General features: G+C 67.3%; 56 protein-coding genes (1 of these 56 running past the window's edge). 24 read left to right on the top strand and 32 right to left on the bottom strand.

Going from position 1 to position 56,780, the window contains the following annotated elements; all coding sequences use genetic code 11:
- Positions 1–43: 43 nt before the first annotated feature.
- The 8 genes from IG65_RS0131720 to IG65_RS0131755 all read right to left on the bottom strand — a co-directional run bounded on the left by IG65_RS0131720 (position 44) and on the right by IG65_RS0131755 (position 7,707).
- On the bottom strand, positions 44–1,351 hold the full coding sequence (locus tag IG65_RS0131720; protein WP_051757272.1) for an MCE family protein: 1,308 nt from the start codon (positions 1,349–1,351) through the stop codon (positions 44–46).
- Positions 1,348–2,409 carry an MCE family protein gene (locus tag IG65_RS0131725; protein WP_030518636.1) on the bottom strand — a complete coding sequence of 354 codons (1,062 nt, stop codon included), beginning with the start codon at positions 2,407–2,409 and terminating at the stop codon, positions 1,348–1,350. Before IG65_RS0131725 ends, IG65_RS0131720 begins: the two co-directional genes overlap by 4 nt.
- Positions 2,406–3,431, bottom strand: a complete 1,026-nt coding sequence (locus tag IG65_RS0131730; RefSeq protein ID WP_030518637.1) for an MCE family protein — start codon at positions 3,429–3,431, stop codon at positions 2,406–2,408. The genes IG65_RS0131725 and IG65_RS0131730 overlap by 4 nt, the downstream gene beginning before the upstream one ends.
- Before the next feature lie 2 nt (positions 3,432–3,433).
- On the bottom strand, positions 3,434–4,651 hold the full coding sequence (locus IG65_RS0131735; protein WP_051757273.1) for an MCE family protein: 1,218 nt from the start codon (positions 4,649–4,651) through the stop codon (positions 3,434–3,436).
- A gap of 5 nt (positions 4,652–4,656) precedes the next feature.
- Complete coding sequence (locus tag IG65_RS0131740; RefSeq protein ID WP_030518639.1) at positions 4,657–5,508, bottom strand: ABC transporter permease; 852 nt, start codon at positions 5,506–5,508, stop codon at positions 4,657–4,659.
- Between the two features lie 4 nt (positions 5,509–5,512).
- Positions 5,513–6,277: an ABC transporter permease gene (locus tag IG65_RS0131745; protein WP_030518640.1), complete on the bottom strand. Its 765-nt coding sequence runs from the start codon at positions 6,275–6,277 to the stop codon at positions 5,513–5,515.
- Positions 6,278–6,556: 279 nt separating this feature from the next.
- The gene (locus IG65_RS0131750) at positions 6,557–7,474 is read right to left on the bottom strand and encodes a 3-oxoacyl-ACP reductase (protein WP_030518641.1); all 918 of its coding nucleotides are present in this window, start codon (positions 7,472–7,474) and stop codon (positions 6,557–6,559) included.
- Between the two features lie 44 nt (positions 7,475–7,518).
- On the bottom strand, positions 7,519–7,707 hold the full coding sequence (locus IG65_RS0131755; protein ID WP_030518642.1) for a ferredoxin: 189 nt from the start codon (positions 7,705–7,707) through the stop codon (positions 7,519–7,521).
- 209 nt (positions 7,708–7,916) lie between these two features.
- Here IG65_RS0131755 and IG65_RS0131760 point away from each other — a divergent pair, with 209 nt between their 5' ends.
- A complete protein-coding gene (locus IG65_RS0131760; protein ID WP_030518643.1) occupies positions 7,917–9,110 on the top strand; it encodes an acyl-CoA dehydrogenase family protein in 1,194 nt (397 codons plus the stop codon).
- Between the two features lie 49 nt (positions 9,111–9,159).
- A complete protein-coding gene (locus tag IG65_RS0131765) occupies positions 9,160–10,257 on the top strand; it encodes an acyl-CoA dehydrogenase family protein (protein ID WP_030518644.1) in 1,098 nt (365 codons plus the stop codon).
- Here the strand turns inward: IG65_RS0131765 and IG65_RS0131770 are convergent.
- Complete coding sequence (locus IG65_RS0131770) at positions 10,254–10,808, bottom strand: AAA family ATPase (RefSeq protein WP_036526331.1); 555 nt, start codon at positions 10,806–10,808, stop codon at positions 10,254–10,256. The two genes, IG65_RS0131765 and IG65_RS0131770, sit on opposite strands and share 4 nt — an antisense overlap.
- Before the next feature lie 160 nt (positions 10,809–10,968).
- Here IG65_RS0131770 and IG65_RS0131775 point away from each other — a divergent pair, with 160 nt between their 5' ends.
- Complete coding sequence (locus IG65_RS0131775; RefSeq protein WP_030518646.1) at positions 10,969–11,388, top strand: VOC family protein; 420 nt, start codon at positions 10,969–10,971, stop codon at positions 11,386–11,388.
- An 8-nt stretch (positions 11,389–11,396) separates the two neighbouring features.
- On the opposite strand, the gene IG65_RS0131780 is transcribed toward IG65_RS0131775, so the two are convergent.
- Positions 11,397–12,209 (bottom strand): alpha/beta fold hydrolase, encoded by an 813-nt coding sequence (locus IG65_RS0131780; RefSeq protein WP_030518647.1) that lies wholly within the window; start codon positions 12,207–12,209, stop codon positions 11,397–11,399.
- A 32-nt stretch (positions 12,210–12,241) separates the two neighbouring features.
- A complete protein-coding gene (locus tag IG65_RS0131785; protein WP_030518648.1) occupies positions 12,242–13,027 on the bottom strand; it encodes an alpha/beta fold hydrolase in 786 nt (261 codons plus the stop codon).
- 117 nt (positions 13,028–13,144) lie between these two features.
- On the opposite strand from IG65_RS0131785, the gene IG65_RS0131790 reads away from it, so the two are divergent.
- Positions 13,145–14,029 (top strand): LysR family transcriptional regulator, encoded by an 885-nt coding sequence (locus IG65_RS0131790; RefSeq protein WP_030518649.1) that lies wholly within the window; start codon positions 13,145–13,147, stop codon positions 14,027–14,029.
- Positions 14,030–14,277: 248 nt separating this feature from the next.
- Entirely contained in the window at positions 14,278–14,421 is a 144-nt protein-coding gene (locus tag IG65_RS38175) for a hypothetical protein (RefSeq protein WP_156055884.1), read from the top strand.
- Positions 14,422–14,509: 88 nt separating this feature from the next.
- Here IG65_RS38175 and IG65_RS0131800 read toward each other — a convergent pair whose 3' ends face one another.
- The 5 genes from IG65_RS0131800 to IG65_RS0131820 form a co-directional block, all read right to left on the bottom strand.
- On the bottom strand, positions 14,510–15,934 hold the full coding sequence (locus IG65_RS0131800) for an MFS transporter (protein ID WP_030518650.1): 1,425 nt from the start codon (positions 15,932–15,934) through the stop codon (positions 14,510–14,512).
- Positions 15,935–16,149: 215 nt separating this feature from the next.
- Positions 16,150–17,139: a sigma-70 family RNA polymerase sigma factor gene (locus IG65_RS0131805; RefSeq protein WP_030518651.1), complete on the bottom strand. Its 990-nt coding sequence runs from the start codon at positions 17,137–17,139 to the stop codon at positions 16,150–16,152.
- A 246-nt stretch (positions 17,140–17,385) separates the two neighbouring features.
- On the bottom strand, positions 17,386–19,035 hold the full coding sequence (locus tag IG65_RS0131810; protein ID WP_030518652.1) for an acyl-CoA synthetase: 1,650 nt from the start codon (positions 19,033–19,035) through the stop codon (positions 17,386–17,388).
- A 295-nt stretch (positions 19,036–19,330) separates the two neighbouring features.
- Positions 19,331–20,872: an acyl-CoA synthetase gene (locus IG65_RS0131815; protein ID WP_030518653.1), complete on the bottom strand. Its 1,542-nt coding sequence runs from the start codon at positions 20,870–20,872 to the stop codon at positions 19,331–19,333.
- Positions 20,873–20,902: 30 nt separating this feature from the next.
- A complete protein-coding gene (locus IG65_RS0131820; RefSeq protein WP_030518654.1) occupies positions 20,903–21,940 on the bottom strand; it encodes an LLM class F420-dependent oxidoreductase in 1,038 nt (345 codons plus the stop codon).
- 104 nt (positions 21,941–22,044) lie between these two features.
- Here IG65_RS0131820 and IG65_RS0131825 point away from each other — a divergent pair, with 104 nt between their 5' ends.
- From IG65_RS0131825 to IG65_RS0131840, 4 genes are all read left to right on the top strand, one after another.
- A complete protein-coding gene (locus IG65_RS0131825) occupies positions 22,045–23,055 on the top strand; it encodes a Zn-ribbon domain-containing OB-fold protein (RefSeq protein WP_051757274.1) in 1,011 nt (336 codons plus the stop codon).
- A 12-nt stretch (positions 23,056–23,067) separates the two neighbouring features.
- On the top strand, positions 23,068–24,102 hold the full coding sequence (locus IG65_RS0131830) for a thiolase domain-containing protein (protein ID WP_030518656.1): 1,035 nt from the start codon (positions 23,068–23,070) through the stop codon (positions 24,100–24,102).
- On the top strand, positions 24,099–25,265 hold the full coding sequence (locus IG65_RS0131835) for a thiolase domain-containing protein (protein WP_030518657.1): 1,167 nt from the start codon (positions 24,099–24,101) through the stop codon (positions 25,263–25,265). The genes IG65_RS0131830 and IG65_RS0131835 overlap by 4 nt, the downstream gene beginning before the upstream one ends.
- A 103-nt stretch (positions 25,266–25,368) precedes the next feature.
- Positions 25,369–25,791: a nuclear transport factor 2 family protein gene (locus IG65_RS0131840; RefSeq protein ID WP_030518658.1), complete on the top strand. Its 423-nt coding sequence runs from the start codon at positions 25,369–25,371 to the stop codon at positions 25,789–25,791.
- A gap of 86 nt (positions 25,792–25,877) precedes the next feature.
- On the opposite strand, the gene IG65_RS0131845 is transcribed toward IG65_RS0131840, so the two are convergent.
- Positions 25,878–27,062 carry a cytochrome P450 gene (locus IG65_RS0131845; RefSeq protein ID WP_051757275.1) on the bottom strand — a complete coding sequence of 395 codons (1,185 nt, stop codon included), beginning with the start codon at positions 27,060–27,062 and terminating at the stop codon, positions 25,878–25,880.
- A gap of 213 nt (positions 27,063–27,275) precedes the next feature.
- Here IG65_RS0131845 and IG65_RS0131850 point away from each other — a divergent pair, with 213 nt between their 5' ends.
- Positions 27,276–28,442, top strand: a complete 1,167-nt coding sequence (locus IG65_RS0131850; protein WP_030518660.1) for a steroid 3-ketoacyl-CoA thiolase — start codon at positions 27,276–27,278, stop codon at positions 28,440–28,442.
- 358 nt (positions 28,443–28,800) lie between these two features.
- Positions 28,801–29,217 carry a helix-turn-helix domain-containing protein gene (locus IG65_RS0131855; RefSeq protein WP_014348820.1) on the top strand — a complete coding sequence of 139 codons (417 nt, stop codon included), beginning with the start codon at positions 28,801–28,803 and terminating at the stop codon, positions 29,215–29,217.
- Positions 29,218–29,574: 357 nt separating this feature from the next.
- Here the strand turns inward: IG65_RS0131855 and IG65_RS35360 are convergent, their stop codons facing one another.
- From IG65_RS35360 to IG65_RS0131875, 4 genes are all read right to left on the bottom strand, one after another.
- Positions 29,575–30,318: a hypothetical protein gene (locus IG65_RS35360; protein WP_231509564.1), complete on the bottom strand. Its 744-nt coding sequence runs from the start codon at positions 30,316–30,318 to the stop codon at positions 29,575–29,577.
- Between the two features lie 112 nt (positions 30,319–30,430).
- Positions 30,431–30,937: an ImmA/IrrE family metallo-endopeptidase gene (locus tag IG65_RS0131865; RefSeq protein WP_231509565.1), complete on the bottom strand. Its 507-nt coding sequence runs from the start codon at positions 30,935–30,937 to the stop codon at positions 30,431–30,433.
- A gap of 1,184 nt (positions 30,938–32,121) precedes the next feature.
- On the bottom strand, positions 32,122–32,877 hold the full coding sequence (locus IG65_RS35365) for a hypothetical protein (RefSeq protein WP_231509566.1): 756 nt from the start codon (positions 32,875–32,877) through the stop codon (positions 32,122–32,124).
- Between the two features lie 45 nt (positions 32,878–32,922).
- Positions 32,923–33,435, bottom strand: coding sequence for an ImmA/IrrE family metallo-endopeptidase (locus tag IG65_RS0131875; RefSeq protein WP_051757279.1), 513 nt, complete (start codon positions 33,433–33,435; stop codon positions 32,923–32,925).
- 365 nt (positions 33,436–33,800) lie between these two features.
- Here IG65_RS0131875 and IG65_RS36295 point away from each other — a divergent pair, with 365 nt between their 5' ends.
- The gene (locus tag IG65_RS36295) at positions 33,801–34,472 is read left to right on the top strand and encodes a hypothetical protein (protein WP_156055885.1); all 672 of its coding nucleotides are present in this window, start codon (positions 33,801–33,803) and stop codon (positions 34,470–34,472) included.
- 415 nt (positions 34,473–34,887) lie between these two features.
- Here IG65_RS36295 and IG65_RS0131890 read toward each other — a convergent pair whose 3' ends face one another.
- Both IG65_RS0131890 and IG65_RS0131895 read right to left on the bottom strand, forming a co-directional pair.
- Positions 34,888–35,805, bottom strand: a complete 918-nt coding sequence (locus IG65_RS0131890) for an SDR family oxidoreductase (protein WP_030518664.1) — start codon at positions 35,803–35,805, stop codon at positions 34,888–34,890.
- A gap of 76 nt (positions 35,806–35,881) precedes the next feature.
- Positions 35,882–36,676: an SDR family oxidoreductase gene (locus tag IG65_RS0131895; RefSeq protein ID WP_369801631.1), complete on the bottom strand. Its 795-nt coding sequence runs from the start codon at positions 36,674–36,676 to the stop codon at positions 35,882–35,884.
- 50 nt (positions 36,677–36,726) lie between these two features.
- Between IG65_RS0131895 and IG65_RS0131900 the strand changes: the two genes are divergently transcribed.
- The 5 genes from IG65_RS0131900 (at position 36,727) to IG65_RS0131920 (ending at position 40,426) form a co-directional block, all read left to right on the top strand.
- Positions 36,727–37,491: an enoyl-CoA hydratase family protein gene (locus IG65_RS0131900; protein WP_030518666.1), complete on the top strand. Its 765-nt coding sequence runs from the start codon at positions 36,727–36,729 to the stop codon at positions 37,489–37,491.
- A 73-nt stretch (positions 37,492–37,564) separates the two neighbouring features.
- Complete coding sequence (locus tag IG65_RS0131905; protein WP_030518667.1) at positions 37,565–38,446, top strand: CoA transferase subunit A; 882 nt, start codon at positions 37,565–37,567, stop codon at positions 38,444–38,446.
- Positions 38,443–38,580: a hypothetical protein gene (locus IG65_RS38180; protein ID WP_156055886.1), complete on the top strand. Its 138-nt coding sequence runs from the start codon at positions 38,443–38,445 to the stop codon at positions 38,578–38,580. Before IG65_RS0131905 ends, IG65_RS38180 begins: the two co-directional genes overlap by 4 nt.
- A complete protein-coding gene (locus IG65_RS0131915) occupies positions 38,577–39,335 on the top strand; it encodes a CoA-transferase subunit beta (RefSeq protein WP_030518668.1) in 759 nt (252 codons plus the stop codon). The genes IG65_RS38180 and IG65_RS0131915 overlap by 4 nt, the downstream gene beginning before the upstream one ends.
- The gene (locus IG65_RS0131920; RefSeq protein ID WP_030518669.1) at positions 39,332–40,426 is read left to right on the top strand and encodes a nitronate monooxygenase family protein; all 1,095 of its coding nucleotides are present in this window, start codon (positions 39,332–39,334) and stop codon (positions 40,424–40,426) included. The genes IG65_RS0131915 and IG65_RS0131920 overlap by 4 nt, the downstream gene beginning before the upstream one ends.
- A 68-nt stretch (positions 40,427–40,494) precedes the next feature.
- Here IG65_RS0131920 and IG65_RS0131925 read toward each other — a convergent pair whose 3' ends face one another.
- Entirely contained in the window at positions 40,495–41,133 is a 639-nt protein-coding gene (locus tag IG65_RS0131925) for a carboxymuconolactone decarboxylase family protein (protein ID WP_030518670.1), read from the bottom strand.
- Between the two features lie 46 nt (positions 41,134–41,179).
- Positions 41,180–41,746: a VOC family protein gene (locus IG65_RS0131930; RefSeq protein ID WP_030518671.1), complete on the bottom strand. Its 567-nt coding sequence runs from the start codon at positions 41,744–41,746 to the stop codon at positions 41,180–41,182.
- A 123-nt stretch (positions 41,747–41,869) separates the two neighbouring features.
- On the opposite strand from IG65_RS0131930, the gene IG65_RS0131935 reads away from it, so the two are divergent.
- The 6 genes from IG65_RS0131935 to IG65_RS0131960 are packed head-to-tail and all read left to right on the top strand — an operon-like array spanning position 41,870 to position 47,736.
- On the top strand, positions 41,870–42,505 hold the full coding sequence (locus tag IG65_RS0131935; protein ID WP_030518672.1) for a TetR/AcrR family transcriptional regulator: 636 nt from the start codon (positions 41,870–41,872) through the stop codon (positions 42,503–42,505).
- 46 nt (positions 42,506–42,551) lie between these two features.
- Complete coding sequence (locus tag IG65_RS0131940) at positions 42,552–43,847, top strand: CaiB/BaiF CoA-transferase family protein (RefSeq protein WP_081879903.1); 1,296 nt, start codon at positions 42,552–42,554, stop codon at positions 43,845–43,847.
- The gene (locus IG65_RS0131945) at positions 43,844–44,755 is read left to right on the top strand and encodes a hydroxymethylglutaryl-CoA lyase (protein ID WP_030518674.1); all 912 of its coding nucleotides are present in this window, start codon (positions 43,844–43,846) and stop codon (positions 44,753–44,755) included. The genes IG65_RS0131940 and IG65_RS0131945 overlap by 4 nt, the downstream gene beginning before the upstream one ends.
- A 31-nt stretch (positions 44,756–44,786) precedes the next feature.
- Positions 44,787–45,176 carry a nuclear transport factor 2 family protein gene (locus IG65_RS0131950; RefSeq protein ID WP_030518675.1) on the top strand — a complete coding sequence of 130 codons (390 nt, stop codon included), beginning with the start codon at positions 44,787–44,789 and terminating at the stop codon, positions 45,174–45,176.
- The gene (locus IG65_RS0131955; RefSeq protein ID WP_030518676.1) at positions 45,176–46,360 is read left to right on the top strand and encodes an acyl-CoA dehydrogenase family protein; all 1,185 of its coding nucleotides are present in this window, start codon (positions 45,176–45,178) and stop codon (positions 46,358–46,360) included. The genes IG65_RS0131950 and IG65_RS0131955 overlap by 1 nt, the downstream gene beginning before the upstream one ends.
- Positions 46,351–47,736: a phosphotransferase family protein gene (locus IG65_RS0131960; RefSeq protein WP_231509567.1), complete on the top strand. Its 1,386-nt coding sequence runs from the start codon at positions 46,351–46,353 to the stop codon at positions 47,734–47,736. Before IG65_RS0131955 ends, IG65_RS0131960 begins: the two co-directional genes overlap by 10 nt.
- A gap of 177 nt (positions 47,737–47,913) precedes the next feature.
- On the opposite strand, the gene IG65_RS0131965 is transcribed toward IG65_RS0131960, so the two are convergent.
- Positions 47,914–49,434: a long-chain-fatty-acid--CoA ligase gene (locus IG65_RS0131965; RefSeq protein WP_030518678.1), complete on the bottom strand. Its 1,521-nt coding sequence runs from the start codon at positions 49,432–49,434 to the stop codon at positions 47,914–47,916.
- 46 nt (positions 49,435–49,480) lie between these two features.
- Positions 49,481–50,386, bottom strand: coding sequence for a cyclase family protein (locus IG65_RS0131970; RefSeq protein WP_030518679.1), 906 nt, complete (start codon positions 50,384–50,386; stop codon positions 49,481–49,483).
- A 546-nt stretch (positions 50,387–50,932) separates the two neighbouring features.
- Here IG65_RS0131970 and IG65_RS0131975 point away from each other — a divergent pair.
- Positions 50,933–52,249 carry a lipase family protein gene (locus tag IG65_RS0131975; RefSeq protein WP_030518680.1) on the top strand — a complete coding sequence of 439 codons (1,317 nt, stop codon included), beginning with the start codon at positions 50,933–50,935 and terminating at the stop codon, positions 52,247–52,249.
- A gap of 92 nt (positions 52,250–52,341) precedes the next feature.
- On the opposite strand, the gene IG65_RS0131980 is transcribed toward IG65_RS0131975, so the two are convergent.
- From IG65_RS0131980 to IG65_RS0132000, 5 genes are all read right to left on the bottom strand, one after another.
- Positions 52,342–53,529, bottom strand: a complete 1,188-nt coding sequence (locus tag IG65_RS0131980; protein WP_051757277.1) for an acetyl-CoA C-acetyltransferase — start codon at positions 53,527–53,529, stop codon at positions 52,342–52,344.
- Positions 53,530–53,538: 9 nt separating this feature from the next.
- The gene (locus IG65_RS0131985) at positions 53,539–54,201 is read right to left on the bottom strand and encodes a TetR/AcrR family transcriptional regulator (RefSeq protein WP_030518682.1); all 663 of its coding nucleotides are present in this window, start codon (positions 54,199–54,201) and stop codon (positions 53,539–53,541) included.
- A 45-nt stretch (positions 54,202–54,246) separates the two neighbouring features.
- Entirely contained in the window at positions 54,247–54,981 is a 735-nt protein-coding gene (locus IG65_RS0131990; protein ID WP_030518683.1) for a hypothetical protein, read from the bottom strand.
- Between the two features lie 212 nt (positions 54,982–55,193).
- Positions 55,194–55,988 carry an SDR family oxidoreductase gene (locus tag IG65_RS0131995; RefSeq protein WP_030518684.1) on the bottom strand — a complete coding sequence of 265 codons (795 nt, stop codon included), beginning with the start codon at positions 55,986–55,988 and terminating at the stop codon, positions 55,194–55,196.
- 75 nt (positions 55,989–56,063) lie between these two features.
- Positions 56,064–56,780, bottom strand: the 3' portion of a protein-coding gene (locus IG65_RS0132000) for an acyl-CoA dehydrogenase family protein (protein ID WP_081879904.1). The gene runs 567 nt beyond the window's last position; the window shows 717 of its 1,284 coding nt (coding positions 568–1,284); its start codon lies beyond the right edge, outside the window — the gene reads right to left on this strand; the stop codon is at positions 56,064–56,066.

Consider the following 56,780-nt stretch of genomic DNA (forward strand, 5'->3'; position numbering starts at 1 on the left):
GCGACCACAAGACCTACCAGCCCGCCCCCGCAACCTGACCCCATCAGCAAACCCGGAAATCACCAGTAGGACTTGACAACCTCATTGAGATTCCTCCTCCCGGAATCGCCAGGCCGGCAAGACCGCTGGGCACCTCGGCCGGAGCCTCGCCGGGCGCCGGATACTCGACGCGGTCGGCCAGGCTCGGGGGCGAGAAGGTCAGCTGGCTCGGGAAGGCCTGCTGCCCGGACGCCGGATTCACCAGCAGCGGTGGGTAATTCATCATCAGTGAGCTGATCACCGGCGCCACCTGTTGTTTGCACAGGTCGGCGGTCCGCTGCGAACCGTTGTCCTCGAGCGCCTCGACAGCGCCACACAGGAACGCGAACGGATTGCGGAAGTTCGGCAGCACCACGGCGCCGGTCAGCGTGCCCTGCGCGGGCTTGTAGATCTGATAGAAGTTCGCCAGCGCGACCGGGCCGGAGTGCAGGACCTGCTCGAGCTGCGGACGCTTGTCGGCCAGGATCTGGGTCACCTGCGCCAGATTCTGCACACTCTCGGTGAGCTGGCCGCCGCGTTCGTCCAGGAAGCGTTTGACGTCGGCCACCGCCGAGTCGAGATTGTCCAATCCGGCGCCGAGGTCGTCGGAGACGCCCGACAGCACCGAGGACACCGAGGCCAGCCGCCCGCCGAACTGCACGATCTGATCGTTGCTCTTGGAGAGCACGTCGACGAACTGCTGCAGGTTGCGGACGGTGCCGAACAGGTCGGTGCGACCGTCGGACAACGTATTCAGCGTGCTCGACAACTCGTGGAGCGTGTCCCGCAGCGCCTGGGCGTTCCCGTTTGCGAGATTGTCGGACGCGGTGTTGACGAACCGGCCGAACGAGCCCTGCTGATCCTCACCGATCGGCCCCAGGGCCTTGGACAGTTTGCTCAGCTCGGCCTTGATGTCGTCCCATTCCACCGGCACGGCGGTGTGCTCGATCGGAATCACGCCGTCGTCGTGCATCTTCGGGCCGCCGGTGTAGACCGGCGCCAACTGCACGAAGCGTGCCGAGACCAGATTCGGCGAGACCGTGACGGCCTTGGCATCGGCGGGGATGTCGACGCCGCGGTCGACCGTCATCGTCACCTTGGTCTTGTCCCGGCCCGGCTCGATCGAATCGATCCTGCCGACCTTGACGCCCAGCACCCGCACGTCGTCACCGGCGTACAGCCCGGTGGTGGACGGGAAATAGGCGGTGATGTGGGTCTTGCCGATATTGCTCACCGCGCCGTAGACGATCCAGCCCGCCAGCGCCACCACCAGGACGGCGGCCACGACGCGGACCCATTTCGGCACCTTCGTGATCGTGCGAATCGCGTTCATCGCGGCGGCTCCTGGATCGCGGGCCCGATCGAGGGCGGCGGGGTGGTCAGGTACTTCCAGAACGATTCGGGTACATGCTGGGGCCAGACCAGCGCGTCCACCAGCGGCTGCAACGTCATACTCGTGGCGTTGGAGACGTAGGCCTGGAAGTACGGGCCGCTGCCGACCTGCTCACCGAGCGCCGCCTCGAACGGTCCGAGGGCGTCCAGGGCCTGGTTCAGGTTGTTCTTGTTCCGCTCGAGCAGTTGCAGCACCGAATTCAGCTTGTCCAGTGTGGGTTTCAGGCTCTGCTCGTTGTCGTTGACGAAGCCGGTCAGCTGCTGCGCGAGTCCGTTGACGTAGACGATCAACTGGCTCAGAGCGGTGCGCCGGGCGTCCAGCTCGCCGAGCAGGTTGTTGCCGTCCAGCAGCAGGGCGTTGATCTGGTTCGACCGATCCGAGAGCACCTTGGTGACGTTCTGCGCGTGCGAGAGCAGTTCGGTCAGCGCCTTGTCGCGGGCGTTCAGGCTGCGCGAGAGCTGGGTGATGCCGTCCAGGGCGGAACGCATCGGCGCGGGGGTGTCGGCGAAGGCGTCCGACAGGGCGTCCAGCGTCTTGTTGACCTGGTCGGTGTCCAGCCCCTTCACGGTATTGCTCAGATCGCCCAGGGCGTCGTTGAGCGAATACGGAGAAGTGGTGCGCTCCAAGGGAATCGGCTGATCGCTGCGCAACGCACCGGACCCCTGCGGATCGACCTCCAGGGATTTGCGCCCGAGCACGGTGTTGGTCTTGATCGCGGCGGTCGTCTTCTTCCCCAGGACTATGGATTCGTCGAGGCTGAACCGGACCTTCACCTTGGGACCGTCGAGGCTGACATCCTCGACCTGACCGGTGCGGACACCGGCGACCTGAACCTGGTCACCGGTCACCAGACCGCCGGCATCGGCGAAATACGCGGTGAATTCGGCGCCGCTGCGAATGAACGGAAGCCGGTCGAACTGCAGGGCGGACAACGCGATCGCGACCGCCAGGACGACGCCGACGACGCCGTGTTTGATGAGCGGGGAGGTCTGGTTCACTTCGTCGAACACCTTCCGGTCGTCTGCAGACCGGGCAGATTCACATGCATCGGCTTACCGTCCGGGCCGTCCACGAGGAAATTCGTTCCGCACACGTACATGTTCAGGAACGAGCCGTACGAACCGAGCCGCACCAGCTCCTTGTAGGTCGTGGGCAGGTTCTGCAGGACCCACTCGACATCGTCGGACTTCTGGTCGAGATTGTCCGAGAGCCGGCCCAGCTGGTCGAAGGTCGCCTTGAGGTCCGGGCGCGCCTGCTTCAGCAGATCGGTGAGATCTCCGGTGGCGCCGGCCAGTCGCGGCAGCGCCGCGCCGATCGGATCCCGGTCCGCGGCCAGGCCACTCACCAGACGCTGCAATTCGGTCAGCGTGGTGTCGAATTCCTTGTTGTGATCGTCGATGGTGGCCAGCACCGTCTTCAAATTCTCGATCACGCTGCCGATGAGGGCGTCGCGGTCGGCCAGGGTTTTGGCGAACGAGCCGGAGCTGTTCAGCAGTGCGACCAGGGTGCCGCCCTGGCCCTGGAAGACCTGCAGCAGCGCCTCGGTCAGGGAGTTGACCTGCTGCGGGTCCAGGCCGCGCAGCAGCGGCTTGAAACCACCCAGCAGCATGTCCAGGTCCAGCGCCGGCTTGGTCTTGTCCAGACCGATGGTGCCGCCGGAGTGCAGCACCTGCGCGGTGCCCGGGGCGTCCATCAGTTCCAGATACCGGTCACCCACCAGATTCTCGTAGCGCACCGCGGCATGGGTGCTGACATAGAGCTTGTACTGCCGGTCGACGTCGAAATCGACATGGGCCAGATGGTCCTTGCCGACCTTGACGCTCTTCACCGATCCGACCGGGACACCCGCGATGCGCACCTTGGACCCGGGCAGCATGCCCGAGGAACTGGTGAACACCGCGTGGTAGCCGTTCTCCCGGGCGAAGCGCATCTGCGAGAAGATGACGACCAACAGGGCCAGCACCAGAACCATCACGAGCGTGAAGATTCCGAGTTTGACGCCGGTGGCGTGCGGTTTGATGCTCACGGATTACCCACCCCCGGCAGCCCCGCGAACAGCAGTTGGAAGACTCGGGGCCCGTTCAGATGGGTGGACAGTTCCGGCGTGTACACCCGTCCCTCAGTGGTGTCGGTGACCAGATAGTTTGCGTGGCTACCGGGTTTACGGTCGAGGATGCCCTCGCAGTGCGGGCCACCGGTCGCATTCACCTTCGGCAGATCCTTCGGATAGGTGTAGGGCGTGCCGCCCGGCATGAAACTGGCGTTCAACGTCACCCACGGTCCGGTGCCGCCGAAGATCTCGTTGGCTCGTGGAATCGCGCCCGCGACACCTTCGACCAGGCAGTACAGCGCCGGGTTGTATTCGTTGAGCAGTTCGGCCGTCGGGCGCAGCAGATCCAGTGCGGTCGACAGGCCGTTCTCGTTCTCCTTCAGCACCGCGCCCGTGGTGTCGGCCAGGCCGATCAGATTCAGCAGCACCGCGTCGAGGCTGTCCTGGTGGTCGACGATGGTCTTGCTCGTCACGGCCGCGTTGTCGGTGGTGCGCAACAGGTTCGGCGCGGTGTCGGCATACAGATTGGTGACTCCCACCGACGTCTGCAGATCGCGTTGCAGATCGGGCAGGCTCGGATTGATGTCGCGCAGATATTCGTCACTGTCGACCAGCAGCTGACCGAGTTTGTCGCCGCGACCCTGCAATGCCGTGCCGAGCGCGGTCAGCGTCGCATTCAATTTCTCCGGCGCGATCTTGCCGAGCACATCGGTCAAATGCTGGAACAGCGTATTGAATTCGACGGTCACCGACTGCGCGGTCAGCGTGGCGCCGGCCTGCAGATGCTGCGCGGACGGAACCTCCGGCTCGACGAAGTTCACGTATTTGGCGCCGAAGACGGTGGTGGACCGAATATCCACGGTCGCGTTCGCCGGCACCATCTTCAGTTGATCGGGTTCGATCGCCAGGGTCAGCCGAGCCTGGTCGCCGGTATACGCGATATCGGAGACGTGGCCGATCTGCACACCGCGGATCTTGACCTTCGCGTCCTTGTCCATCACCAGGCCGGCCCGCGGGGCGTCGAGATAGACCGGTTTCGACGTGCTGAATCCGCCCACGAACATCGTCAAAGCGACGGCGACGATCGCGGCCAGAAACAGAATCAGCGCCACCCCCGAAAGCTTGACACCCCATCCGGCGCCGAAAAACTTGCCGGCGCCTTCCTTTTCGACGAGTTTATTTGCCGCCATACCGCCTACCCGGAGAGATGGAAGTTGCCGGAGGTGCCGTAGATCGCCAGCGACATCAGCAGGGTCACCGACACCACTGCCACCAGCGAGGCGCGCACCGCGTTACCGACCGCGATTCCGACACCGACCGGTCCACCGGTCGCGTTGTAGCCGTAATAGGTGTGAATCATCATGACCGCCAAGGCCATGAGGATCGCCTGTACGAACGACCACAGAATGTCACTGGGAATCAGGAATGTTGAGAAGTAGTGGTCGTACACACCGGCCGACTGGCCGTAGATGACGACCGTGGCGAAGCGGCTCGCGACGAACGACGCGATGACCGCGAGCGCGTAGAGCGGAACGATCGCGATCATGCCCGCCAGCACCCGGGTGCCCACCAGGAAGGGCATCGGCCGGATCGCCATGGATTCCAGGGCGTCGATCTCCTCGGCCACCCGCATCGCGCCCAGCTGGGCCGTCGCGCCGGCGCCGATGGTCGCCGCGAGCCCGATGCCCGAGATCACCGGTGCCGCGATGCGCACATTGAGGAATGCGGCGAAGAATCCGGTCAGCGCCTCGACACCGATATTGCCCAGCGAGCTGTAGCCCTGCACCGCGATGGTGCCGCCGGTGAACAGGGTGAGGAAGCCGACGATCACCACCGTGCCGCCGATCACCGCCAAAGCGCCTGTGCCCATGCTGATTTCGGCGATCAGGCGAATGGTTTCGGTGCGGTAGTGCGAGAACGCCTTCGGCACCGAGGCCAGTGACTTCGCGTAGAACTGGGCGTGATGCCCGATTCCGTCCATCGAACTCGAAACCCGCCGCACACGTCGAACAGTACGGGGGAAGCGGGACTGGATTACGAACGCCATCGGATCACCGCACCGTGAACTTGATGCCGACGGCGGTGACCACGACGTTCACCACGAACAGAGCCATGAAGGAGAAAACCACCGTCTGGTTGACCGCGTCACCCACACTCTTGGGACCGCCCTTGACGTTGAGACCGAGATAGCAGGCCATCAGACCGGCGATCAGACCGAACAGCGCGGCCTTGACCTCCGAGATCACCAGCTCCGGCGTATGGGTGAGCAGGGTGAGCCCGTTGACGAAGGCGCCGGGGTTGACTCCCTGCAGAAGAACCGAGAACAAAAAGCCGCCGGCGATGCCGATCGTCGAGACCAGGCCGTTGAGCAGCGCCGCGACGAACATCGATGCGAGTACGCGGGGCACCACCAGGCGATGGATCGGATCGATACCGAGCACCTTCATGGCGTCGATTTCTTCCCGGATCGTGCGCGCACCCAGGTCCGCGCAGATCGCGGTGGCACCGGCGCCTGCGACGATCAGCACCGTCACGATCGGACCGACCTGGGTGACCGTTCCGAATGCGGCGCCCGCTCCCGAGAGATCGGCCGCGCCGATTTCGCGCAGCAGAATGTTCAGCGTAAAGCTCACCAGAACCGTGAACGGGATCGCGACCAGGATGGTCGGGATGATCGACACCCGTGCGACGAACCACGACTGGTCGACGAATTCCCGTCGCTGAAATGGCGGACGTATCAAGGCCCGCGCCACAGCGGCCACGAGTTCGAAGAACCCGCCGACCGCACGCAACGGCACGGCAAGAACCTCGTTCATTCCGCGATTCCTCCTTGCCGACCCGTACGCGCAACACTGCGCAAGCGAGCCTCCACACCTCTTCCGCTCCGAAGATTAGAACACGTTCACATCGAATCGGAAGAGAATTTGACATTTTTGACCTGCTCTTTTCATCCGAGCTTCATCTCGGAAGCTAGAACAGGTTCATACGGTGTACAGAACGCCTTTGTGAGGCACCCCACAACCTTCGACCCCCATGTCTACCAAGTGCGAGACCGCCGATCAACCGGAGTTGGTCGGATGACCTGCACCTGATAATCAGCCGAGATCGTGCAGCGAACTCGCAGAAAACGTACGCCCGGCGGGGCGCTCGGCGAAGTAGGTTCCGAGTGTGTCGGCCAGCGCGTCCGCACTCCATTCCGCGCCGGCGGCATCGAAGCGGGCCTCGACTTCGGGCGCGGCCATCAGCGCGACCATCGGGCCGTATACGACGAACACCTGACCGTTGATCGCATCGGCGCCGGGAGAGGCCAGGTAGGCGACCAGCCGGGCGACGTGATCCGGCGACAGCGGGTCCACATCCCCTTCGGGAGCGGCGGAGAAGACCGATTCCGTCATGGCGGTCCGGGCCCGCGGGCAGATGGCGTTGGCACGCACGCCGTATCGCGACAAACCGCGCGAGGCGGACAGCGTCAGCGCGGTGATTCCGGCTTTCGCGGCCGCGTAATTCGGCTGACCTTCCGGACCCAGCAAACCGGCTTCCGACGATGTGTTGATCAGGCGCCCGTAAATTGGAGCACCGGATTCCTTCGATTTACCGCGCCAGTAGGCGGCGGCATTCCGCGACAACAGGAAATGGCCGCGCAGATGGACCGCGAGGACCGCGTCCCAGTCCTCGTCGGAGAGATTGAAAAGCATGCGGTCACGGACGATTCCCGCATTGTTCACGACGATGTCCACACCGCCGAAGGTCTCGTCCGCGGTGCGAATCAGGGCATCGGCGGTGGCGCGCTCGGCCACACTGCCACCCACGAATTCCGCTTTCGCGCCCAGCGCGCGGATATCGGCGAGGGTGGCGGCCACCGCATCGTTCTCGGCCAGATCGTTGACCACCACCGAGGCGCCGGCCCCGGCCAGCGCCAGCGCTTCGGCCCGACCGAGGCCCGCGCCGGCTCCGGTCACGATCGCTACCTTGCCGGACAGATCCGTCCCCGACTGATTCGACGATTCACTCACGCCGTGACTCTAGAACGTGTTCCAGTTATCGGCAAGCATCCATTTCACTGCAACCGCAGGGCAGCCTTGGGGCATTGCGCGACGGCGGTCTCGACATCGGAGAGCCGGTCCTCGGGCACGTCGGCGGTGAGGATGTGCAGCTGATCCTCATCGTCGAGTTCGAAGACGTCGGGGGCGATTCCGACGCAAATACCGTTGGCCTCGCACTGGTCGAAATCCACACTGACCTTCATTGATAACTCCTTCACCACCAGGTAGTGCCGAGCCTACAAGCCCGGCCGGGCCGCTGCGGCCGAAGCGGCCGGATTCGGTTTCCATACTGGAACATGTTTCAGTAGATATGCAATGATCGACGTCAGGGCAGATCGGCCCCGGCGCTGATCGTCACAGGGGCGATGTCGTCACATCCGCCATCACCATCACCGAGTACGAGGTAACCGCCATGCGGATTGCTTATACCGAGCAACAGGAGCAGCTGCGCGCCGAGCTCCGCGAATATTTCGCCAAGCTGATCACGCCGGAGCGCCGCGAGGCCTTGTCGTCGCAGACCGGTGAGTACGGGCACGGCAACGTCTACCGCGAGGTCGTTCAGCAGATGGGGCACGACGGCTGGCTCACCCTCGGCTGGCCCAAGGAGTACGGCGGCCAGGATCGCTCGACGATGGATCAGCTGATCTTCACCGACGAGGCGGCCGTCGCGGGTGCGCCGGTGCCGTTCCTGACCATCAACTCGGTGGCGCCGACGATCATGCACTACGGCACCGAGGAGCAGAAGAAGTTCTTCCTGCCCAAGATCTCCGCGGGCGAATTGCACTTCTCCATCGGATATTCCGAGCCCGGCGCGGGCACCGATCTGGCGTCGCTGCGCACCACCGCGGTCCGCGACGGTGACGACTGGGTGATCAACGGCCAGAAGATGTGGACCAGCCTCATCCAGTACGCCGACTACATCTGGCTGGCCGCCCGCACCGACCCGACCGCCAAGAAGCACAAGGGCATCAGCATGTTCATCGTGCCGACCTCGGCCGAGGGCTTCTCCTGGACGCCCGTGCACACGATGGCCGGGCCCGACACCAGCGCCACCTACTACCAGGACGTGCGGGTGCCGCATTCGGCGATGGTCGGCCCCGAGAACGGCGGCTGGGCGCTGGTCACCAACCAGCTCAACCACGAGCGGGTGGCGCTGACCTCGGCGGCGCCGCTGGCGCTGGCGGTCGCGCAGACCACCGAGTGGGCGCGCGACACCAAGGATTCCACCGGTGCGCGGGTGATCGACAACGAGTGGGTGCGGCTGAACCTCGCGCGCGTGCACGCCAAGGTCGAATTCCTGAAGCTGCTGAACTGGGAGATCGCCTCGGGCGCAGATGCGGGCGGAGACGCCGCGCCGCGACCGTGGGATGCCTCCACCTGCAAGGTGCTCGGCACCGAATTGGCCACCGAGGCCTACCGACTGCTGATGGAGATCCTCGGCCCGCAGGCCTATCTGCGGCAGGACTCCCCCGGCGCGCAGCTGCGCGGACGGCTCGAGCGGATGCATCGCGCCTGCTTGATCCTGACCTTCGGGGGCGGCACCAACGAGGTGCAGCGCGACATCATCGCGATGACCGCCCTGAAACAGCCCGCTGCCGCCCGCTGAGCCGCAGACCGGTCGGAACATCGGAAACGCCGAAGAACTAGGAACAACGATGGATTTCACACTTACCGAGGGGCAGCAGGATCTCGCGCGGCTGACCGGCGAGGTCTGCACCAAACTGGTCACCGCCGACCGGCTGCGGGAACTGGACAAGGCCGAGGTCCGCTTCGACGAGCAGCTCTGGCGGTCGCTGGCCGAGACCGGAGTGCTCGCGGCGGCGCTGCCGGAATCGGTGGGCGGCAGCGGCCTGGGCGCGCTGGAGCAGACCGCGATTCTTCGGGAGATCGGCAAATCCGCCGCCCCCGTCCCCTATCTGTGGTCGGTCGTGCTCGGCGCCGGCGCCCTGGCCCGCTGGGGCGACGAAGCGCAGCGCGAACTGGCGGCGAAAGCCGGTGCGGGCGAGACGATTCTGACCGTCGCGCTGTCGGAGGAACGCAACTGGGAGCCGGCGAAGCCCACCACGACCGCGACCGAGGACGGCGGCTGGAAGCTGGTCGGCGCCAAGACGGTTGTTCCCTTCGCCGCGCAGGCCGGGCGGATCCTGGTGCCCGCCACGGTCTCCGGCAAGGCAGCGGTATTCCTGGTCGACCCGGCGGACGCGCGCATCACGCCGCAGCAGGTGGTCGACCGCAGCCCGCAGGCCGAGATCGAATTCGATTCCACCCCTGCCGAATTGATCGGCACCGTGGACGACGGCGCGGAAATCCTCGCGTGGCTGCTGAACCACGGCTGGCTCGGCCTGGCCGCGCAGCAGCTGGGCACCTTGGAGCGCGCGGTCGAACTCGTCGCCGAATACGGCCGCGAGCGTGAGCAGTTCAATCGCAAGATCGGCAGCTTCCAGGCGGTCGCGCAGCGGCTGGCCGACGGCTACATCGATCTGCAGGGGCTGCGGCTGGCGGTCACCCAGGCCGCGTGGCGGGTCGACGAGGGGCTGCCGGCGGACGCGGAGATCCACACCGCCAAGTTCTGGGCCGCCGAGGCCGGTCACCGCATCGCCCACACCGCCGTGCACGTGCACGGTGGCGTCGGCATCGACCGCGACCACATCGTGCAGTGCTACTTCACCGCCGCCAAACACAACGAATTCGCGCTCGGCGGCGCCACCGACCACCTGCGTGCGCTGGGCACCCTCCTGGCCGAGGCCCACTAACGCAGGCGCTCGCCCGGGCCGATCCGCCGCTCCACCGGTTCGGCCCGGGCGAGAATCTCTTCGACGGTCTCCTCGACCGTGAGATCCGTTGTGTCCAGCCACAATCCGACGCGTGGCGTCTCCCCGTGCAGGACGGTGTCGAGCTGTTCCACGGTGAAGACCCCGTAGGCATTCTTGTCCCGTCCGGCCTCACGCCGAGCCACCGCGGCCGGACGCGGAGTCAGCACGACCACGTACAGCGGGTCGGTGCGGATCTGCTCGATCATCCACGGCAGCAGTTCACCCAGGACGACATCCTGGACCACCGCCGTGAATCCCGCGGCGGCGTATTCGTCGGCCGTCGCGGCCGCCAGGCGGTGGCGTAACCGCAACTGCCGCACGGCTTCTCCGCTCGGTTCGCCGGACATCTCGGCGCGGCCGCCGACCACGAAGCGGCGGAACACGTCACCGCGCACGTGGGCGGAACGGGGCAGTCGTTCGGCGAGGGCCTGCGCGACCGTCGACTTTCCGGCCGCTTGGATGCCGGTGATGAGATAGACGGCACTCGTCATGGCCGGACGGTATCGCGCAGGACACTCGACCGCGAGCGATTTTCCCGGTCGATGCCGCATCGGTGCAGCTCAGAGCGGGTACGCCGAGGCGTCCGATGAGTTTGCCGCGCCCACCGCGTCTCTACAGACGACACGTACCGATGCCGCGAGAGGACCGAGCATGGCCAGCAAGATGATCTTCATCAATCTCCCCGTCGAGGATCTGGAGCGGTCCATATCGTTCTACGAGGCGCTGGGCTGGAAGGTGAATCCGGATTTCACCGACGAGAACGCCGCGTGCGTGGTGGTCGACGACAACATCTGCGTGATGCTGCTGGTCCGGCAGTACTTCGACACCTTCACCAACCGACCGATCGCCGACACCCGGGCGGCCACCGGTTCCATCTACGCGCTGTCGCTGGGCAGTCGAGCGGAGGTCGAGTCGCTGATCGCGGCCGCGGTCGCCGCCGGGGCCACGGAGGAGGTCAGCGAGGACAAGCGCGCCCAGGAGGAGGCGGTGGGCATGTTCAGCCGCGCCTTCGTCGACCCCGACGGTCACCACTGGGAGGGTTTCTGGATGGATTATCCCGGCAGCAACTGACCGGGTGGTCACGCCGTTTGCGCGTCCAGGAAATTGATGATCTTGGCGTGGAAGCCGGCCGGATCCTCGCCCGGAGCGCCGTGGCCGGCGTCGATCTCGGCGTAGCGGGCATCGGGTATCGCCGCGAGCAGCCGCTGTTGTTGCGCCGCCGGCACCACCCGGTCGTGCGCACTGGCGAGGATCAGCGTCGGCGCGGTGATGCGGCCGAGCAGATCGGTGAGATCCACGGTGCGATCCACCTCGGTCTGGCGGGCGGCACCGCGCGCGATCACCTTCGCCAGCTGCTCGACCAGGGTCGCGTTCTCCTCCGCGCTCGTTCGCTCCCAGTAGCTCGGACCGAACGCCATCAGCGGCAGCATGTGCGCGAAGAGGCTGGTGCCGTAGGCGGCGTCGGCGCGCAGCACCTGGATCCAGTAACGGAATTCGGCATCCATCCGAGCGTCGGTGCGAACCCAGCCCGCATGCATCAGCAGGGAACGAACCCGGTCGGGTGCGGTCGCGGCGACGTGCGCGGCCACCACCGCGCCCAGGGAATGCCCCACCAGATGGAACCGGTCCAGCCCGGCGTGATCGGCGACGGCGCGCACCTCGGCGGCCAGATCGGCGACGGTGAGCGGGCCGCCGTGGTCGACGGTGTCGCCCGAACCGGAATAGTCCAGTGCCACAACGGTATAGCGGTCGGCGATATCGGTGGTCAGCGACGCCCACTGGTCGCGTGCGGCCGCCGTGCCGTGGACCAGCACGACCGCGGGACCCGTTCCGGTCACGTGGTAGGCGACCTCGGCGGTACCCCCGGTGATTGCGGTGGTTGCGAATGTCATCGAATTTCCTTGTGTCGTAGGTGTTTCGGTCATCAGGCCGCGGCCTGCAGAGTGAAGTCGGCGATCGCCGCGCGCAGCGCGGCCGTGAACTCGGCCGCTCGTTCCTGTTGCGGCATATGGCCCGCGCCGTCGATCACGCCGACTCGCGCGCCCGGCGTGAGGGCCGCGCACGTCCGCGCCACCGCCACCGGAATTTCGGCGTCCAGCTCGCCGTGCAGGTAGTGGATCGGCGTACGCAGGTGCGGCAGTCGCGGGCGGGGATCGTAGGTCGCGAAGAGGTGGAACAGTTCGTCGATGTACACACCCGAATCGAGGATCTGTCGTACAGTCCAGTCCACCAGCGCCGGCGAGGTTCCCGGGGCATACCAGTTCGGCACCCACCGCGCGACGAATTCGGCTCGGTGATCCCGCATTTCGCCGATGATCTCGGCCAGCGGCATGCCCTGCCCGGGCCAGTAGGCCGGACCGTCTACCGCGACCACACCGCCGAGCAGATCCGGATGAGCCAGCGCCAGTTCGGTCGCGAAGGTCGCGCCGACCGAGGATCCGACGACGATGGGGCGATGCAACCCGAGCTGCCGGATGAGCTCGACGAGGTCGGCGATCACACCGGTCAGGTTGTTGCCGGCGACGGGCCGGTCCGATCGCCCGCAGCCGCGCCAATCGACGGTGACCACCCGGAACTCGGTGACCAGCGCCGCCTGCTGAGCGCCCCAGACCCGGCCGCTGGTACCCCAGCCGTGCAGGAACAACAGCGGCTGCCCGGTTCCCTGATCCTCGTAGTACAGCTGGATGTCGTCGACGGTGAGATACGGCATGGTCATCACTCCCGGTGCGGTTTCCGATGTGCTGTGACCAGGAAATCGCGTTCGGCCGCGCCGAAAAACGGTCGAACCGCGCTGGCACTGTTCACCGAAACTGATTAATCTCGCGCCGTGGAGCTCCGCCAATTGCAGTACTTCCTGACCGTGGCCGAGGAACTGCACTTCGGACGCGCGGCCGAGCGGCTGCACATCGTGCAGTCGGCCGTGAGCCAGCAGATCACCCGCCTGGAGCGGGAAGTGGGCGTCGCGCTGTTCGAGCGGACCACCCGCACCGTGCGCCTGACCGAGGGCGGGCGGCGGCTGCTTCCGCACGCCGAACAGGTACTCGCCGCGGTGGCGCAGGCCCGTGCCGCCATCGACGACCTGCGCATCGAACGCACCGGCACGATCCGGCTGGGCACCAGCACCGGTCTGGGCACCCGCCTGGAGAGCATTCTCGTCGCCTTCGCCCACCGCGCCGCGCACGCCCACCTCGAACTGGTCAACGCCGAGACCGCAGATCGGATGAAGTGGGTGCGATCGGGTGAACTGGACGCGGCGATCGTGCGCGGTGCGCGCGAGGAACCCGGGCTCGAACTGCTGCCGCTGTGGTCGGACCGCCTCGTGGCCGCGATTCCCGCTCGCCACGACCTCGCGGTATTGCGGGAGATCGATCTCGCGCGTTTCGCGGAGCTGCCACTGCGGCTGGTCGGCCGCACGCGCAATCCCGCCCTCTACGACCTGGTCACCGACTCGTGCCGGCACGCCGGCTTCGCACCGGTCTTCGGACCGGAGTTCACCACCGAACAGGACACGCTGGCCGCGATCGGCTTCGGCGCGCCGAGCTGGACCGTGTACTACGCGGCCCAGGCGGCGCACTTGTCGTTCCCGGGTGTGGTCTGGCGTCCGCTGCGCAACCCGGAGCCGAGGATGCCGAGCTATCTCGCGGTGCGGCCCGATCCGCCGCGCGCCGAGTTGCGGGCACTCATCGAGGCCTGCCACACCGTGCCCGATTGACCGCCTGATCGTCGCACGACGACGACCGAATCTTCTCCGCCCCAGCATCTTTCGTCCGCGCCATCGCACGATCCGCCGTCGCGCCCAGCTCGAGCCGATCGAGCCACCGAGCTATTCGCGTGCCACAGTTGCCCCTCGGTCATCGGCGAACACTTCGCAACGGCAGCGCGGCACGATGCGGGTATTCTCCTGTGGCGCAACCACTTCCGCCTCTCGTATGCTTGAACCCCGAGAGGTGGGGGGACAGGGTGAAACGTTCGCTGATGTTCGTCATGGCGGCCGTCGCGGCGCTCTCGAGCTACGACTACGCACGCTCCCCCGGCCACATCGGCATGGCGGTGGCCGCCGGAGTCGTCATCACGATCTGGCTGACCGCCAAGGCGATCGACTAGTACCTCGAAGGCGCGCAGACGTTTTCGTGCCCGCGCAGGCGGAGTGGCCCCCGACCGGCGGTCGAGGGCCACAGCGTTCGCAGCGCGGTCACACATCGGCCGGCACGCGCTCGCGCCGAGCCGACCGGAATGTCGCCCAGGCGAGCGCCGCCGCCAGCACCGCGATCCCCGCCGCGGCACCGAATGCGGCCGAGAACCCGTCGGTGAGCGCATCGGCGTCATCGATGCGGTCGGCTCCGGCGGCCGAGGCGATCGCGGTGACCACTGCCAGCCCCAGCGCCGATCCGATCTGATAGCCGGTGTTCACCAGTCCGGACGCCAGGCCGCCCTGCTCCGGCCGCGCCGCGGAGATGGCGGTCTGCAGCGACGGGACGAACGCCAGCGACATGCCCAATGCGGCCAGCAGCGATCCCGGCAGCACGTCGATCCAGAAGGTGCCGTCGGCTCGGATGAAGGTCAGCCAGACCAGCCCGGCCCCCAGGACCAGCAGTCCGGTGACGATCATGGCGCGAGCCCCGAAGCGCGCGAACAACTTCGGTGACACCGCGATCATGCCGACCATGATCAGGGCGGTCATCGGCAGCAGCGCAGCGCCCGACGGGAACGCCGAATAGCCGAGAACCTGCTGCAGATACAGGTTCAGGAAGAACCACATCGGCACCCAGGCCGCACCCAGCAGCACCTGAGCCAGGTTGGCCGCACCGAGATTCGGCGCACGGAAGATCGACAGCGGCATCAGCGGTTCGCTGCGACGGGCCTGCAGGCCCAGGAACGCCGCCAACAGGGCGACCGCGAGCGCAAGGACGGCCCAGGTCGATCCGGACCCCCACCCGACCTCGGGAGCGCGGACGACCGCGAAGACGGCCGCACCCAAGCCCAGCGTCGCGGTCAGGGCGCCGAGCACGTCGACCGAACCGCCGGCCGCGGCTGCCCCGCCGGGGACCAGCACCGCGGCCGCGACGACGGCCAGCGCGGCGATCGGAATGTTGATGTAGAAGACCCACGGCCACGAGGCGTACTCGGTGATGAGGCCGCCGAGGAATACGCCGGCGGTACCGCCCGCCGGGGCGGCGGCGCCGTAGAACGCGAATGCGGTGGTCAGCTCCTTGGGATTCGACCCGAACACCATCATCAGCAGCGTCAGCGCCGAGGGGGCGATCAGTGCCGCGCCGGCTCCCTGGACACCCCGGCCGATCAGCTCGAGCGCGGGCGAGCCGGCGAGCCCGGCGACCAGCGAGCCGGCGCCGAGCACCACCCAGCCGGCCTGGAAGATGCGGCGGGCGCCCCAGATATCGGACAGCCGCCCGCCGAGCAGTAGCAATCCGCCGAACACGATGACGTAGGCGTTGAAGACCCAGGACAGGCCCTCCTGCGAAAAGCCCAGAGACTCCTGCATTTTCGGCAGGGCCACCCCGATGATCGAGGTGTCCATGATGACCATGAACTGAGCCAGCGCGATCAGAGCCAATGCGAACCAGCGCCGCGACGGCGGCGCGGATACCCGAGTGGACATAGAAATCCTCACTCCTCGGTTGCGGGCACATCCGCTGCGCCCGTTGAATTTCCGACCCGCTCTGTATACCCCCATGGGGTATAAGTCCGATACGGAACGCCCGTGTGATTCAGGTCATACCCCCAAGGGGTATATTGAAGCGGAAGGTCCGCGGCCACGAAAAGGAAGGGCCCGCCGGTCTTTCGACCGGCGGGCCCTGCACGATCCACGACGGATCAGTCGCGCAACTCCGGCGGCAATCCGAACAGCGGGAACAACCGGTCGGTGTCGAGGAAGAAGTTCAGTCCGCTGATCGCGGAACCGTCGAATTCCAGCACCGTGATCGACCAGGGCGAGAAGACCCCGGGTTCCTCGGTCGGTTTGTACTGACCGAAGGCCGGAAGTCCGTTGGCGCCCTCGAGGGGAACGAGCCGCGAACCCCGGCAGGCCGAGGGTCCCGGCGAGAGCATGAACCGAGCGACGTTCTCCGGACCCGAGACCCACAGCTCGATGGGCGGCATCGACAGCGCCACATCCTCTTTCAGCAGCGAGGTGAGCGCGTCCATGTCGTAGGCCTCGAAGGCGCGCACGAAGCCGTCGACGAGTTTGCGCTGACTGTCGTCGGATTCGTCGTAGCCTCCCGACTCCGAGGGCTGCACCTTCGACATCGTCGCGCGGGCCCGCTGCAGTGCGCTGTTCACCGAGGCCGGCGACATCATCAACATCTCGGCCGTCTCGTTGGCCGAGAACCGCAGCACCTCACGCATGATGAGGATCGCTCGCTGGGTGGCCGGCAGATGCTGACAGGCTGCCACGAACGCCAGCCGCAGCGAATCCTTGGTGCTGGCATGCTCGGCCGGGTCGGCGCCGAAGGCCAGTGCGTTCGGAATCGGCTCGACCCAGACGTAATCGGGCTGCGGCGGCGGCAGCGGACTGTCCGGGCTCGACGGTCCGGACAGGTCCATCGGGCGGGCCCGGCGCTGGGGGCCGTCGAGCATGTCCAGGCAGATGTTCGTGGTGATCTTGTACAGCCACGACCGAAGGCTGGACCGCCCCTCGAACGAGTCGTAGGCCTTCCAGGCCCGAGTGAAAGTCTCCTGAACCGCGTCCTCTGCCTCGAACGAGGAACCCAACATCCGATAGGCGTAAGCACACAGCTCCCGCCGGTAACTCTCGAATTGCTGCAGCACGTCGTCGACCGTGCCGGCGGAAGCTTGTTCGCTCATGCGGATCACTGTGGCACAGGCCACCGACAGAAAACACCCCGGAAGTAGGGGCATCGACACGAACGCCGTGCTCAGCAGGCCGCGGCCATGCAATGGCACTCGACGGACCGGCGGTGCACAGAACTCACCGCGTTTCGGCGACACGAAATCGCCGCGCCCGGCGGTGCGATGCCGGGCGCGGCGATATCGATTGCCAGTTATTTACTTCGGCGAGCTATCTATCTCGACGTGGCTTTCGCGGCGTGGCTATTTCGACGCGGCCTGGGATTCCTCGTCGGCCGGACGCGACCGGGCGTGTTCGTTGGCCCAGCGGTAGTCGGGCTTACCGGCCGGCGAACGCTTGATCTCGTCCACGAACCACAGGCTGCGCGGCAGCTTGTAGGAGGAGATCTCCTTGGTCAGCACCGGACGCAATTCCTCGAGCGTCGGACGGTCGGCGCCGCGACACTGCACGACCGCGGCCACCCGCTGCCCCCAGCGCTCGTCCGGCACACCGATCACCAGCGCGTCGAAGATCTCCGGATGGCACTTGAGCGCGCCCTCGACCTCCTCCGGGTAGATCTTCTCGCCGCCGCTGTTGATGCTGACCGAACCGCGGCCCAGCATCGTGACGGTGCCGTCCTCCTCGACCCGGGCGAAGTCGCCGGGGATCGAGTAGCGAACGCCGTTGAACTCCTTGAACGTCGCGGCGGTCTTCACCGGGTCGTTGTAGTAGCCCAGCGGGATGTTGCCGGTCCGAGCCAGCACGCCCACCTGACCGGAGCCGGGCGCGACGGGGTTGCCCTCCTCGTCGATGACCGCGGTGGAGGCGTCGATCTTGACCCGGGGACCACCGGTATGGGTGGCACCCTTGGCCGCCACCGACAGCCCGCCGAAACCGGTCTCCGAGGAGCCGATGGAATCGGTGATGACCGTATTCGGCAGCAGCTCGATGAACTCGTCCTTCAGCGCCGGGGAGAACAGCGCCGCACTGCTGGCCATCGCCCACAGATTCGCATGCTGGTACGGCTCACCGGTTTCCGGATGGCCTTCCTTGAGCGCGTCCAGCATCGGCCGCGCCATGGCGTCACCGGTGATGAAGATGAGGTTCACGCCGTGGCGGTCGATCGCCTGCCACACGGTGTGGGCGCCGAACTCCGGCAGCATGATCGTCTTGCCACCGTCGAACAGGCCGTGGAAGGTCGCCGACTGCGAACCGCCGTGGATCATCGGCGGGATCGGGTAGCGCACCATCTGGCCGCCGGCGGCGCCGGCCTTGGCCTGCTGCCACTCGTCCTCGATCGCTTCGCCGGTGATGAAGTTGATGCCACCGCCGAGCACCCGCCACCAGTCCTCGTGGCGCCACATGACGCCCTTGGGCATGCCGGTCGTGCCGCCGGTATAGATCATGAAGATGTCGTCGTTGGAGCGGTCACCGAAGTCGCGCTCACCGTGCGAAGCCGCCAGCGCCGCTTCGTATTCCACCGAATCCGCGGGCAGCGACACCTCGGCTTCGGTACCGTCGTTCACGGCGATGACCGTCTTCAACTTCGGCGTGTCCGGTCGCACGGCCGAGACCTTGTCGCTGTAGCGACGTTCGTGAATCAGCGCGACCATATCGGAATTGTCGAAAATGTACTGCAACTCGTTCTCGACGTACCGGAAGTTCACGTTGATCATTACTGCCCGCGCCTTGAAGATCGCGACCATGGCCTCCACGGCCTCGATCGTGTTGCGCGAGTAGATGCCGACCTTGTCACCCGGCTGCACACCCTGTTCTTGCAGGTAGTGCGCCAATCGGTTGGCCCGATCCTCCAGCTCGGCATAGGTCACCGAGCGGACGTCGTCGGCCAGCGCGACACGGTCCGGCACGAGGTCGATGGTGTGTTCGACAAGGTCCGCTATGTTGTAGCTCACAGGACCAAAATAGAACGTGTTCTTACGCCTGACAAGACTTGATTTACACAGTTTACTAATTCGGCCGAATCGGCAGTGGGTTTCGCCGAAACGCGTATTCTGCAACGCCGCCGAGCCCGCCGGTCACAACCGGGCGGGCTCGAGGGCAGTGTCGGCTCCGCCCAACGGGGAGGCCCTGCGTGGTGACGCTTCGCTGCCTCCTACGGGCCTTGACCCCGTTGGGCGCTCGCGACCGAGGACGCCCCACACAGGGCAGGACGGAAAGGGCGTCCGGACTCGATCGGCGAGACTGCGGCTACGCGGGCACGTAACGCTCGCGCAGCTTGCGCTTGTACAACTTGCCGTTCGGATCGCGCGGCAGTTCGGGCAGGTAGTCGATGCTCTTGGGCAGCTTGTACTTCGCCAGGCGAGCCGCGGCGAACTCCATCAGCTCCCGGGTCAGCTCGTCGTCGGCGGCGACTCCTTCCGCCGGCTGCACGACCGCCTTCACCTCCTGACCCCAATCCGGATGCGGGATGCCGAAGACCGCGACATCGGCGACCTTGGGGTGGGTGATCAACTCACCCTCGATCTCGGCCGGATAGATGTTCACACCCCCGGACAGGATCAGGTCCGAACGCCGGTCGTGCAGGAACAGATAGCCGTCGGCATCCATGTGCCCGATGTCGCCGACGGTGAACAGATCGCCCACCCGCGCGTCCTCGGTCTTCGACTTGTCCTTGTGGTACTCGAAGTTGGAGCCGCCCATCTTCATGTACACCTGGCCGACCTCGCCGGGCGCGACCTCGTTGCCCTGCTCGTCGAGCACCTTCACCACCGCGTACGGCCAGGCCTTGCCGACCGAACCCGGCTTGCGCAACCACTCCTCGCCCGAGATCGACGTGCCGCCGCCCTCGGTGGCCGCGTAGTACTCGGTGACGACCGGGCCCCACCACTCCAGCATCCTGCGCTTGGTCTCCTGCGGGCACGGCGCGGCGCCGTGGATCATGCACCGCAGCGAGGAGACGTCGTAGCGCGCCCGCACCTCCTCCGGGAGCGCGAGCAGGCGGTGGAACTGAGTGGGGACCATATGGCTGTGTGTCACCCGATGGGTATCGATCAGCCGCAGCATCTCCTCCGGATCCCACTTGTCCATCAGAACCACCTTGTGCCCCAGCTGGATCGAGATGGAGGCGAAGTTCAGCACGGCGGTGTGATAGAGCGGCGAACCGCAGATGTGCACGTGGTCGTCGAAGGGCTGGATGCCGAAGAGTCCGAAGAAGCCGGTCGCCTGCGGGCCCACCACATCCGGATCGGCGCCGGTCAGCGGGCGGCGAACCCCCTTGGGGCGGCCGGTGGTTCCCGAGGTGTAGAGCATCGGCGCACCGGTGGTCCGGACGTCGGGGCGTCCGGACTCCCCCGCGCCGAGCTCGGCCAGGGGCTGGAAACCGGCGATGTCGCCCACCGAATAGCGCGCGCTCGCAGGCACATTCGCCTCGTCGGCGGCGATCGTCGCGGCTTCGGCGAAACGCTCGTCGGCGATGAACACCTTCGCCTCGCTGTCACCGAGGATGTAGGCGATCTCCGGACCGGTCAGATGCCAGTTCACCGCGACGATGTACAGCCCGGCCTGATAGGCCGCGAAGTACACGCCGAGCGCATCGGTGGTGTTGTGCACCATCGACACCAGCACATCGCCGGGCTGTAACCCCTTGGCCTGCAGGCCTCTTGCGATGCGGTCGGCCTGGTCGGACAACTCCCGGTAGCTGACCTCCCGCCCCGACGGATCGACGACCGCGATCCGATCGGGGTCGGTGGCAGCGATATTCCACAGTCCCAGCTTCTGCGCCGGCTCCATCGAAGTCACTCCTCGAATCTAGAACGTGTTCTACATCTGAACAAGGGGGGCGAGGCGGTCCAGCTGCGCCACGTCCCGAACGGTCACCAGGAGCATTCCGACACCCGCCGCCTCCCAGACCTTCAGCTGGGAGCGCACATGGTCCTCGTCGCCGATGATGGCGGTGTCGAGGATCAGCTGGTCCGGGATCACGGCGGCGGCCTCGCCCTTACGGCCGGAGCGGAACAATCTGGTGATCTCGTCGACCTCGGCGCCGTAACCCATCCGGCGGTAGACCTGGGCGTGGAAGTTCAGCTCCTCGGCGCCCATGCCGCCGATGTAGAGCGCCATCACCGGCTTGATCCGATCGATCTCGGCGCGGGCGTCGTCGGTGATGATCACCTGGCAGCTCGCCGCGATCTCGAAGTCCTCCCGAGAACGCCGGGCACCGGGCCGGGCAAACCCCTCGTCGAGCCATTCGTCGTACATTCCGGCGAGTCGCGGGGTGTAGTAGATCGCCAGCCAGCCGTCGGCGATCTCGGCCGTGAGCGCCACGTTCTTGGGCCCCTCGGCGCCGAGCCAGATCGGCAGATCCGCACGTAGCGGGTGGGTTATCGGCTTGAGCGGTTTACCCAGACCGGTCGAGCCCGGCCCGTCGTAGGGCAACCGGTACTGTGCGCCCTGACTCACCACCGGCGCCTCCCGGGCCAGCACCTGGCGGATGATCCCGACGTACTCGCGGGTGCGCTGCAACGGTTTGGCGAAGGGCTGGCCGTACCAGCCCTCCACCACCTGCGGACCGGAAACACCCAAGCCCAGAATGTGACGGCCCCCGCTGAGATGATCGAGGGTCAGCGCCGCCATCGCGGTCGCGGTGGGCGTGCGGGCGGACAGTTGCACCACCGATGTCCCGAGCCGGACCCGGTGTGTGGACGAGCCCCACCAGGCCAGTGGCGTGAAGGCATCCGAACCCCAGGACTCGGCGGCGAAGACCGCGTCGAAACCGACCTCCTCGGCAGCCACCACCAACTCCCCGGCGTTGGGCGGCGGTCCCGCACCCCAATATCCGAGCTGCAATCCGAAGCGCATCGTCGACTCCTTCCACCGAGCCCGTTGCCGGACACCTTTCCAGGTAGCCCTTGCCACCAGAATAAGAACCTGTTCTACTCGATATCGTGACCAATGGGAACACCATGACCGGCGTAATCGCGAAAGGCAGCGGTCCGGAAGCGGAACCCGCACCCGAGGTACTCAGCGCCGAACTACGGATGAAGTTCGATTACACCCGATCGGTCGGGCCGACCATCGGCCGGTTCCTGACCGGGCTGCGCGAGGGCCGGATCGTCGGCGTCCGCGGCAGCGACGGCCGGGTGATCGTGCCGCCGGCGGAATTCGATCCGGTGACCGCGGAGCGGGTGACCGACTTCGTCGACGTCTCCGATGTCGGCACGGTGCAGAGCTGGAGCTGGGTCGCCGATCCGCTGCCGGGGCAGCCGTTCGACCGCCCCTTCGCCTGGGCACTGGTGAAATTCGACGGCGCCGATACCGCGATGCTGCACGCCCTCGACGTGTCCTCCCCCGAGGAGGTTCGCAGCGGGATGCGCGTGCGGGTGCGCTGGGCCGACGAGCGCAGCGGCAGCATCCACGACATCGCCTGCGTGGAACCGGGCGAGACCTCTTCGGCCCCAGCCACTTCCACCTCGGTGGATACCGATGCGGCCGAGCCGGTCACGGGCATCATCACCCCCATCGACCTGCGCTACAAGCACACCGCCTCGCCCACCGAGACGCGGTATCTGAAGGCGCTGGCCGAGGGTCGCCTGATCGGCGGTCGCGCCGATGCCGAGAGCAAGGTGTACTTCCCGCCCCGCGGCGCCGATCCGATCGACGGCCGCCCGACCGACGAGATGGTCGACCTGCCCGATACCGGCACCATCACCACGTTCTGCATCGTGAACGTGCCGTTCATGGGTCAGAAGATCAAGCCGCCGTACGTCACCGCGTACGTACTGCTCGACGGCGCCGATATTCCGGTGCTGCACCGGGTGCTGGGCTGTGATCCCAGCGAAGTCCGCATGGGTATGCGCGTGAAGGCGGTGTGGAAGCCGCGCGAGGAGTGGGGTTACACGCTGGAGAACGTGGACCACTTCGAGCCCAACGGCGAGCCGGACGCGGACTACGACAGCTACCGGCACCACCTCTAGGAGCGAAACACCTTGAGCGACAACGCAACAGATATCGCGGTGGTGGGCTTCGCCCACGCCCCGCATGTCCGTGAAACCTACGGCACCACCAACGGTGTCGAAATGCTGGTCCCGTGCTTCCGGCAGCTCTACGACAAGCTCGGCATCGGGGTGTCCGATATCGACTTCTGGTGCTCGGGTTCCTCCGATTACCTTGCCGGACGGGCCTTCTCGTTCATCTCCGCGATCGATGCGATCGGCGCCGTGCCGCCGATCAACGAATCGCACGTCGAAATGGACGCCGCCTGGGCGCTGTACGAGGCGTGGGTGAAGCTGCGCTCCGGACAGGCCGAAACCGCCCTGGTCTACGGCTTCGGCAAGCCTTCGGCCGGCACGCTGCGGCAGGTGCTGACGATGCAGATGGATCCGTACCTGGTCGCCCCGCTGTGGCCGGATGCGGTTTCGGTGGCCGGACTGCAGGCCCGGGCCGGACTCGACGCCGGGAACTGGACCGAACGCGATATGGCCGCGGTCTCGGCCGCCGACGACGCCGAGATCGAGAAGCGCCTCGCCGCACCGTATGTCGCGAATCCGCTGCGCGAGCACGACATCGCACCGATCACCGACGGCGCCGCCGCGATCGTGCTGGCCCGCGGCGACAAGGCCCGCGAGCTGTGCGAGCGGCCGGCGTGGCTGACCGGCATGGCGCATCGCATCGACACCCCGATGATCGGCGCCCGCGATCTGACCACCTCCCCCTCCACCGCGGCCGCGGCCAAGGCGGTGCTCGGCGGGGATGCGAGCGGATTCGATGTCGCCGAACTGCATGCGACCTACAGCCACGAACAGCTGATCCTGAAGCAGGCCATCGGGCTGAGCGAGTCCACCCGCATCAACCCCTCGGGTGGTGCGCTGGCGGGCAACCCGATGTTCGCCGCAGGTCTGGAACGAATCGGCTACGCGGCCAACGAAATCATGAACGGCACCGCCGAGCGAGCCCTCGCACACGCCACCAGTGGTCCGGCGTTGCAGCAGAACTTGGTGGCGATCCTGGAGGCAGGACGATGACGCAGCAAGCCGCCGTACTCGGCACGGGACAAACCCATCACGTGACGAAACGGACCGATGTCTCGATGGCCGGTATGTGCCGCGAGGCAATCGATCGCGCACTCGAAGATGCCGATCTGACGATGGCCGATATCGACGCGGTGATCGTCGGTAAGGCGCCGGATCTGTTCGAGGGCTCGATGATGCCCGAGCTGTTCATGGCGGATGCCTTGGGCGCCACCGGAAAACCGCTGCTGCGCGTGCACACGGCGGGTTCGGTCGGCGGTTCGACCGGCGTCGTGGCCGCCAACCACGTGCAGGCCGGTGTGTACCGCCGGGTGCTGGCGATCTGCTGGGAGAAGCAGTCCGAATCCAATGCCATGTGGGCGCTGTCGAATCCGGTGCCGTTCACGATGCCGGTCGGCGCCGGTGCGGGCGGATACTTCGCACCGCACGTGCGCGCGTACATCCGCCGGGCCAACGCTCCCCTGCACATCGGCGCGATGGTCGCGGTGAAGGATCGCCGCAACGGCGCGAAGAATCCGTTCGCACACCTGCGCCAGCCCGATATCACCATGGAATCGGTACTCGCGTCCCAAATGCTTTGGGATCCGGTGCGTTTCGACGAGACGTGCCCGTCCTCCGACGGCGCGTGCGCGATCGTGATCGGCGACGAGGAGTCGGCGAAGGCTGCCGAGGCGTCGGGTAAGAAGGTCGCGTGGGTGCACGGCACGGCCATGCGCACCGAACCGCTGGCCTACTCCGGCCGCGACCAGGTCAATCCGCAGGCCGGACGCGACGCCGCGGCCGCACTGTGGAAGCAGGCCGGGATCACCAATCCGCTCGAGGAGATCGACGCGGCCGAGATCTACGTCCCGTTCTCCTGGTTCGAGCCGATGTGGCTGGAGAACCTGGGCTTCACCCCCGAGGGCGAGGGCTGGAAGCTGGTCGACGCGCGCGAGACCGAGATCGGCGGGAAGCTGCCGGTCAACCCCTCGGGCGGCGTGTTGAGTTCCAATCCGATCGGCGCGTCCGGCATGATCCGCTTCGCCGAGGCGGCCAAGCAGGTAATGGGCCGGGCCGGCGATTACCAAGTCGAGGGTGCTCGAAAAGCCCTCGGCCACGCCTATGGTGGCGGATCACAGTACTTCTCGATGTGGGTAGTGGGCTCGGAACCACGGTGACGCGCAATTCCGCCGGCATTTCCGGGTGACCGGATTGCCGGCGGAAAGCACATTTGCAATTCCATCAGCAAATTCGCCGATACCGCCGAGCCGGGAGTTCGACATGACCGCTACCACCACCACCGAACATCCGGCACGCCTCGCCGGACGGGCCTCACAGGCCGCGGTCCGCGCCCGGGACAAGGACGCGTGGCTGGCACTGTTCGCCACCGACGGCATCGTGGAGGATCCGATCGGCCCCTCGGTCTTCGACCCCGAGGGCGTGGGCCACCGCGGCCACGAGGCCATCGCGGCGTTCTGGGACAAGGCCATCGCCCCCACCGAATCCATCGACTTCCTCTTCGGGGACTCCTTCGCCTGCGGCAGCGAGGTGGCCTTCACCGGGCTGATCCGCACCCAGCTGGGCGGACACGTCATCGACGCCGAGGGCGTCTTCACCTACAAGGTCGACGACGCCGGGAAGATCGTGGCACTGCGTGCGTTCTGGGAAACCGATCGCGCGATGGGGACCATGCGCAAGCAGTGAGGCAGTGCGGCACGAAACGTGGGCCGCACGAACAACAGGGCGGGCACCCATCGGGTGCCCGCCCTGTCCGTGTTTCAGGGTGCGAATCAGGCCTTGGTCTTGTAGTCGACCTGGAATTCCTTGATGCCGTTGAGCCAGCCCGAGGTCAGGCGCTTGGGGTCGCCGAGCTTGGTGATATCGGGCAGATGGTCGGCGATGGCATTGAAGATCAGGTCGATCTCCAGGCGGGCCAGGTTGGCGCCGATGCAGAAGTGAGCGCCGGTACCACCGAAGGACAGGTGCGGATTCGGATCGCGAGTGATGTCGAAGGTGTACGGATTCTCGAACACCTCCTCGTCGAAATTGGCCGAGCGGTACATCAGCAGGACACGCTGGCCCTTCTTGATCTGCACCCCGGACAGTTCGGTGTCGACCAGCGCGGTCCGCTGGAACGAGCTCACCGGCGTGGCCCAGCGGATGATCTCGTCGGCGGCGGTGGCCGGCCGCTCGCGCTTGTAGAGCTCCCACTGCTCCGGGTTCTCCAGGAACGCGATCATGCCGTGGGTGATGGCGTTGCGGGTGGTCTCGTTTCCGGCGACCGCCAGCAGGATGACGAAGAAGCCGAACTCCTCGGAGGTCAGCGCCTCACCGTCGATATCGGCGTTGACCAGAGCGGTGACGATGTCGTTGGCCGGTTCCGCCTTGCGGGCCTCCGCCATCTGCCAGGCGTAGCCGAGGATCTCCATCGACGAGGCGGCCGGGTCGGCATCGGTGTCCGGATCGTCGTAGCCGGTCATCTCGTTGGACCACTGGAAGACCTTCATCCGGTCTTCCTGGGGGACGCCGATCAGTTCGGCGATCGCCTGCAGCGGCAGCTCACAGGCCACCTGGGTGACGAAGTCGCCGGCGCCGCTGGCCGCGGCCGCGTCGACGATCGATTTGGCGCGAGCGGACAGCTCCGCGCGCAGCCCGTTGATCGCGCGCGGGGTGAAGCCCTTGGAAATCAGCTTGCGCAGTTTGGTGTGTTCGGGCGCATCCTTGTTGATCAGGATGTGGCGCTGCAGCTCGATGGCCTCGCGCGGGATGTCGTCGTTGAAGCGGGGAATCGCGGTGTTCTCGTAGGTGGAGAAATCGTCGCGCCGCGAGACCTCCTTGACATCGGCGTGCTTGGACACGACCCAGAAGCCGTCGTCGTGGAACCCTCCGACCTCCGGAGACTGCGGGTTCCACCAGATCGGCGCGGCCCGGCGCAGCTCCGCGAACTCTTCGACGGGAATGCCGCGGGCCCACATATCGGGATCTGTGGCGTCGAACCCCTCGGGGAGGTTCGGAGCTACATGGGTGTCAACCACCAGTTGTCTCCTTCGACTAACTGAAACACGTTCTACCTTCATTGCAGCATAGGTGGTATCAGTAGTAAAGAAGCCATAGTCCGCCCTCAGTACATCCACAGAACTTGTTCCAGTTTCTGTGCTGATACGGATCCTGTTCGAAAGGTTGAAGTTATGGGCACCCCCGTCATCGTCGAGGCCGCGCGCACCCCGATCGGCAAACGCAACGGCTGGCTGGCCGGCCTGCACGCCGCCGAGCTGCTCGGCGCCGCGCAGCGCGGCGTCCTCGAGCGCGCACAGCTCGATCCGGCATTGGTCGAACAGGTCATCGGCGGCTGCGTCATGCAGGTCGGCGAGCAGGGCAATAACGTCACCCGCACCGCATGGCTGCACGCCGGACTCCCCTGGCAGGTGGGCGCGACCACTGTCGACTGCCAGTGCGGGTCCGCCCAGCAGGCCAACCACCTGATCGCCGGGCAGATCGCCCAGGGCGCGATCGACATCGGCGTCGCCTGTGGCGTCGAATCCATGAGCCACGTCCCGCTGGGCGCGAACGTGGGCGAGAACGCCGGGCCCCGCCGCCCGGCGAGCTGGGACATCGATATGCCCAACCAATTCGAGGCGGCCGAGCGAATCGCCAAGCGGCGCGGCATCACCCGCGACGATATCGACGAATTCGGCGTGCGCTCACAGCGTTTGGCCGCGCAGGCCTGGGCGGAGGGGCGCTTCGATCGCGAGGTGCTGACCATCGCCGGCGCGCCGCAGGTCGACAAGGAGGGCACCCTCACCGGCGAGACGCTCGACGTCAACCGCGACCAGGGACTGCGCGAGACCACCCGGGAGAGCCTGGCGAAGCTGAAGCCGGTGCTGGAGGGCGGAATTCACACCGCCGGTACCTCGTCGCAGATCTCCGACGGTGCCGCCGCGGTGCTGCTCATGGACGAACAGGCCGCCGCGCGTGCGGGACTGAAGCCGCGGGCGCGCATCGTCACCCAGTGCCTCGTCGGCGCCGAGCCGGAGTTCCACCTGGACGGCCCGGTACAGGCGACGACGCGGCTGCTGGAGAAGTCGGGCATGAGCATCGCCGATATCGACCTCTTCGAAATCAACGAGGCCTTCGCCGCGGTCCCGCTGTCGTGGGCGTCGGTGCACAAGCCGGATATGGACCGGGTCAACGTCAACGGCGGCGCGATCGCGATCGGACATCCGGTCGGCAGCACCGGCTCGCGGTTGATCACCACCGCCCTGCACGAGCTGGAACGCTCCGACAAGTCGATCGCAATGGTCCTCATGTGCGCCGGTGGCGCACTTGCGACCGGAACAATCATCGAGCGGTTGTAATACCGAACAGATTTCATCCGTAGTTGAACGTTCATCCTCACAGGTCCGAGACGTGTCGTACGCCACACAAACTGCGATACAGACAAAAGGATGAGATGTCAGCTATCTTCCGGTTATCAATGGCCCGTTGAACGAGACTCGTTCGACGGGCCAGAACCGGAGCGTACTGCCCCTCGACCAGTGAGGGTGCGGTGCCCCGCAAACGCGCCGACGCTGAACAGTTCCCGGACGGCCGACCTGGAAGCTTCAAGGAAATCCTGAATCAGGCGTAGGTTTTCAGTTACTCAGCCGCTAATATCAATGATACGTATCCGAGATAACGACTGTTAGTACAGCGAAGGGAATTGGGCGGCTCACAATGGCTGATTTCGCGGCGCGGCTGAACAAGCTGTTCGAAACCGTGCATCCCCCGGGGCGTAAGCCGCACACCAATGCCGAGGTGGCGGCAGCGCTCACCGCCTCCGGGCATCCGATCTCGAAACCGTATCTCTCGCAGTTGCGGTCGGGTCAGCGGACGAACCCCTCAGATGAGACGGTTGCCGCACTGGCAAAGTTCTTCAAGGTCAAACCGGACTACTTCTTCAACGACATCTACGCCGCCAAGATCGACCATGATCTGGAGTTGCTGTCCCAGCTGCAGGGCTATGGACTGCGTCGGCTGTCGAGCAGGGCGTTCGATCTCTCCGAAGAGTCGCAGAACCTCCTGACCTCGATGGCCGAAAAGCTTCGGGCGAGTGAAGGTCTGCCCGAGGTTCCACCGGACGGCACGGAATAGCAAGTCGGACAAGGCAACACAGTGCGGCACTCGGAACCGCACTGTGTTGTCTTGTGACCTGAGACCGAAGCGGTGACGCTTCGGTCTGCGCTGTGCGATTCACGCTGCGCTGCGCAATACGGCCCTGCGCTGTGCGATCGGACCGCCCGCCCAATCGGTCGCCGCGCCGACAGCACCGTACGCGCCCGGTATCGGCGCCGGCATTACCCCTTCGCGCCGGATAAGACTCAATCTGCCTGCGCGACCGCAGATTTCCGTTCTGTTGCGGCGTGCTCGAAGGCGCGGGCGATCGCCTGCACCCAGCCGCGCGGGCTCAATCCCTCCGGCGGTGCGATCCAGCGGGCGTCGACGATCTCGTCACCGAGCGGATACCGTCTGCTCGTGCGCAACCACCTCGGGAAAACGTTTGATCATGGTCCGGTGCAGGGCTCGTATCTGTCGCAGCAGCAGCCGCGCCCGCATCCACCGCTCGATCACGATCCATACCGCGCCGCCCGCGATCAGCAGACTCGCGAGCTGCCAGCCCGGCCAGAACCACCCCGGCTCGCCGGGAGGTACCGGTTGTGCACCGACCGTCAGCCGCCGGATCGACAGTGCGGCAAGCACTCCCGTGGTCATGGCGCCCGCGGTGTAGAGCGCGATACCACGCCCCAACGCCGTCCAGTCCAGATTGCGCAGACCCGTCACCGCGATGAAGACACATCCGAGCAGCGTCATGGCCCAGCCGAACAGGATCGACCAACCGATGGTGGCGGCGATGAGGAGCGCGCCGAAACCGTATACCGCCCAAGCGATTTGACGCAGATTTCGACGCGAGACCACCGGCCAGGCGGCAGCCGCCACCACCGAGGTGGCCACCGCGAACAACAACCAGGTCGCCACCACCAGCCGGTCGGCCAGAGCCTGACCGTTGATTCCTTGCGGCCGTGAGTGGTCCACCGCGACCGCGGTTTCCGGAACGCCGAGTGTGGCCGCGGCGCCCACCGCCGCGACCGCGATCACGATCGCCATCCGGGCCGTGGTCGGGGGCTTCACCAGGACGCGGCCGATACGGGCACTGGCCGCCATCCACACCAACAGGGCCGTCAACGAGAACATCATTACCAACCCTTCCCTTTCGTCGGATGACCGGCATGCACCGTCATCCGAGCCTTCTGCGGATGACCGAGCAGTCCTACATGTTTACGCAAGCTGCCGCCTCCGGGCCTCTCGGTCATCCGAGTGCCTCGTCGAATCGGAGCACCGAGACGCCGGAACCACGGTTGTCGAATACGCGTAGGCGGGTCGTCAACATGCCGGCGAAGGTCTCGGCCTCCCACTCGTACTGCTGGTTTCGACCGTCGTCGACGATCTGCTGATGCGCACGCTGGGACAACATGTAGGCGATCAGATCGTCGCCGGCCTCGAGCATGACCTCGGCGGCCGGTTCACCCGGGTGGTCGAAGACCACATGTCCCAGTTCGTGCGCGAGGGTGTGGTCGCGGCTGGGCAGGGCCGTGGCCAGCACGATCACGTCCTTGTCCGGATAGCTGCGGCGCTGACCGCAGACACCCGGCCCCAGCCGGGCATCGGCGATTTCGATCAGGCGGCCGCGTTCGGCGGAGATCGCGAGGACCACCTCCTCCAACGTGGTGGCGTCGAAATCGGCGGCGACCGCGCACACCGCGACATTGCCGGCGACCGCCGGAATCTCGACCTCCGGCGGTCTGCCAATGGTCACGATCTGGTCCCCGGCGGGATTCGGCTGGGCCGGCGCGGGCGCCGGAGCCGCGGCCGACGCCGACGGGGCGGGGGTCGGTGCGATCGGGACCGCGGCCGGCGCGGGTGGGGCGGCGACGTCGACCGGAGGCAGGGGACCGGCGGGGACCCGCGGCATCGTCGGGAGCACCGGCGTCGGTCGCGCGGGAACCCCGCGCCGCCGAACCCGGTGCGGCAGTACGAGAATCAGCAGCGGCGACCTCGCGGCAGCGGCCCTGATCGCGGCCGGTCCGGTGACCGGGGGCCCGGGGTCGATCACAATAGCCGATTCGGAAGCCGTTGCGGCGGGGCTCGTTCCGGTCAGCAAGGCCAGGAGGGAACCAGGGGCCGCCGGTCCGGGCAACCCTGCGGGAGCCGGCGCCGAAGAGGTCGTAGCGCCTCCCGGGGCGTCAAGATTGCCATGGTTCTGGTTATCGTCTGCCGGAGTAGGCCCCCCCGCACCCGGTGCGGACGCGCCCGGCTGCTGCCGTGCTTCGGCACCGGGACCAGTCGGCCGGGAATCTGCGGAGCCCTGCTCCGTTGCGGCGTTCGGCTGAGATGCGGGCGGATGGGATGGTTGGGCGTGACCCGGATTCGGCTGACCCGGATTCGGCTGACCCGGATTCGGCTGACCCGGATTCGGCTGACCTGGATGGGGCTGACCCGGATTCGGCCGAGCCGGATTGTTGTGAGCTGGGTGAGCGGCGGCTACCTGGGGGCCGAGAACCGCACAACTACAGATCATTCCGGCGACCGCAACAACGCGCGCTACCCGCCCCATGGTCATGCGCTCGCCTTCCCTCGAGTTCTCAGCGCAGATCTCTACCCGGTCGCCACAACCCATCGCCGGGACCTCGCGATGCGGCACATCCTAACTTCAGACAGTTCGCTCGCGCAGCGAGATCGGTTGAGCCCGAATGCTCGTCGCGCCGCGGCGCGCGGAATCATCGACCCGTGCGGATCATGGCGATGGGAAGGAGGCACCGTTGCGCGATCCGGCGGGCGTGTGTCGTTGCCGAGCGGGTTGCCGCGATCAGGCTCCGTACACCGGCTCGGGACGCTACGCGACTGCGGGTTTCGGCCCTGACGGTTTCGGCCCCGAAGGTTTCGGCTCGGACACGGTGCGCTCGAAGGCGCGGGCGATCGCCTGCACCCAGCCGCGCGGGCTCAATCCCTCCGGCGGTGCGATCCAGCGGGCGTCGACGATCTCGTCACCGAGCGGATGCGCTTGATCATGGTGTGATGCAGGGTCCGAATCTGGCGCAGCAGCAGGCGCGCCCGCACCCAGAGCTCGATCACGATCCACACCGCACCGACCGCGATCAGCAGACTCGCGAGCTGCCAGGCCGGCCAGAACCAGCCCGGATCGCCGGGGCGCGCGGGTTGTTCACCGATCGCCAGTCGCCGAATCGACAGCGCGGCAAGGACTCCCGCGACCACCGTGCCGGCGGTGTAGAGCGCGATACCGCGCCCCAGCGCCGTCCAGTCCAGATTGCGCAGGCCGGTCACGGCGACGAAGACGCAGCCGAGCAAGGTCATGACCCAGCCGAACAGAATCGACCACCCGATGGTGGCGGCGATGACGAGCGCGCCGAAACCGTAGACCAGCCAGGCGATTTGACGAAGATTCCGGCGCGAGACCACCGGCCAGGCGGCGGCCGCGACCACCGACGTCGCCACCGCGAACAGCAGCCAGGTCGCCGCCACCAGCCGGTCGGCCAGGGCCTGGCCGTTGATCCCGTGCGGCAGTGCGTGATCCACCGCGACCGCGATCTCCGGGATGCCGAGGGTGGCCGCGGTGGCCACCGCCGCGACCGCGATCACGATCGCCACCCGGGCGGTGGTCGCGGGCTTCACCAGGACACGGCCGATGCGGGCGCCGGCCGCCATCCACACCAACAGCGCAGTCAACCAGAACGTCATGTGTCTACCCCGTGCCTGTCGTCGGATGTCCGAGGCGCCCCTCGGTCATCCGAGAGCCTCGTCGAATCGGAGCACCGAGACACCGGCGCCGCGGTTGTTGAAGACGCGCAGGCGGGTCATCAGCATGCCGGCGAAGGTTTCGGCCTCCCACTCGTACTGTTCGTCCTGCCCGTCGTCGACGATCCGCTGATGCGCGCGCTGGGACAGCATGTAGGCGATCAGATCGTCGCCGGCCTCGAGCGTCACCTCGGCGGTCGGTTCACCCGGGTGGTCGAAGACCACATGTCCCAGTTCGTGCGCGAGGGTGTGGTCGCGGCTGGGCAGGGCGGCGGCCAGCACGATCACGTCCTTGTCCGGATAGCTGCGGCGCTGACCGCAGACACCCGGTCCGAGCTGGGCGTCGGCGATTTCGATCAGGCGGCCGCGTTCGGCGGAGATCGCGAGGACCACCTCCTCCAACGTGGTGGCGTCGAAATCGGCGGCGACCGCGCACACCGCGGGCCAGCGTCTTGACCTCGGGCAGGCCGCTACTGGCCGCGGTAGGACGCACGGCTGGATTCGACTGGGCCAGTGCGGGCGCCGGGGCCGCCGGGGCAGGAGCCGGTGGTGCGGGTGGCGCCGCAGGCGGGACCGCGGCGGGCGCCGGGAGTGCGGCGACGACAGGCGCACCCGGCACCGCGGGGACGGCGGGAACCGGCGGCACCGGCGGGATGGCGAGCGGAGGCGCTGCCGGTACCGGCGGGGGCGGAACCGGCTGCAGCAGAAGCAGAAGGAGCAACGGCGACATCGCGGCGGCCGACCCCACGGCAGCCGATCCCGTGATCGCGGAGCCGGTGCCGAGCAGCGTTGCCAGCGCGGAACCCGTTGCGGCGGAACCTGTCCCGGCGAGGCCCGCGAGCGCGGATCCGGTGGCGGCGGAGCCCGTGCCGAGCAGCCCGGCCAGCAGCGCACCGGTTCCGGCGGCGGCCGATCCGGTGGTCGCGAGCGCGGAACCGGTAGCCGCCGAACCCGTTGCGGCAGCGGCCGATCCGGTACCGGCGGCCGCGGAGCCGGTTCCGGCCAGGGCGGATCCCGTGGCCGCGCCCACCGAACCCGTTGCGGCGGAACCGGTTCCGCCCAACGCCGAGCCGGTCAGCGCGGAGCCGGACGCGGCCGAACCCGCGGCCGCCGATCCGACCGCGGCCGAGCCGGTGCCCAGGATGCTCGCCAGACCCGCGAAGCCTTCACCGGCAACCGGAGTCGGCGTGATGGGCGGCGGCGGTGCGGAAACCTGCGACGGCGCCGGCGTCGACGACGTGGTCGAGCGTCCGGGGATGGTCAGATGGCCGTCGTATTGGCCGTCGTCGGAAGGAGTGGGCCCCGCCGAACCGGACGGCCCCTGCTGTGCCACCACGCCGGGCCCGGCCGCGGGCTGCGACACCGGGGTGACCCGGCCCGCCGGATCATCGGGCGATGACGCTGTGACACTCGGCCGAGCTGCGGAATCTCGAAGGGGCGTCGCGGCATCGGGCTGCGCGGCGCTCGGATTGCCGGAGGGGGAGCTGTGCGGGGCTGTCGGCGAGGGGTGCGGGGCGGTAGCAGGGGTGGCTGGTTGAGCGTTGGCCACCAGGGGGCCGAGGACCCCGCAACTGCCGATCAATCCGGCTACCGCAACAACGCGCGCGATGCGACCCATGGTCATGCGCTTGCCTTCCCTCAACTTCTCAGCGCAGATTTCTCCCCCGGTCGCTACAAACCTCCGGGACCGAACGAATGCGGGCCCATCTTAACTGCCGACAGTTTGCTCGCGCAGCGAGATCATGTGAGGCCGATCACCCGTCGCGTCGCGGAAACCGGAATCGGCCGCCGCGGTGACCCCGCCCACTCACCATCGGCGAACCGAAGAGGCGACGTAATAGGCACGGGCACAAGGGAATTCACAGACCGGCGCCGGGCGGATCGCGGCCGCGGAAAGGAGGCGGCGGGACGCGATCTCACCGGCGCGGATCGTTGCTGTGAGGATTGCGGTGCTCAGGCTCCGTAGACCGGCTCGGGATCGGTTGCCTTGGCGATCAACTCGCGCACCACCGGTCCCAATTCGGACGGCTGCCACCGTGCACCGCGGTCCTCGGCGACACCGTGGCGCCAGCCGTCGGCCAATGCCACCTTGCCGCCCTCGACCTCGAACATGCGCCCGGTGACACCGGTCGAATCCGGGCTGCCCAGCCAGACCACCAGGGGCGAGACGTTTTCCGGCGCCATCGCGTCGAAGCCGTCGTCCGGGCGGGCCATCATATCGGCGAAGACGGTTTCGGTCATGCGGGTGCGCGCGGACGGCGCGATGGCGTTGACGGTGACCCCGTAGCGCCCGAATTCCGCTGCGGCAGTGATGGTCAGCGCCGCGATACCGGCCTTCGCCGCCGCGTAGTTGCCCTGTCCGACGCTGCCCTGCAGACCGGCACCCGAGCTCGTGTTGATGATGCGGGCGTCGCGGGCCCGACCGGCCTTGGATTCCGCGCGCCAGTACTCGATGGCATGACGCATGGTCGCGAAGTGGCCCTTGAGATGGACGCGGATCACGGCATCCCACTCGTCCTCGGCCAGATTGACCAGCATCCGGTCGCGCACGATACCGGCGTTGTTCACCACCACATCGAGGCCGCCGAAGGTTTCCACAGCCTGGCCGATCAGCCGCTTCGCACCGGCCCAGTCCGCCACGTCGTCACCGTTGACGACGGCCCGGCCACCGGCCTGCACGATCTCCTCGACCACCTGCGCGGCGGGCGAATCGGCGCTGGGGGCGCCGTCCAGTTCCGCGCCCAGGTCGTTGACCACCACGTTGGCGCCCGCCGCGGCGAAGGCCAACGCGTGGGCCCGGCCGATTCCGCGGCCGGCGCCGGTGACGATCACGGTGCGTCCTGCACAGATCCGCTCGGAGTTGTCGGTCATATCTGCTGCTCTCATTTCCTCGGTGCGGTAAGGGTTTTCGTCGTGAAGCGGGGGCCCGGTCGCCAGGTGGCGGCTGTTATCGCGCGGCCGGTTGCGCGTCGTTGACGGTCGCCGCGTCCAGGAAGGCGGGACGTTCCCCACCCCCGTGCACGATGAGCGATCCGCCGTTGACGTAGCCGGCCAGCGGGGAGGACAGGAAGACCGCGACGCGGCCGATGTCCTCAGGTGTCGCCAGCCGCCCCAGCGGCACGGTCGCCTCCACGGCCGCGATCCCGGCATCGTCGCCGTAGTGCAGATGGCTGGATTCGGTGCCGACCATCCCGACGATCACCGAATTGACCCGCACCTTCGGCGCCCACTCGATCGCCAGCGAGGACACCAGACTGTCCAGACCGGCCTTGGCCGCGCCGTAGGCGGCGGTCCCGGGCGAGGGACGATGGCCGCTGACGCTCGAGATCATCACGATCGAGCCGCCCTGGGGCTGCTGCTGCATCACGGCATTGGCCGCCTGCGAAACCAGCAGGGGGGCAAGCAGATTGAGCTCCACGATCTTGGCATGGAAATTGCGGGAAGCGGTGGCGGCGGGGGCGAACGGCGCCCCACCGGCATTGTTCACGACATGGTCGATCCGGCCGTGGCGCTGCACGATCGTCTCGATCAGCCCGGTCACCGCCTCGCCGTCGCGCACATCGCACGGCAGGAATTCGGCGGTACGGCCGGAGCTCTCGATCGCCGCCTCACCGGGGCGGCGGGCGCACACCACGACCGTCGCGCCGGCGTCCAGATATACCCGGCTGATGCCGGCGCCTACGCCCCTGACCCCGCCCGTCACGAGAACTACCGATCCGGACAGGTCCACTTCGATTGCCACCGTGCTAACCTACCAAGCACTTGCTTGTTTTGCCAACGAATGGACATGCGATGGGGATCAACCGTCACACCGAGACCTCGGGTATCGAGGTCGTCACGATCGACTATCCGCCGGTCAACGCACTGCCCACCGCGGGCTGGTTCGGCGTGGCCGATGCGATTCGCGAGGCCGGGCGCGACCCGGAGACCAAGGTCGTCGTGCTCCGCGCCGAGGGCCGCGGCTTCAACGCCGGGGTCGACATCAAGGAGATCCAGCGCAACCCGGGCCATCAGACGCTCATCGACGCCAACCACGGCTGCTACGACGCCTTCGGCGCGGTCTACGAGTGCCCGGTGCCGGTGATCGCCGCGGTGAACGGCTTCTGCCTCGGCGGCGGCATCGGCCTGGTGGGCAATGCCGATGTCATCGTCGCCTCCGACGACGCCACCTTCGGGCTGCCCGAGGTCGAGCGCGGCGCACTGGGTGCGGCCACCCACCTGGCCCGGCTGGTCCCCCAGCACATGATGCGCACGCTGTTCTATACCGCCTCCACCGTCACCGCGCAGCAGCTGCACCACTTCGGTTCGGTGCACAAGGTGGTGCCGCGGGCCGAACTCGATTCCGCCGCACTGGAAGTCGCGAAGAACATCGCCGCCAAGGACGGCCGGGTCATCCGGGCCGCCAAGCGCGCGCTCAACGGCATCGATCTGCAGGATGTGCACCGCAGCTACCGCTTCGAACAGGGCTTCACCTTCGAGCTGAATCTCGCCGGTGTGGCCGATGAGATCCGGGCGCGGTTCGACGAGGATCTGGCCGCCAAGAAGGAGGCACGATGAGCCACAATGCGCAGCCCGCGCATCGGGCCGACCGGGTGCGGGTGTCCCGCAAGACACAGGAGGTGCGATGAGCATGCGCGACAAGCGGATGTCGTTGGAGGAGGCCGTCTCCCAGCTGCGCAGCGGGATGACCATCGGCCTCGGCGGCTGGGGTTCGCGGCGTAAGCCGATGGCGTTCGTGCGGGCGCTGCTGCGCTCGGACGTCACCGACCTGACCGTGGTGACCTACGGCGGGCCGGATCTCGGTCTGCTGTGCTCGGCCGGCAAGGTGCGCAAGGCCTACTACGGATTCGTATCCCTGGATTCGGCGCCGTTCTACGATCCCTGGTTCGCCAAGGCGCGCACCGGCGGTGAGCTGGTTTCCCGCGAAATGGACGAGGGCATGGTCAAATCCGGCCTGCAGGCGGCCGCGGCCCGGCTGCCGTTCCTGCCCACCCGCGCCGGGCTGGGGTCGGACGTGCTGACGTTCTGGGACGGTGAACTGCGGACGGTGCGGTCGCCGTATCCGGATGCCGACGGCCGTACCGAAACCCTGGTCGCGATGCCGGCGCTGACCCTGGACGCCGCGTTCGTCCACCTCGACATCGGCGACAAGCACGGCAACGCCGCATACACCGGCGTCGACCCGTACATGGACGATCTCTACTGCCTGGCCGCCGAGCGGCGGTTCCTGTCGGTGGATCGGCTGGTCGAGACCGAGGAACTGGTGAAAGCCGTTCCGAACCAGGCGATCATCCTCAATCGCATGATGGTCGACGGCGTCGTGGAGGCGCCGGACGGCGCGCACTTCACCTTCTCCGGCAGCTACGGCCGCGACGAGAAGTTCCAGCGCCACTACGTCGAGGCGGCCAAGGATCCCGAGACCTGGGCGGCCTTCAAGGCCCGCTATCTGGACGTGACCGAGGACGAGTATCGTTCCGCAGTCGCCGAATTCGCGGCGGAGCAGGCGAAATGAGCGAGCAGACAACCACTTCCGCACACCGCGACCAGCACCCGAGTCGCACCCGGATGCGCGTGGTGTTCACCCGCCCGGGCGTGATGAGTGTGCGTTTCGACCAGGCCCCCGTCCGATCCGAGGAGCGCCGATGAGCGACACCACCACTGTGACCCGCGCCGAGGTGTGCGCGGTCGCCTGCGCCGAGATCTTCCGCGGCGCGGGTGAGATCATGGCCAGCCCGATGTCGCCGACCCCCACCATCGGGGCCCGGCTGGCGCGGCTGACCTTCGAACCGGATCTGCTGATCTCCGACGGTGAGAGCCTGCTGCTCGCCGAAACCCCCGCGCTGGGCGCCAAGGCTCCCACCGAGGGCTGGATTCCGTTCGGCAAGGTGTTCGACGTCGTGGCTTCCGGGCGGCGCCATGTCGTCATGGGCGCCAACCAGATCGACCGCTACGGCAACCAGAATCTGTCCGCCTTCGGCGCGCTGCAGCAGCCGAGCCGGCAGATGTTCGGTGTGCGCGGCGCACCGGGTAACACCATCAACCACGCGACCAGCTACTTCATGCCCAAGCACAGCAAGCGCGTGTTCTGCGAGACCGTCGATATCGTGTGCGGAATCGGTTACGACAAGATCGATCCCGAGAATCCGGCGTATCGGTTCCACCACCTGCATCGGGTGATCAGCAATCTGGGCGTGTTCGACTTCGGCGGTCCCGGCCACACCCTGCGGGCGCTGTCGCTGCATCCGGGGGTCACCGCCGACGAGGTCGCCGAGAACACCGCGTTCGAGGTGGCCGGACTGGACAGCGCCGAGGTGACCCGCACGCCCACCGAGGAAGAACTGCGGATCATTCGGACGGTGCTGGATCCCAAGGGAATCCGGGAAAAGGAAGTGGCCTCGTGAGCGGCCGGCTGAGGACTCCGCTGACCGAGCTGGTCGGCATCGAGCATCCGATCGTGCAGACCGGGATGGGCTGGGTGGCCGGGCCGGGTCTGGTCGCCGCGACCGCCGACGCCGGCGGCCTGGGCATCCTGGCCTCGGCGACGATGACGCTCGAGGAACTCGAGGTCGCGATCGCCAAGACGAAGGCCAAGACCGACAAGCCCTTCGGTGTGAACATCCGCGCCGACCTGTCCGACGCGCCCGATCGGATCGAGTTGATGATCCGCGAGGGCGTGAAGGTCGCCTCGTTCGCGCTGGCCCCGAAGAAGGAACTGATCGCGCGCCTGAAGGACAACGGCGTCGTGGTCATGCCGTCCATCGGCGCGGCCAAGCATGCGGTCAAAGTCGCCTCATGGGGCGCGGACGCGGTGATCGTGCAGGGCGGTGAGGGCGGCGGACACACCGGTTCGGTGGCTACCACGCTGCTGTTGCCCTCGGTACTGGACGCGGTCGATATTCCGGTCGTGGCCGGCGGCGGATTCTTCGACGGCCGCGGTCTGGCCGCCGCCCTGGCCTACGGCGCGGCGGGCGTCGCGATGGGTACCCGGTTCCTCCTCACCCAGGACTCGAGTGTGCCGGATTCCGTGAAACAGCAGTACCTTTCGCGCGGTCTGCAGGACACGGTCGTCTCGCTGAAGGTCGACGGTATGCCGCACCGCGTACTCAACACCGAGCTGGTCGACAAGCTGGAACATTCGGGCAGCTATCGCGGCCTCGTCGCCGCGGTCTCGAACGCCGTCAAGTTCAAGGGTATGACCGGCATGAAATGGTCGACCATGATCAAGGACGGCCTTGCCATGCGCAAGCAGAAGGACCTCACCTGGTCCCAGGTGATCATGGCCGCCAACACTCCCATGCTGCTGAAAGCCGGCCTGGTGGAGGGCAATACGCACGCGGGTGTGCTGGCGTCGGGCCAGGTCGCCGGCATCATCGACGATCTGCCCACGGTCGCCGAGCTGATCGACCGCATCATCGAGGAAGCAATCGCGCGGATCGACACGATCGCCGCGCTCCGTGACGGCGCCGAGGCGACCCCCGGCCCGTCGGCGTAACCGAAGACGTTCGGCCGCAAGGAAAGGCCGCCTCGCCGATGCCGGCGGGGCGGCCTTTCCGGTTCGCGCTACTCCCCCGACAGGTCGGCCGACAGATCACGCACCTCGACACCTTCCGGAATCTGCACCTCCGCAACGGGTTCCGGGCGATCGTCGAATTCCAGCCGCAGGGCGCGGCACATCGTGGCGTGCATGTCGTACAGCGCGGTGATGTAGGTCAGTTCCAGAATCTCCGGATCGCTGAGGTTGGCTCGCAGGACCGCGAACACCTCGTCCGGCACCCGGCCGCCATCGTGGACCAGGCAGTCGGTGTAGGCCAGAATCGCGCGCTCGAGTTGGGAGAAACAGTCGCTGATCTGCCAGGACGGGATGGCCGCGATCTTCTCCTCGGGCGCACCCAGCGACCGCATCTGCTTGCAGTGCTGGGAGAACACGAACTGACTGCCGCGCGCGTATCCGGCCCGGCACTGTCCCAGTTCGCGCAGCAACGGATCGAGGCGGGAGTTGCGGTAGACGGCGAAGCCCCGGACCGCGTGCCGGAACACCTCCGGTGACTGCGCGAAGACGGTCCACCAGTCGCCGGGGGTGGCGTGGACGGTGCCGTGGTCGACGGCCGGATCGCGGTCGGGTCCGAACAGCCGGTCATAATAGAACAGGATCCGCTCGTCGGTAACTTCGGCGCGCGGGACTTCACGCAGGCGGGGCATGTTTCGAACCTCTCGGTAGTGCGGTTTCGCGGAGGGTGGATCGGGATCAGAGTTCGGCGGCGGCGCGGCGATCGGCGGCGGTCTTCGGCTCGTGCGAGACATCGGCCTCGGTGAAAGTTCTGGTCCAGCAGGAGAATTCGAGCAGTACGCCGTCCGGGTCCTGGAAATAGAACGACCGCACGAAGGTTCCGGGGTGCACATCGCGGGAGACTCCCGCGGGGCTGTCGTCGTGATTGAGGACCCGGCTGACCTTGATGCCCTCGGCCTGCACCCGCTGGTAGTAGTCGTCGAACAGTTCCGGCGGCACGGCGAACGCCACATGGTTCATCGAGCCCACTCCGCTCACCAACTCCCCCTCGTCCGGAAGTCCTTTGGGCGCGGCCAGTCCGGGGGTGGCATCGGGCGCATCGGCGAGCCAGAAGAAGGCGATGGTGTTGCCGCCGCCGCAGTCGAAGAAGAAGTGCTGACCGAGGTTGTGCGGGAGCTCGATGGTTTTGATCAACGGCATGCCCAGGGTGCCGGAGTAGAACTCGATCGTCCGGCGCATATCGGAACACACCAGGGCGAGATGGTTGATTCCGCGTAGTTCGTATTTCGGGTTGGCGGCGCTCATTGCAATCCTTCCGCTGTGGTGCCGATTCGACCTCCGTGACGGGTCCGCACCTTTACTGTGAGCTGGGATTCTCCCGGCTGAACTGACTTGACAGTCATGTCATGTTCGTGGATAGTGTGATCCGTGCCGAAGTCATCTGTCAATAGCGCGCCCACCCCCGTCGACAACCTGACGCCCCGGGGCCGCAAGACACGCGACGCATTGCTGGACGCGGCGCGCAAGGTGTTCGAGACCGTCGGATTCCTCGATACCCGAGTGGAACAGATCAGCGAGGAGGCAGGCGTCTCCTACGGCACCTTCTACCGCTATTTCGAGTCCAAGGAACATGTGTTCGGCGAGTTGAGCACGCGGCTGTTCGACGATATGCACCGTCGCGAACCCATGCCCGCGGGACTCTCGCCGGCCGCCCGGCTCATCGCCGCCAATCGGTCCTATTACGCGGCCTACCGGCGCAATGCCCGGATGATGGCGATCGTCGAGCAGGTCGCGACCTTCAACGAGGATTTCCGGCGGCTGCGCCACGAACATCGGCGTCAACTCATCGAGCGCACCGCGCAGTCGATCGCCCGCTGGCAGCGCGAGGGCTTGGTTCGCGCGTCTCTGGATCCGGAACTGGCCGCGCGGGCCATGTCCGCGATGGTCGACCACACCCTCTACCTGTGGCTGATCCAGGGCGAGGACGCCGACGAGGACGCGCTGCTGAACACCCTCGACCAGATGTCGGTCAGCGCGCTGGGTCTCGATCCGGACGACAGATAACGGCAGTTTCGCGGGTGCGGGTGTCCCGCACACGACAGGAGGCAGTATGAGAACGGACCCACCGGACACCGCACATCCCGACGCGGGCGACGGCGAGGCCGATACCGCGCACCCGGCGGCCGGACCGCTCGACGGCTTCCGCGTGCTCGAGCTGGGAACACTGATCGCGGGGCCGTACTGCGGACGCCTGCTCGGTGATATGGGGGCCGACGTCATCAAGATCGAAGCGCCGGATCGTCCCGACCCCCTTCGCGATTGGGGTCAGTCGGCCGGTGGCGGCCACCAGTACTTCTGGACCGTGCACGCCCGCAACAAGCGGTGCGTGAGCCTCGATCTGCGTGTCCCGGCGGGGCGCGACATCTTCCTGGAATTGGCGCGCACGGCCGATGTCGTGGTCGAGAGTTTCCGGCCCGGCACGCTGGAGCGCTGGGGTCTCGGCTACGACGTGCTCGGGGAACTGAATCCGGGGCTGGTGCTGGCAAGGGTCTCCGGTTACGGGCAGACCGGGCCGTACGCGTCCCGGGCGGGATACGCCTCGGTGGCCGAAGGCATCAGCGGACTGCGCCACCTCAACGGATTCCCGGGACAGGCGCCGCCGCGAATGGCGTTGTCGCTGGGCGACAGTCTGGCCGGACTGTTCGCCTTCCAGGGCGTCCTCGCCGCACTGCTGGTGCGGGAGCGGACCGGGCTCGGGCAGGTGGTGGACGCGGCGCTGACCGAGGCGTCGCTGGCGATCCAGGAGTCCACGGTTCCGGATTTCCACAAGACCGGACATGTGCGCCAGCCGTCGGGCACCCGGCTGGACCGGGTGGCGCCGTCGAATCTCTACAAGGCCAAGGACGGGCTGTGGGTGATCATCGCGGCCAATCAGGACACGGTCTTCGGGCGGCTGGTCACCGCGATGGGCCGGCCCGAACTCGCTTCCGACTCACGGTATTCCACCCATTCGGCGCGCGGTGAGCGGCAGGACGAGCTCGACGAGATGATCGCGGCCTGGGCCGGAGATTTCACCGCCGCCGATCTGATCGATCTGCTGAACCGCCACGGCGTGGTCGCCGGCCCGGTGAACACCGTCGCCGAGGTGATGGCGGATCCCCAGTTCACCGCGCGCGGCATCTTCGTCGACCACGTCGATCCGTCCGTCGGCAGCGACGACGCCGGATACGATCCCGTCCCGGTCAAGGGCGTCGGTGTGGTGCCGCGACTCAGCGCCACCGCCGGTGGCGTGCGCTGGGGTGGCCCGAGCCGGCCGGGCACGCATACCGACGAAGTACTGGGTGAGCTGCTCGGATACGACGCCGACCGGCTGGCGAATCTGCGCGGCGAAGGCACGATCGGATGACCGCCGTCGACATTCGCGAGGTGGGGCCGCGCGACGGTCTGCAGATCGAGGAACCGATTCCCACCGAGGCCAAACTCGCCTTCATCGACGCCCTCGTCGCCACCGGTGTGCGCCGGATCGAGGTCACCTCGTTCGTCTCGCCGCGCGCGATACCGGCCCTCGCCGACGCCGAAGCCGTTGCCGCACAACTGGACCGGTGGCCGGGCGTGGAATTCTCCGCCCTGGTCGCGGGGCTCGGTGGGGTGCGGCGCGCACTCACCGCCGGTGTGCATCGGCTGGAGTACGTCGTGTCGGCGTCCGATGGGCACAGCCGGGCGAACGTGGGACGCGACAGTGCCGAATCGATCGCCCTCATCGACCCCATCGCCGAACAGGCTCATGCGGTCGGCGGGCAACTCGAGGTGATCATCGCGATCGCCTTCGACTGCCCGTTCGACGGCCGCACCCCGCCGGAGCGGGTGGCCGAGATCGCCGCGCGGGCAGTGGCTTCCGGCGCCGATTCGCTCGCCGTCGCCGATACCGTCGGCACCGCCTCGCCGGTCCGCACCGCGGATGTGATCGACCGAGTACGTGCGGCGGCGCCCGATACCGAACTCGGCATACATCTGCACAACACGCGCGGGCAGGGACTCGCCAATGCCTGGGCCGCCTACGAACACGGCGTCCGCCGATTCGATTCCGCCGCAGGCGGTCTCGGCGGATGCCCGTTCGCCCCCGGAGCGAGCGGCAATATCGCGACCGAGGAATTGGCCTATCTGTTCGACGACGGCGGCATCGAGACCGGCATCGATATCGACCGGGCGCTCGACGCCGCCCGGCTGATCTCGCGCCTGCTCGGCAAACCCGTCGACAGCAATCTGCTCACCGCGGGCGGCCGCCTGCGGCCCAGCAATGCGGCATCACAGTGAGCCGCACGAGAACGACCCGGAGGTCCTTCGCATGGATGAACTGGCCGACCGCTTCTTCGCCGCGGTCAGCGCGGGCGATACCGCGGCCCTGACCGCGCTGTACGCGCCCGACGCCCGGATCTGGCACAACGACAAGAACGCCGAGGAGACCGTCACCGAGAATCTGCGGGTGCTGCGCTGGCTCTCGCGCACGGTGGAAAACCTACGGTACGAGGATATTCGGCGCCATGTGCTGACCGACGGCTTCGCGCAGCAGCATGTCGTGCGTGGCCATCTGCCCGGCCACGGCGATCTGGAGGTCCCCGCGAGCCTGTTCGTCCGCGTCGAGGACGGGCGCATCACCAGGATCGACGAATATGTCGACTCGGCGGCGACGCAGCCGCTGCGCGAGGTCTCGGCGACGAACGGAGGTTACCGGTGATGTCGGTCAACCGCCCCGCTGGCGAGATCGCCGAATTGTCCGCGCGGATGCGCACATTCATCGATACCGAGGTCGTTCCCGCGGAGCCGGTGCTGGCCCGCGAGGACGACACCGCACACGCCACCCTCGCCCGCCTGAAGGAGCGGGCGAAGGAACTCGGGTTGTGGGCGCTGGGCCATCCGGCCGAACTCGGTGGCGGCGGGGTGCCGTTTCTCGACTTCGTCTATTTGAACGAGATCATCGGGCGGTCCGAATTCGGCATGCTGGCCGTCGGTTCGGTGTCCATGCAGGACACGCTCATGCTGTACCGGCACGGCACCGAGGAACAGCGCGCCCGCTGGATTCCGCCCATGGTCGCCGGCGACATCCTGCCGTCGGTGGGCCTCACCGAACCCGAGGTCGCGGGATCCGATCCCACCCTGATCGCCACCGAGGCCGAACTCGACGGCGACACCTGGATCATCAACGGGCACAAGTGGTTCACCACCGGCGCCGCCCAGGCGGCGTACTGCACGGTCTTCGCCCGCACCGAACCCGAATCGGTTCCCCGGCACTCGCGGATCAGCGCGATCATCGTGCCGACCGACACCCCCGGCTTCGAGATCGTCCGCTCCATCCCGACCATGGGCCACGATCCGAGCGATCACTACGAGGTGCGGCTCACCGATGTGCGGGTCCCGGCGGCCAATCTGCTCGGCGAACGCGGTAAAGGTTTCATCGTCGCGCAGGACCGGCTCGGACCGGGGCGGATCTTCCACTGCATGCGTTGGCTCGGGCAGGCCCAACGCGCCTACGAATTGATGTGTGAGCGGGCGAATACCCGATACGTACACGGATCATTGCTCGCCGAGAAGGGCGAAATCCACCGGTACATCGCCGAATCGGCCGCCGAGATCCACGCGGCCCGGCTGATGACGCTCGACGCCGCCCGCGCCATGGATGCCGGTGAGGACTACCGGGTGCGGGTCGGCTTGATCAAGTTCTGGGGTGCGCGGATGCTGCACAACGTGATCGATCGCGCCATCCAGGTACACGGGGCTCTCGGGCTGACCGCCGACACCCCGTTGGAACGGATGTACCGGCAGGCCCGCTACGCCCGCGTCTACGACGGCCCCGACGAGGTGCATCGCATGTCGACCGCCCGCCGGTTGCTGCGCTCCCCTGAGGCGGCGCCGTGGCTGTGAGCGCGGAATCGGCTGCTGCCGAGCTGATTACGCTCGCCGACGGCGTTCGCTCGGTACTGGCCGCCACTCTCGAAACCGAACTCACCGATGTCGTGTTGCGGCAGTTCACCGGGGGCGCGAGCCGGCAGGTGTATGCGATCGAGGCCCGCGACGGGACCGGCACCGCGGTGCGGGCCGTGCTGCGGCGGGACCCACCCGGCCACGGCGATCCCGCGCGCATGCACGCGGAGGCGGTCTGTCTGCGAGCAGCCGGTGCGGCCGGGGTGCCCGTGCCGGCCGTCCTCGCGGACGGTGCTACCGCGCCCGGTATCGACGCCCCCTATCTGCTGATGGAGCGGGTCGCCGGGGAGTCGATTCCCCGGAAACTGCAACGGGATCCGGCCTTCGCCGCGGTGCGGGAGCGCCTCGCCGGCGATCTCGGCTACGTCCTCGGGCTGATTCACCGGACCCCACTGGACACCCTGGACATCCTCGACGATCACGATCCGCTCGCCGGCATCGAACAGATCTATCGCGACCTGGACGATCCACGGCCGGCGGTCGAGGCCGGACTCTGCTGGCTGCGTGAGCACCGGCCCGCGGATCGCCCGAAGGCACTGGTGCACGGCGACTTCCGGCTGGGCAACTTCCTGATCGAGCCGGACGGCGTGCGCGCGGTACTGGACTGGGAGCTGGCCCATCTCGGCAATCCGATCGAGGATCTGGGCTGGTTGTGTGTGCGGGCCTGGCGCTTCGGCGCCGCGGCTCCGGTGGGTGGGCTGGGGAGTCGAGAGCAACTTCTGGACGGTTACGAACGGTCCGCGGGCTACCGGCCCACCGCGGCGGAGCTGCACTGGTGGGAGGTCTTCGGCACTCTGAAGTGGCTGGTACTCAGCCGCTTTCAGGCGCAGCGGCATCTCGGCGGAGACGAACGCTCACTCGAGCTCGCCGCGATCGGGCGCCGGGTCTGCGAATCGGAATACGATCTGCTCGCCGTCCTGGACCTGCTCGACGAGAGCGTTTCGGTTCCCTCGCCCTCGGACATGCCTGCTACCGTGCACGATCGGCCGCATCCGACCGAAATACTCGAGCTGGTCGCCGACACGCTGGCCACAGAGATCGGGCCCGCGCTCCCGCCCGAGCAGTCGCGCTCGCGCTATCTGCTGCGGGTGTGTGCCAACCTGCTCGGTATCGCCGCACGCGAGCTGGCCGCCGGCCCCGCCGCCACCGCCGAAGTGCACAGCCGGCTGGCGGCGCTGGGCTGCGAGTCCGAAGCGGAGCTGGCCGCGCGGCTGCGCTCCGGCGCGGTGTCGTACACCGACGATGCCGTGCGCGCGGCGATCTCGGCCGCGGTTCTCGCGCGACTGCAGGTCGCGAATCCACGCCACCTCGGGTAATCGCACAACGGCGGCATAGGCGAGCGCCGACCGCTCGGCTTGATGGCGGGCCGGCAGTTCGGCACTTAGGCGGTCCACGCTCGTTCATCGCGATCGGCCCGGGGCATCGGCGAAACGAAACGGCGGTCCGGTGGCGACGGTCGTCGTCACCACCGGACCGCCGGGTCGCGGAGTGGTTCAGGAGAATTGGTCGCGCAGATCGCGTTTGAGGATCTTGCCGGTGACGTTCTTCGGAAGTGCGTCCACGAACTCCACCCGCCGCGGAACCTGGAATCCGCCCAGGTGTTCGCGGCAACCGGCGATGATGTCGGCGGCCGTGGCGGTCGCGTTGTCGCGCAGCACGACCACCGCGCACACCACCTCGCCCCAGGTGTCGTCGCGGACGCCGATGGCGGCGGCCTCGGCGACCTGCGGATTCCGGTACAGCGCCTGTTCGACCGTCAGCGAGGCGACGTTCTCACCGCCGCTGATGATCAGATCCTTCTTCCGGTCGACGATGTAGACGAAGCCCTCCTCGTCCTGGCGGACCATATCGCCGGTGCGGAACCAGCCGTCGGTGAACGACTCCGCGGTCGCGCGCGGATCGTTCCAGTAGCCGATGGTCACCTGGTCCGCGCGCACCACCATCTCGCCGATCTCGCCCCGCGCGACATCGGCGAAATCCTCGTCGACGATGCGAATATCCGCCAACCGCATGGGTTTACCCGCCGAGGCGAGCAGATGGGTTTCCCCGCGCGCCGCCCGCCGGTGCGCCTCCTCGTCCAGATGCAGGACGTTCCCGGCGAGTTCGGTCATCCCCATGCCCTGATAGAAATCGCATCCGAACCGCTCCAGGCCCGCGCGCAGCACCGCGGACGGGATGGCGGAGGACCCGTATCCGATCGCCTGCAGCGTCTTCGGCGAATGCCGCTCCAACGCGGGATCCTGCAGCAGGAAATTGATCATCGTCGGCGCCAGCCCGGTCTGGGTCACCTGCCATTCGTCGACCAGCCGCAGGAAGGTCGCGTTGTCGTAGGCGCGCAGGATGCCCACGGTGGCGCCGATCAGATGGTTGACCAGCACCACATAGCCGCCGACATGGCACAGCGGGAAGCAGAACAGGAAAACCGTCTCCTCCGCGACGGTCCACTGCAGCGCCGAAGAGGTCACGCCCGCAAGGAGATTGCGATGCGAGACCATGACGCCCTTCGGCGCCCCGGTCGTCCCGCTGGTGTAGACCAGCCACGCCACATCGTCGGGATCGGGACGGTAGGCGGGCGCGGCGCCCGAGGCCGTACCGGCGAACTCGTCCCATCCGATGGTGCCCGGTGCGGCACCGATCGACACCACAGTGGTGACCGACGGGATCCGGTCGCGGATGCGGTCCACGAGATCGGCGAACTCCTCCGCGACGATCAGCACCCGGGCGCCGGAATGCTCGATCAGGCCGGCGATCTGGTCCTCGTGCAACCGGAAGTTGAGGATCGTCAACGCCATTCCCGCCATCGGAACGCCGTAGTAGCACTCCAGATACTGCGGGCAGTTCGCCGACAGAATCGCCACCCGGTCACCCGGCTCCGCCACGCCGAGCAGCGCGTTCGCGAGGCGACGGCAACCGTCGCGCAACCGCCGGTAATCGATCGCCTGCTGCTCGAAGCGCACCGCGATCCGGTCGGGGTGTTTACGCGCGCCGTATTCGACGATGTCACCGATCAGCATCTGTCCGAACTCCTCGCCGATTCGACACTCATGGCAGGCACCCTTCTCACCGGATCGCGAGCGGGTTGATCGGCGAGCCGACCCCGCGAGTGAATTGCAGGGGTGGGCCGGCGTAGAAGAAGTCCCAGCGTCCGTCGCCCGCGCACGCCTGCGCCAGATCCTCGAAGTCGAGCATCTCCGCGAGGGTCAGGCCCATATCGCGGATGAGCACCATATGCAGTTCGAACGCGGTCCCCGGATGTTCGCCGGGCATCACCTCGACCGCCCAGTTGTCGGAGCCGACGACGGCGACGTCCTTGTCGCGTAGCCAGGTCGCACACGCCAGGCTCAGGCCCGGCTCACCGGCCATGAAGCCCTGCGGATCACCGTCGGTGAGGAATTTCCTGCGCCAGCCCGTGCGGATCAACAGGATGTCGCCGGCGCCCACATCCACGCCCTGAGCGGCCGCGACGGCGTCGAGTTCGTCGGGACCGATCGCGGTTCCGGCTTCGAGCCAGTCCACGCCGCGATGGCGAGCCACGTCGAGCAGCACGCCGCGCCCGGCGATGCCACCGGACTGGGTGTGGATACCGCATTTGTCGGCGCCCTTGACCGTCACTCCGGAGCCGGGGTGTCCGTTGTACAGCTCGTCGTCGTAGTGCAAATGCGCCAGCGAGTCGTATTGGGAACCGGCCTGCAACGGCATGAAGACGAAGTCGTCGGCCCATTTGAAACCGCCGGGAAGCACCTGTTCCTGGCCGTTCTCCGACATCAACCGGATCGGATTGATGCGCGCGCCGCCGGGCTGTGGGCCGTCACCGTCGAGCGGAATGCCGAGTTTGAAGGTCTCACCGGTGCGAATCAGCGCCGCCGCGGCCACCACCCGCTCCGGCGTGATCAGATTCGTGGTTCCGCGCTCGTCGTCGGTCCCCCACCGACCCCAATTGCTGACCTTCCGGCCCAGAGCACGCATATCGGGAACTTCGGGCACCGTTGCCTCCTGAACAGTTTGTGACGTGACAGTCATGTCAACTTCGTGCGGCAAGTGTGTCCGACGGCACTTTCGGTGTCAATAGCCGGATGTCAGGTTCGGCCCGCTCGGGGCCGGGAGGCAGGTTCCGGACCAGGCGAGATGGAACGACACGGACGACGCGGGGCATACGAACTCGGCCGAGATGCGATAGCGCAAGGCTATTCACACACTTCTTCCGCTCACCTCGCGACGACTATCCGATACTGTGCGGTTTCACTTCATGCCGTTCGTGCGACACCCTCGCAGCAGCGCGGGAGAATCGGCCATGTCGAAGTTAATTTGTTGCCGCGCAAGAATTTTCGTCCGGAAAGCCGCTCATCTATCGCTGATCCGTAGATGCAGCGGCACGCGCAGACCCATTGACAGCGGCCGATTTCCGAAACCGAGCGGTTGATTTCCGCCATATTGACGTGCGAGGGTGATTGGGTTCACACTACCAACGAGTAACCGGACGAAGGTGTCCGGTTCGGGTAGAAGGGGACCCAGGTGAAACGAGGACGCGCAGTCCTTCAGATCGCGACCGCCGTCGCGGCCATGTCATTGCTCGTCGGCTCAGCGACCGGTCTCGCACCGAGTGCGCACGCGGCATCCGATTCGTTCTACGAGTACACGGGCGCGGCGCCGCTGTCCTCGATCGCACCGGGAACCGTATTACAGACGCGGACGATGCCGTACCACTTCGCGGGCATCCCGACGCCAGTCACGGCGGTGCAACTGCAGTACCGCACGACCGATGCCCGGCAGCGTCCGGCCGTGAACGTCACCTCCGTACTCCTGCCGCCCGCCGGCGTCGATCCGACGAAAGCCGTTGCCTACCAGTCCTTCTACGACTCGCTCAATCCCGAGGACGGGCCGTCGCGATCGGTCGCGGGCAATGTGTCCTTCGGCGGCGCGGTGAACAGTGTGGAGGGTGAGCTGGTCGCGCCGCTGCTGGCGCAGGGCTACACGATCATCGTCGCCGACACCGAGGGCCAGGCGGCCGATTTCGCCGCGGGCCCCGAGTACGGGATGAACACCCTGGACTCGATCCGGGCGGCCACCCACTCGGCGCAGGCCGGCCTGAACGAGCAGACCCGCGTCGCGCTGTTCGGATATTCCGGCGGCGCGATCGCCACCAACTGGGCCGCGGCCCTGGCGCCGGTCTACGCCCCGGATGTCGACCGGCAGCTGGTCGGGGCGGCCGAAGGCGGCGTCCTGGTCAATCCGGCACGCAACCTGCGCTATATCGACGGCAGTTTCGGCTGGGCCGGGGTGGCGGCGATGGCGGTGATCGGCATCGGCCGCTCCTACGACATCGACTTCTCGCCCTATATGAGTCCGTACGGCGCCGAGATCCTGAACAAGATGCAGTACGCGTCCATCGCCAATGTGCTGTTCCAATACCCGGGCCTGACCTGGGCCCAGATGGTGAAGCCGGAGTACGCCGATCCCAACAGCGTGGCGCCGTTCGTCGCGGCGGTGCGCAAGGTCGACCTCGGACTGGCGCCGACGCCGACGATTCCGATGCTCATCGGGCAGGGCGCCAACGGCGTGCTGGAAGGGACCGACAACGGTAAGCCGGTGTCCGGCCCCGGAGACGGCGTGATGGTCGCGGGCGACGTGCGCAGCCTGGCTCGGCAGTACTGCGACACCGGGAACTCCGCGATCCTGTATCGGCAGTACGACCTGCTCAGCCACACCCCGTCGACCATCGCGTGGCTGCCGGAGGCCCTGCTCTGGCTCGACGACCGGTTCGCGGGCCGGCCGGCGCCGGCGAACTGCGGCGCCATCGCGCCGGGCAATTCGCTGGACCCGGTGATCTGAGCCCACCGGACTATATGAGAAGAGGCCCCGCGGTATGCGGGGCCTCTTCCGTGTTCACCGGATCGGATTCGCCGGACGAAAGGCGAAGCGGCTCAGGAGATTCGCTCGATGATGGTGACGTTGGCCGTGCCGCCGCCCTCGCAGATGGTGAGCAGGCCGTAGCGGCCGTTCACCCGCTCGAGCTCGTTGAGCAGGGTGGCGAACAGCTTCGCGCCGGTGGCGCCGAGCGGATGTCCCAGCGCGATCGCGCCGCCGTGCACGTTCACCTTGTCGGGGTTCGCGCCGGTCTCCTTCAACCAGGCCAGCACCACGGAGGCGAACGCCTCGTTGATCTCGACGACATCGATGTCGTCGATGGTCAGCCCGGTCTGCTCCAGCGCCCACTTGGTCGCCGGGATCGGCGCGGTGAGCATGTAGATCGGGTCGGCGCCGCGGGCGCTGACGTGGTGGATGCGGGCGCGCGGCTTCAAGCCGTATTCGGCGACGGCCCAGTCGGAGGCCAGCAGGGTGGCGCTCGCGCCGTCGGAGATCTGGCTGGCGACCGCGGCGGTCAGGCGGCTGCCCTCGCTGAGCGGCTTGAGTCCGGCCATCTTCTCCAGGCTCGTCTCGCGCGGGCCCTCGTCGATCCAGAAGTCGCCGACCGGCACGATCTCGCGATCGAAGGACCCCTCGGCGATGGCCTTGCGGGCGCGTTCGTGGCTGCGAAGTGCCCAGCGCTCCATATCTTCCCGGCTGATATCCCACTTCTCGGCGATCAGCTGCGCGCCGTTGAACTGCGAGACCTCACCGGTGCCGTAGCGGTGGTCCCAGCCCTTGGCGCCGACGAACGGCGAATCGAAACCGTATTCCTTACCGGCCAGCATGGCGGCCGAGATCGGGATCGCGCTCATGTTCTGCACGCCACCGGCGACGATCACCTCGGCGGTGCCGCTCATGATGGCCTGCGCGCCGAAATTGATCGCCTGCTGGCTGGATCCGCACTGACGGTCCACCGTGGTGCCGGGGACCTCCTCCGGATATCCGGCCGCCAGCCAGGCTGTCCGGGCGATGTTGCCGGCCTGCGGGCCGATGGCGTCGACACAGCCGAAGATCACATCGTCGACGTTGCCGGGATCGATGGCGTTGCGGCCCAGCAACCCCTGCAGTGCCGCCGCGCCGAGGTCGGCGGGATGCACACCGGCCAGCGCACCGCCGCGCTTACCGATCGGCGTCCGCACGGCATCAATGACGTAGGCCTCGCGTACCGGCGCGTACCGGCGGCGATCGGACGGTGTGGACATGTAACGCTCCTATTCGGATGTGCCGGATTCGGCGCCGGACCGAGACGCTCCGGAATGGACTGCGCCGGAACGGTTCTCGGGGTTGGTGAGTCCATCGAGCACGATGGTCAGATACTGCTTGGCGAGGGTGTCCGCGGTGATGCGGCCGCCGGGCTGATACCAGCGCACCGCCACCCAGACGGTGTCGCGCAGAAAACGGAAGGCGAGCTCGACATCGAGTTCGGGGCGGAAGCTGCCGTCGCGCACGCCCTCGGTGAGCACATTGCGCCACAGCTCCCGGAATTCCCGGTTGTATTCCGCGATGTACTCGAAACGCGGTGTGTCACTGAGCCTTTTGGCCTCGGCCTGATAGATCGCGACGGCCGAATGCCAGCGGTCGAACGATTCACAGGAGGCGATGACCAGCGCCTCGAGCGTGGCTCGCGGCGACAGGTTGGAGGCGACGATCTCGCGGTAGCGGCCGAACAGATCGTCGAGGAAGCCGCGCAGAATCTCGTCCACCATCGCCTCTTTCGAGTCGAAGTGGTGGTAGAGACTGCCGGATAGAATCCCCGCCGCATCGGCGATATCGCGGACCGTGGTCGCACGCAGGCCGCGCTCGGCGAACAGGCCGGCGGCCAGGCCGAGCAACTCGTTGCGGCGTGCGGATTTGGAGGCCTCGGATGCGGTCACTCGGCCATAATACAACCAAGCATTTGCTTGGTCTACGGTGGTGGCTCACCGAATGGAATAGCGCAGCGGCGAGGACATCGACAGATCGACGAGGAGCCGATCGCAGATCTCCAGCGGCGGGATACCGGCCCGTTTCATCCGTGCCACCAGCGCGAGCCGACGCTCGCAGCTGTCCCATTCCACCGTCAGCGGCCCCCGGCCGGGCCCCGCGTCCACGGTCGCCATCGCCCGCGGCGGGCCGGCCGGATCCGGGATCTCGCTGAGTTTGAGCACGATGCCGCGCCGCCACGCCAGATAGGTGTCGCGATCGGCGGCGCCCTCCAATTTGCCGGTGGCCGCGGCCAGCCCTCGATCGATGCCGTCGGCGAAGGCGAGGCGATCGAATCGGAACCGCCGGCAGCGCCGGACCACCTCCAGTAGATCGGCGCGCACCTCGCACAGCAACGCGGTCTGCCGCCGGCGGCGTTCCCCACCGGGATCGGCCTCCCCCGGGCCGCAGCCGGCGCCGATGCGCCGCACTCGCCGCCGATCGCGGGCCATATCCGCACGCAGGGCCGCACGCGGATCGCGCGCCACCTCGGCCTCGTCGACCTGGTGCTCGTGCAGAATCTGCGCAGCGCGCGTCGCCGTCGCGTGCGCATCGGGGTGATCGAGCAATTCCGCACCGAGGGTGAGAGCGGCGAGCACGACGCTGTCCTGCCGCCGCCGCGCGAGCACCACCTCGCGAATCAACTCGAGTTCCAGTACGTCGTTGTCTTCCTGTCGACCGTCCAGACCCATCGGTCGTGGTCCCTTCGAACTGTCGGAACCGGACGTTCTCAGGATCCCACAGGTAAGGGCAGTCGGCGCCAGTGTTTTTTTCGCCTCCGCTTCGCTGCGGCGGAGTTCTCGGCCCCCTGGGCCGAGAACCACCAGGGTGTACCTCTCGCAGATGTGCACCCTGGTGCGTTACCTGGGGACCATCGGGGCGTACCTCTTGCCGAGGTTTCTTCTCAAGCGCGCTGGCTGCTTACCGAGACGACTTCGCCTGTCATATAGGAGGTGTAGTCGCTGGCGAGCATCGCGATGGTGGCCGCGACCTCCCACGGCTCGGCGGCCCGGCCGAAGGCCTCGCCCGCGGCCAGCCGATCGAGCAGTTCGGTGGAGCTCACCTTGTCCAGGAACGGGTGGCGGGCGATGCTCGGCGCGACCGCGTTGATCCGCACGCCCAGTTCCGCGGCCTCCACGGCGCTGCAACGGGTCAATGCCATGACTCCGGCCTTGGCGGCGGCATAGTGGGCCTGGCCGTGCTGGGCCCGCCAGCCGAGCACGCTGGCGTTGTTGACGATCACGCCGCCGTGGCCCGCGGTGCGGAAGTAGTTCAGCGCGGCGCGGGTGCAGCGGAAGGTGCCGTTCAGCGTGATGTCCAGGACGCGATCCCACTGTTCGTCGGTCATGTCGACGACCGGTGTCTCACCGCCCAGGCCGGCGTTGTTGACCATGATGTCGATGCGGCCCAGGCGCTGCGCCGCGGCGCGGATCAGTTCGTCGACCTGTTCGGTACTGGTCACGTCGCAGACCACCGAGGCGACCTTGCGCTGCGGGAATTCCGCGGCCAGCTCCTCCTCGGTCTGCTTCAGCCGGCGTTCGTGCCAGTCGGAGACCACGACGTCGGCGCCCTCGTCGAGCATGCGGCGCGCGGTGGCCGATCCGATGCCCGTGCCGGCGGCGGCGGTGATCACCGCGACCCGGCCGGCGAGCAGTCCGTGACCGGAGATCGGCTGGGGCGGAACCGAGAGATCAGGCACTGTAGGTCCTTCCTTACGGCCGAACAGCGGCTTCGGCCGATGGTTTCCGGCCGAAGGTTCGGCCGGGCGGGGTGGTCAGCGGGCTTCGCGGGGCAGGCCGAGCACGCGTTCGGAGATGATGTTGCGCTGCACTTCGTTCGAGCCGCCGTAGATCGTGTCGGCGCGGGTGAACAGATAGAGGCGCTGCCATTGGCTCAGGTCGTCGGCGGGGTGCGGATCGAGGGCGGAGCCGGTGCCGCCGACCGGAGGCCGGGCGATCAGGCCTTCGGCGCCGAGCACGTCCATGGCCAGTTCGCCGAGGCCGCGATGCCAATTGGCCCACAACAGCTTCGAGACCGAGGCCTGGCCCGCGGCGGTGCGGGCGTCGACGTTCTGATGCGCCGATTCCAGGGTTCGCAGGGCGTGTGCGCGCAGCACGCGCAACCCCACCCACGCCTGGTCGATTCGTTCGGCCAGGGCCGGATCCGCCAGTGCGCCATTGGCTTTCGCCACCGCCTCCAGATTCGACAGTTCGCGCGCGAACCGGATCTGCTGGCCGACGGTGGAGATCCCGCGCTCGAAGGTCAAGGTGCCCATGGCGACTCGCCAGCCCTCACCGGGTTTGCCCACCACCAGATCGGCGGCGGTGCGGGCGTTGTCGAAGAACACCTCGTTGAATTCGGCCGTCCCGGTGAGCTGGATGATCGGGCGCACCTCGATACCGGGCTGCTTCATCGGCACCAGCAGATAGGACAGGCCGTGGTGGCGGGTGGAGCCGGGTTCGGTGCGGGCGATGACGAAACACCAGTCCGA

Origin of the sequence: Nocardia sp. NRRL WC-3656 (assembly GCF_000720265.1) — a bacterium.
Classification (GTDB): Bacteria; Actinomycetota; Actinomycetes; order Mycobacteriales; family Mycobacteriaceae; genus Nocardia; species Nocardia nova.

Excerpts from the sequence above, each read along its gene's own strand:
- IG65_RS0131720 (WP_051757272.1), bottom strand. The coding sequence starts at position 1,351 with ATGAACGCGATTCGCACGATCACGAAGGTGCCGAAATGGGTCCGCGTC.
- IG65_RS0131735 (WP_051757273.1), bottom strand. The coding sequence starts at position 4,651 with ATGGCGGCAAATAAACTCGTCGAAAAGGAAGGCGCCGGCAAGTTTTTC.
- IG65_RS0131740 (WP_030518639.1), bottom strand. The coding sequence starts at position 5,508 with ATGGCGTTCGTAATCCAGTCCCGCTTCCCCCGTACTGTTCGACGTGTG.
- IG65_RS0131745 (WP_030518640.1), bottom strand. The coding sequence starts at position 6,277 with ATGAACGAGGTTCTTGCCGTGCCGTTGCGTGCGGTCGGCGGGTTCTTC.
- IG65_RS0131755 (WP_030518642.1), bottom strand. The coding sequence starts at position 7,707 with ATGAAGGTCAGTGTGGATTTCGACCAGTGCGAGGCCAACGGTATTTGC.
- IG65_RS0131760 (WP_030518643.1), top strand. The coding sequence starts at position 7,917 with ATGCGGATTGCTTATACCGAGCAACAGGAGCAGCTGCGCGCCGAGCTC.
- IG65_RS0131765 (WP_030518644.1), top strand. The coding sequence starts at position 9,160 with ATGGATTTCACACTTACCGAGGGGCAGCAGGATCTCGCGCGGCTGACC.
- IG65_RS0131770 (WP_036526331.1), bottom strand. The coding sequence starts at position 10,808 with ATGACGAGTGCCGTCTATCTCATCACCGGCATCCAAGCGGCCGGAAAG.
- IG65_RS0131775 (WP_030518646.1), top strand. The coding sequence starts at position 10,969 with ATGGCCAGCAAGATGATCTTCATCAATCTCCCCGTCGAGGATCTGGAG.
- IG65_RS0131780 (WP_030518647.1), bottom strand. The coding sequence starts at position 12,209 with ATGACATTCGCAACCACCGCAATCACCGGGGGTACCGCCGAGGTCGCC.
- IG65_RS0131785 (WP_030518648.1), bottom strand. The coding sequence starts at position 13,027 with ATGCCGTATCTCACCGTCGACGACATCCAGCTGTACTACGAGGATCAG.
- IG65_RS0131800 (WP_030518650.1), bottom strand. The coding sequence starts at position 15,934 with ATGTCCACTCGGGTATCCGCGCCGCCGTCGCGGCGCTGGTTCGCATTG.
- IG65_RS0131805 (WP_030518651.1), bottom strand. The coding sequence starts at position 17,139 with ATGAGCGAACAAGCTTCCGCCGGCACGGTCGACGACGTGCTGCAGCAA.
- IG65_RS0131815 (WP_030518653.1), bottom strand. The coding sequence starts at position 20,872 with ATGGAGCCGGCGCAGAAGCTGGGACTGTGGAATATCGCTGCCACCGAC.
- IG65_RS0131820 (WP_030518654.1), bottom strand. The coding sequence starts at position 21,940 with ATGCGCTTCGGATTGCAGCTCGGATATTGGGGTGCGGGACCGCCGCCC.
- IG65_RS0131825 (WP_051757274.1), top strand. The coding sequence starts at position 22,045 with ATGACCGGCGTAATCGCGAAAGGCAGCGGTCCGGAAGCGGAACCCGCA.
- IG65_RS0131835 (WP_030518657.1), top strand. The coding sequence starts at position 24,099 with ATGACGCAGCAAGCCGCCGTACTCGGCACGGGACAAACCCATCACGTG.
- IG65_RS0131840 (WP_030518658.1), top strand. The coding sequence starts at position 25,369 with ATGACCGCTACCACCACCACCGAACATCCGGCACGCCTCGCCGGACGG.
- IG65_RS0131845 (WP_051757275.1), bottom strand. The coding sequence starts at position 27,062 with ATGTGGGCCCGCGGCATTCCCGTCGAAGAGTTCGCGGAGCTGCGCCGG.
- IG65_RS0131850 (WP_030518660.1), top strand. The coding sequence starts at position 27,276 with ATGGGCACCCCCGTCATCGTCGAGGCCGCGCGCACCCCGATCGGCAAA.
- IG65_RS0131855 (WP_014348820.1), top strand. The coding sequence starts at position 28,801 with ATGGCTGATTTCGCGGCGCGGCTGAACAAGCTGTTCGAAACCGTGCAT.
- IG65_RS35360 (WP_231509564.1), bottom strand. The coding sequence starts at position 30,318 with ATGATGTTCTCGTTGACGGCCCTGTTGGTGTGGATGGCGGCCAGTGCC.
- IG65_RS35365 (WP_231509566.1), bottom strand. The coding sequence starts at position 32,877 with ATGACGTTCTGGTTGACTGCGCTGTTGGTGTGGATGGCGGCCGGCGCC.
- IG65_RS0131890 (WP_030518664.1), bottom strand. The coding sequence starts at position 35,805 with ATGACCGACAACTCCGAGCGGATCTGTGCAGGACGCACCGTGATCGTC.
- IG65_RS0131900 (WP_030518666.1), top strand. The coding sequence starts at position 36,727 with ATGGGGATCAACCGTCACACCGAGACCTCGGGTATCGAGGTCGTCACG.
- IG65_RS0131905 (WP_030518667.1), top strand. The coding sequence starts at position 37,565 with ATGCGCGACAAGCGGATGTCGTTGGAGGAGGCCGTCTCCCAGCTGCGC.
- IG65_RS38180 (WP_156055886.1), top strand. The coding sequence starts at position 38,443 with ATGAGCGAGCAGACAACCACTTCCGCACACCGCGACCAGCACCCGAGT.
- IG65_RS0131915 (WP_030518668.1), top strand. The coding sequence starts at position 38,577 with ATGAGCGACACCACCACTGTGACCCGCGCCGAGGTGTGCGCGGTCGCC.
- IG65_RS0131925 (WP_030518670.1), bottom strand. The coding sequence starts at position 41,133 with ATGCCCCGCCTGCGTGAAGTCCCGCGCGCCGAAGTTACCGACGAGCGG.
- IG65_RS0131930 (WP_030518671.1), bottom strand. The coding sequence starts at position 41,746 with ATGAGCGCCGCCAACCCGAAATACGAACTACGCGGAATCAACCATCTC.
- IG65_RS0131940 (WP_081879903.1), top strand. The coding sequence starts at position 42,552 with ATGAGAACGGACCCACCGGACACCGCACATCCCGACGCGGGCGACGGC.
- IG65_RS0131945 (WP_030518674.1), top strand. The coding sequence starts at position 43,844 with ATGACCGCCGTCGACATTCGCGAGGTGGGGCCGCGCGACGGTCTGCAG.
- IG65_RS0131950 (WP_030518675.1), top strand. The coding sequence starts at position 44,787 with ATGGATGAACTGGCCGACCGCTTCTTCGCCGCGGTCAGCGCGGGCGAT.
- IG65_RS0131955 (WP_030518676.1), top strand. The coding sequence starts at position 45,176 with ATGTCGGTCAACCGCCCCGCTGGCGAGATCGCCGAATTGTCCGCGCGG.
- IG65_RS0131965 (WP_030518678.1), bottom strand. The coding sequence starts at position 49,434 with ATGCTGATCGGTGACATCGTCGAATACGGCGCGCGTAAACACCCCGAC.
- IG65_RS0131970 (WP_030518679.1), bottom strand. The coding sequence starts at position 50,386 with ATGCGTGCTCTGGGCCGGAAGGTCAGCAATTGGGGTCGGTGGGGGACC.
- IG65_RS0131980 (WP_051757277.1), bottom strand. The coding sequence starts at position 53,529 with ATGTCCACACCGTCCGATCGCCGCCGGTACGCGCCGGTACGCGAGGCC.
- IG65_RS0131990 (WP_030518683.1), bottom strand. The coding sequence starts at position 54,981 with ATGGGTCTGGACGGTCGACAGGAAGACAACGACGTACTGGAACTCGAG.